The 56,011-nt window shown below is 68.5% G+C and carries 51 protein-coding genes and 2 tRNA genes (2 of these 53 only partly in view); 19 read left to right on the top strand and 34 right to left on the bottom strand.

From position 1 onward, the window contains the following. On the top strand, nt 1–162 hold the 3' portion of the coding sequence (locus H0B54_RS08940; RefSeq protein WP_188260003.1) for a hypothetical protein. 60 nt of this gene lie to the left of the window's left edge; the window shows 162 of its 222 coding nt (coding positions 61–222); the start codon falls outside the window, past its left edge; its stop codon occupies nt 160–162. Between the two features lie 4 nt (nt 163–166). Here the strand turns inward: H0B54_RS08940 and H0B54_RS08935 are convergent, their stop codons facing one another. From H0B54_RS08935 to H0B54_RS08915, 5 genes are all read right to left on the bottom strand, one after another. After that, nucleotides 167–955 carry a Fe-S cluster assembly protein HesB gene (locus H0B54_RS08935; RefSeq protein WP_188260002.1) on the bottom strand — a complete coding sequence of 263 codons (789 nt, stop codon included), beginning with the start codon at nt 953–955 and terminating at the stop codon, nt 167–169. Further along, nucleotides 952–1,491, bottom strand: a complete 540-nt coding sequence (locus H0B54_RS08930) for a hypothetical protein (RefSeq protein ID WP_188260001.1) — start codon at nt 1,489–1,491, stop codon at nt 952–954. Before H0B54_RS08930 ends, H0B54_RS08935 begins: the two co-directional genes overlap by 4 nt. 108 nt (nt 1,492–1,599) lie before the next feature. Beyond that, nucleotides 1,600–4,983, bottom strand: coding sequence for a DEAD/DEAH box helicase (locus tag H0B54_RS08925; protein ID WP_188260000.1), 3,384 nt, complete (start codon nt 4,981–4,983; stop codon nt 1,600–1,602). A gap of 186 nt (nt 4,984–5,169) precedes the next feature. Continuing rightward, a complete protein-coding gene (locus tag H0B54_RS08920; protein ID WP_137138938.1) occupies nt 5,170–5,823 on the bottom strand; it encodes a phosphatase PAP2 family protein in 654 nt (217 codons plus the stop codon). Between the two features lie 23 nt (nt 5,824–5,846). Next, nucleotides 5,847–6,338: a hypothetical protein gene (locus H0B54_RS08915; RefSeq protein WP_188259999.1), complete on the bottom strand. Its 492-nt coding sequence runs from the start codon at nt 6,336–6,338 to the stop codon at nt 5,847–5,849. A 212-nt stretch (nt 6,339–6,550) separates the two neighbouring features. Here H0B54_RS08915 and H0B54_RS08910 point away from each other — a divergent pair. Beyond that, nucleotides 6,551–6,627, top strand: a tRNA-Arg gene (locus H0B54_RS08910). A gap of 133 nt (nt 6,628–6,760) precedes the next feature. After that, nucleotides 6,761–7,267 (top strand): arsenic resistance N-acetyltransferase ArsN2, encoded by a 507-nt coding sequence (gene arsN2, locus H0B54_RS08905; RefSeq protein ID WP_188259998.1) that lies wholly within the window; start codon nt 6,761–6,763, stop codon nt 7,265–7,267. Here arsN2 and H0B54_RS08900 read toward each other — a convergent pair. From H0B54_RS08900 to H0B54_RS08880, 5 genes are all read right to left on the bottom strand, one after another. Then, a complete protein-coding gene (locus H0B54_RS08900) occupies nt 7,236–9,611 on the bottom strand; it encodes an O-linked N-acetylglucosamine transferase, SPINDLY family protein (protein ID WP_188259997.1) in 2,376 nt (791 codons plus the stop codon). The genes arsN2 and H0B54_RS08900 overlap by 32 nt on opposite strands. Nucleotides 9,612–9,770: 159 nt before the next feature. Beyond that, nucleotides 9,771–9,846 (bottom strand) — tRNA-Ile (locus H0B54_RS08895). Nucleotides 9,847–10,008: 162 nt separating this feature from the next. Continuing rightward, complete coding sequence (gene rpoD / locus H0B54_RS08890; RefSeq protein WP_188259996.1) at nt 10,009–11,970, bottom strand: RNA polymerase sigma factor RpoD; 1,962 nt, start codon at nt 11,968–11,970, stop codon at nt 10,009–10,011. Nucleotides 11,971–12,155: 185 nt separating this feature from the next. Further along, nucleotides 12,156–14,090 carry a DNA primase gene (dnaG, locus tag H0B54_RS08885; RefSeq protein WP_188259995.1) on the bottom strand — a complete coding sequence of 645 codons (1,935 nt, stop codon included), beginning with the start codon at nt 14,088–14,090 and terminating at the stop codon, nt 12,156–12,158. A 38-nt stretch (nt 14,091–14,128) separates the two neighbouring features. Further along, the gene (locus tag H0B54_RS08880) at nt 14,129–14,590 is read right to left on the bottom strand and encodes a GatB/YqeY domain-containing protein (RefSeq protein WP_094302953.1); all 462 of its coding nucleotides are present in this window, start codon (nt 14,588–14,590) and stop codon (nt 14,129–14,131) included. A 463-nt stretch (nt 14,591–15,053) separates the two neighbouring features. Between H0B54_RS08880 and carA the strand changes: the two genes are divergently transcribed. The 3 genes from carA (at nt 15,054) to H0B54_RS08865 (ending at nt 19,898) form a co-directional block, all read left to right on the top strand. Beyond that, the gene (gene carA / locus H0B54_RS08875; protein ID WP_094302954.1) at nt 15,054–16,229 is read left to right on the top strand and encodes a glutamine-hydrolyzing carbamoyl-phosphate synthase small subunit; all 1,176 of its coding nucleotides are present in this window, start codon (nt 15,054–15,056) and stop codon (nt 16,227–16,229) included. A 284-nt stretch (nt 16,230–16,513) separates the two neighbouring features. Beyond that, a complete protein-coding gene (locus H0B54_RS08870) occupies nt 16,514–19,552 on the top strand; it encodes a response regulator (RefSeq protein ID WP_188259994.1) in 3,039 nt (1,012 codons plus the stop codon). 25 nt (nt 19,553–19,577) lie between these two features. Continuing rightward, nucleotides 19,578–19,898, top strand: coding sequence for an HNH endonuclease (locus tag H0B54_RS08865; protein ID WP_246472413.1), 321 nt, complete (start codon nt 19,578–19,580; stop codon nt 19,896–19,898). A gap of 28 nt (nt 19,899–19,926) precedes the next feature. Here the strand turns inward: H0B54_RS08865 and H0B54_RS08860 are convergent, their stop codons facing one another. Further along, a complete protein-coding gene (locus H0B54_RS08860; protein WP_188259993.1) occupies nt 19,927–20,655 on the bottom strand; it encodes a hypothetical protein in 729 nt (242 codons plus the stop codon). 80 nt (nt 20,656–20,735) lie between these two features. Continuing rightward, nucleotides 20,736–21,983 carry a phosphoglycerate dehydrogenase gene (gene serA, locus H0B54_RS08855; RefSeq protein WP_094302958.1) on the bottom strand — a complete coding sequence of 416 codons (1,248 nt, stop codon included), beginning with the start codon at nt 21,981–21,983 and terminating at the stop codon, nt 20,736–20,738. A 208-nt stretch (nt 21,984–22,191) separates the two neighbouring features. Here serA and arsC point away from each other — a divergent pair, with 208 nt between their 5' ends. Then, nucleotides 22,192–22,533 (top strand): arsenate reductase (glutaredoxin), encoded by a 342-nt coding sequence (arsC, locus tag H0B54_RS08850; protein ID WP_094302959.1) that lies wholly within the window; start codon nt 22,192–22,194, stop codon nt 22,531–22,533. Beyond that, entirely contained in the window at nt 22,534–23,475 is a 942-nt protein-coding gene (prmB, locus tag H0B54_RS08845) for a 50S ribosomal protein L3 N(5)-glutamine methyltransferase (protein ID WP_188259992.1), read from the top strand. It abuts the gene before it with no gap. On the opposite strand, the gene H0B54_RS08840 is transcribed toward prmB, so the two are convergent. Continuing rightward, a complete protein-coding gene (locus H0B54_RS08840; protein ID WP_188259991.1) occupies nt 23,476–24,066 on the bottom strand; it encodes a GNAT family N-acetyltransferase in 591 nt (196 codons plus the stop codon). Between the two features lie 234 nt (nt 24,067–24,300). Between H0B54_RS08840 and H0B54_RS08835 the strand changes: the two genes are divergently transcribed. Then, nucleotides 24,301–24,624 (top strand): hypothetical protein, encoded by a 324-nt coding sequence (locus tag H0B54_RS08835; RefSeq protein ID WP_145626416.1) that lies wholly within the window; start codon nt 24,301–24,303, stop codon nt 24,622–24,624. A 22-nt stretch (nt 24,625–24,646) separates the two neighbouring features. Here the strand turns inward: H0B54_RS08835 and pssA are convergent, their stop codons facing one another. After that, nucleotides 24,647–25,555, bottom strand: coding sequence for a CDP-diacylglycerol--serine O-phosphatidyltransferase (gene pssA / locus H0B54_RS08830; RefSeq protein WP_188259990.1), 909 nt, complete (start codon nt 25,553–25,555; stop codon nt 24,647–24,649). After that, on the bottom strand, nt 25,552–26,250 hold the full coding sequence (locus tag H0B54_RS08825) for a phosphatidylserine decarboxylase (RefSeq protein ID WP_014240934.1): 699 nt from the start codon (nt 26,248–26,250) through the stop codon (nt 25,552–25,554). The genes pssA and H0B54_RS08825 overlap by 4 nt, the downstream gene beginning before the upstream one ends. Nucleotides 26,251–26,377: 127 nt before the next feature. Here H0B54_RS08825 and H0B54_RS08820 point away from each other — a divergent pair, with 127 nt between their 5' ends. Continuing rightward, entirely contained in the window at nt 26,378–26,842 is a 465-nt protein-coding gene (locus H0B54_RS08820) for a hypothetical protein (RefSeq protein WP_014240935.1), read from the top strand. Nucleotides 26,843–26,845: 3 nt separating this feature from the next. On the opposite strand, the gene H0B54_RS08815 is transcribed toward H0B54_RS08820, so the two are convergent. After that, the gene (locus H0B54_RS08815) at nt 26,846–27,922 is read right to left on the bottom strand and encodes a LysM peptidoglycan-binding domain-containing protein (protein ID WP_188259989.1); all 1,077 of its coding nucleotides are present in this window, start codon (nt 27,920–27,922) and stop codon (nt 26,846–26,848) included. A gap of 169 nt (nt 27,923–28,091) precedes the next feature. Then, complete coding sequence (locus H0B54_RS08810; RefSeq protein WP_094302965.1) at nt 28,092–28,301, bottom strand: hypothetical protein; 210 nt, start codon at nt 28,299–28,301, stop codon at nt 28,092–28,094. Nucleotides 28,302–28,443: 142 nt separating this feature from the next. Between H0B54_RS08810 and H0B54_RS08805 the strand changes: the two genes are divergently transcribed. From H0B54_RS08805 to H0B54_RS08790, 4 genes are all read left to right on the top strand, one after another. Beyond that, a complete protein-coding gene (locus H0B54_RS08805; RefSeq protein ID WP_094302966.1) occupies nt 28,444–29,028 on the top strand; it encodes an LOG family protein in 585 nt (194 codons plus the stop codon). A gap of 240 nt (nt 29,029–29,268) precedes the next feature. Continuing rightward, the gene (locus H0B54_RS08800; RefSeq protein WP_094302967.1) at nt 29,269–30,492 is read left to right on the top strand and encodes an NADP-dependent isocitrate dehydrogenase; all 1,224 of its coding nucleotides are present in this window, start codon (nt 29,269–29,271) and stop codon (nt 30,490–30,492) included. Nucleotides 30,493–30,649: 157 nt separating this feature from the next. After that, nucleotides 30,650–31,030 (top strand): oxidoreductase, encoded by a 381-nt coding sequence (locus H0B54_RS08795; protein WP_188259988.1) that lies wholly within the window; start codon nt 30,650–30,652, stop codon nt 31,028–31,030. Between the two features lie 91 nt (nt 31,031–31,121). Continuing rightward, the gene (locus H0B54_RS08790) at nt 31,122–31,730 is read left to right on the top strand and encodes an exopolysaccharide biosynthesis protein (RefSeq protein WP_188259987.1); all 609 of its coding nucleotides are present in this window, start codon (nt 31,122–31,124) and stop codon (nt 31,728–31,730) included. Between the two features lie 87 nt (nt 31,731–31,817). Here the strand turns inward: H0B54_RS08790 and H0B54_RS08785 are convergent, their stop codons facing one another. The 4 genes from H0B54_RS08785 to H0B54_RS08770 form a co-directional block, all read right to left on the bottom strand. Next, a complete protein-coding gene (locus H0B54_RS08785; RefSeq protein ID WP_094302970.1) occupies nt 31,818–32,201 on the bottom strand; it encodes a GcrA family cell cycle regulator in 384 nt (127 codons plus the stop codon). A 175-nt stretch (nt 32,202–32,376) separates the two neighbouring features. Beyond that, nucleotides 32,377–33,168 (bottom strand): anti-sigma factor family protein, encoded by a 792-nt coding sequence (locus tag H0B54_RS08780; protein ID WP_188259986.1) that lies wholly within the window; start codon nt 33,166–33,168, stop codon nt 32,377–32,379. Beyond that, on the bottom strand, nt 33,168–33,734 hold the full coding sequence (locus H0B54_RS08775) for an RNA polymerase sigma factor (RefSeq protein WP_246472412.1): 567 nt from the start codon (nt 33,732–33,734) through the stop codon (nt 33,168–33,170). Before H0B54_RS08775 ends, H0B54_RS08780 begins: the two co-directional genes overlap by 1 nt. Nucleotides 33,735–33,812: 78 nt before the next feature. Continuing rightward, a complete protein-coding gene (locus H0B54_RS08770; protein ID WP_094302972.1) occupies nt 33,813–35,258 on the bottom strand; it encodes an NADP-dependent isocitrate dehydrogenase in 1,446 nt (481 codons plus the stop codon). Between the two features lie 250 nt (nt 35,259–35,508). Between H0B54_RS08770 and H0B54_RS08765 the strand changes: the two genes are divergently transcribed. Continuing rightward, a complete protein-coding gene (locus H0B54_RS08765) occupies nt 35,509–35,988 on the top strand; it encodes a phosphate-starvation-inducible PsiE family protein (protein ID WP_014240946.1) in 480 nt (159 codons plus the stop codon). 16 nt (nt 35,989–36,004) lie between these two features. Here H0B54_RS08765 and hmuQ read toward each other — a convergent pair whose 3' ends face one another. From hmuQ to H0B54_RS08745, 4 genes are all read right to left on the bottom strand, one after another. Further along, entirely contained in the window at nt 36,005–36,325 is a 321-nt protein-coding gene (gene hmuQ / locus H0B54_RS08760) for a heme-degrading protein HmuQ (protein ID WP_188259985.1), read from the bottom strand. A gap of 98 nt (nt 36,326–36,423) precedes the next feature. After that, the gene (locus H0B54_RS08755) at nt 36,424–37,128 is read right to left on the bottom strand and encodes a regulator of G-protein signaling domain-containing protein (RefSeq protein WP_188259984.1); all 705 of its coding nucleotides are present in this window, start codon (nt 37,126–37,128) and stop codon (nt 36,424–36,426) included. A 131-nt stretch (nt 37,129–37,259) separates the two neighbouring features. Further along, nucleotides 37,260–38,951 (bottom strand): methyl-accepting chemotaxis protein, encoded by a 1,692-nt coding sequence (locus H0B54_RS08750; protein WP_188259983.1) that lies wholly within the window; start codon nt 38,949–38,951, stop codon nt 37,260–37,262. Between the two features lie 414 nt (nt 38,952–39,365). After that, entirely contained in the window at nt 39,366–40,559 is a 1,194-nt protein-coding gene (locus H0B54_RS08745) for a vWA domain-containing protein (RefSeq protein WP_188259982.1), read from the bottom strand. A 67-nt stretch (nt 40,560–40,626) separates the two neighbouring features. Here H0B54_RS08745 and H0B54_RS08740 point away from each other — a divergent pair, with 67 nt between their 5' ends. Together H0B54_RS08740 and ccoG are read left to right on the top strand one after the other, a co-directional pair. After that, the gene (locus H0B54_RS08740) at nt 40,627–41,178 is read left to right on the top strand and encodes an HD domain-containing protein (protein ID WP_188259981.1); all 552 of its coding nucleotides are present in this window, start codon (nt 40,627–40,629) and stop codon (nt 41,176–41,178) included. 108 nt (nt 41,179–41,286) lie between these two features. Continuing rightward, a complete protein-coding gene (ccoG, locus tag H0B54_RS08735; protein ID WP_188259980.1) occupies nt 41,287–42,747 on the top strand; it encodes a cytochrome c oxidase accessory protein CcoG in 1,461 nt (486 codons plus the stop codon). Between the two features lie 155 nt (nt 42,748–42,902). Here ccoG and H0B54_RS08730 read toward each other — a convergent pair whose 3' ends face one another. The 4 genes from H0B54_RS08730 to H0B54_RS08715 all read right to left on the bottom strand — a co-directional run bounded on the left by H0B54_RS08730 (nt 42,903) and on the right by H0B54_RS08715 (nt 46,130). Beyond that, the gene (locus H0B54_RS08730) at nt 42,903–43,400 is read right to left on the bottom strand and encodes a DUF6803 family protein (RefSeq protein ID WP_188259979.1); all 498 of its coding nucleotides are present in this window, start codon (nt 43,398–43,400) and stop codon (nt 42,903–42,905) included. Nucleotides 43,401–43,511: 111 nt separating this feature from the next. After that, the gene (locus H0B54_RS08725) at nt 43,512–43,862 is read right to left on the bottom strand and encodes a hypothetical protein (RefSeq protein ID WP_188259978.1); all 351 of its coding nucleotides are present in this window, start codon (nt 43,860–43,862) and stop codon (nt 43,512–43,514) included. Nucleotides 43,863–43,962: 100 nt separating this feature from the next. Next, nucleotides 43,963–44,928 (bottom strand): threonine ammonia-lyase, encoded by a 966-nt coding sequence (locus tag H0B54_RS08720; RefSeq protein WP_188259977.1) that lies wholly within the window; start codon nt 44,926–44,928, stop codon nt 43,963–43,965. A gap of 356 nt (nt 44,929–45,284) precedes the next feature. Further along, nucleotides 45,285–46,130 (bottom strand): AAA family ATPase, encoded by an 846-nt coding sequence (locus H0B54_RS08715; protein ID WP_137138967.1) that lies wholly within the window; start codon nt 46,128–46,130, stop codon nt 45,285–45,287. Nucleotides 46,131–46,246: 116 nt separating this feature from the next. Between H0B54_RS08715 and H0B54_RS08710 the strand changes: the two genes are divergently transcribed. Further along, nucleotides 46,247–46,651, top strand: coding sequence for an Mpo1-like protein (locus H0B54_RS08710; protein ID WP_188259976.1), 405 nt, complete (start codon nt 46,247–46,249; stop codon nt 46,649–46,651). Here the strand turns inward: H0B54_RS08710 and alaS are convergent, their stop codons facing one another. Both alaS and recA read right to left on the bottom strand, forming a co-directional pair. Beyond that, the gene (alaS, locus tag H0B54_RS08705) at nt 46,652–49,321 is read right to left on the bottom strand and encodes an alanine--tRNA ligase (protein ID WP_188259975.1); all 2,670 of its coding nucleotides are present in this window, start codon (nt 49,319–49,321) and stop codon (nt 46,652–46,654) included. A 451-nt stretch (nt 49,322–49,772) separates the two neighbouring features. After that, nucleotides 49,773–50,852 carry a recombinase RecA gene (recA, locus tag H0B54_RS08700; protein WP_094302986.1) on the bottom strand — a complete coding sequence of 360 codons (1,080 nt, stop codon included), beginning with the start codon at nt 50,850–50,852 and terminating at the stop codon, nt 49,773–49,775. Nucleotides 50,853–51,097: 245 nt separating this feature from the next. Here recA and H0B54_RS08695 point away from each other — a divergent pair, with 245 nt between their 5' ends. Beyond that, on the top strand, nt 51,098–51,601 hold the full coding sequence (locus tag H0B54_RS08695; RefSeq protein ID WP_188259974.1) for a class I SAM-dependent methyltransferase: 504 nt from the start codon (nt 51,098–51,100) through the stop codon (nt 51,599–51,601). Between the two features lie 24 nt (nt 51,602–51,625). On the opposite strand, the gene H0B54_RS08690 is transcribed toward H0B54_RS08695, so the two are convergent. The 3 genes in view from H0B54_RS08690 to fliR are tightly spaced (at most 50 nt apart) and all read right to left on the bottom strand, a layout consistent with a single transcriptional unit that may run on beyond the window. After that, a complete protein-coding gene (locus H0B54_RS08690; RefSeq protein ID WP_188259973.1) occupies nt 51,626–54,151 on the bottom strand; it encodes a PAS domain S-box protein in 2,526 nt (841 codons plus the stop codon). 50 nt (nt 54,152–54,201) lie between these two features. Then, on the bottom strand, nt 54,202–55,278 hold the full coding sequence (flhB, locus tag H0B54_RS08685; protein ID WP_188259972.1) for a flagellar biosynthesis protein FlhB: 1,077 nt from the start codon (nt 55,276–55,278) through the stop codon (nt 54,202–54,204). Nucleotides 55,279–55,293: 15 nt separating this feature from the next. Then, on the bottom strand, nt 55,294–56,011 hold the 3' portion of the coding sequence (fliR, locus tag H0B54_RS08680; RefSeq protein ID WP_188259971.1) for a flagellar biosynthetic protein FliR. It continues 53 nt past the right edge of the window; the window shows 718 of its 771 coding nt (coding positions 54–771); its start codon lies beyond the right edge, outside the window; the stop codon is at nt 55,294–55,296.

Genomic DNA, 56,011 nt, shown 5'->3' with positions numbered 1-56,011 from the left:
GCTATAGAGACGGCGGCCCAGGGCGATACGCGCAAGGCCAAGAGCTTGGCGGACGAAGCGAAATCCATCGACCCGAAGATCGATCAGGAGATGGCGCGCGAACTGCAAGACGACCGCCGTCAGGCCGAAAACTACAAGGGGAAGGCAGGCGAGGCCCCCTGACTCCTTATCCCCGGCTATCCTGGGGCGGTGGCCCACCCGCCATCCGCCCCTGCCCCTCCGGGCACAGTTCCAGCAGGACACACCGCTCACAGGCCGGGTTGCGGTAGAAGCAGACCCGCTGCCCGTGCAGCATCATCACCTCGTGATGGTCGTAGATCTGCTGGGCCGTCCACTCCGGGGGAAGACGTGCCTCCAGGACGGTGTGCGACGGACCGACCGCCACGCTGGGCGGGATCAGCCCTGTGCGCACGGCGACGCGGTGGTGGTGACTGTCCACCGGCAGAGCGGGACGGCGCAGGCTGCTGAAGCTCATCACCGCGGCGCTGGTCTTCGGGCCGACGCCGGGAAGCCCCTGCAGCCAGGCCCGGGCCTCCGGCACCGTCATCTCCGTCAGGAAATCCAGGGAAAGCTCGCCGCGCAGCTCGGTGATCCGCCGGAGGATCGCCTGGATGCGCGGCGCCTTCTGCTCCGGCCACGTCACCCCGGCGATGACCGCTTCCACCTCCGCCGGATCGGCGTCGCGGACGGCCGCCCAATCCTCCCCCCAGCGCGTCCGCAAGGCGCGGAAGGCCGCACCGGACGCCGCGTTGCGCGTGCGGTGCGACAGCAGCGAGGACACCAGCTCGCTGAGCGGGTCGAGCGCGCGGAAATAGGCGATCGGACAACCGAAGATCAGACAGAGCCGGCGGTGGATCTCCAGCAGCTTCTCGTCCGGCAAAGCCGAGGCGGACGAACCTGGGGGCGACAGCGCGAAGGACGCCTGCTCATCGTTGGCCTTGAGGCGGCGCCTCACGGGGCCGTCACACCGCCGGACCGGCCGCCCTCCGGAAGCATCAGCCCCTCATCCGCCGCCATGGCGCGGGCGCGAGGGTCGGCCTGCACGGCGCGGGCGGTGTCGCGGGCGCGCTCCTGGACGCGGCGAAAGGCACGAAGCAGGGCCTGGGCCTCCGCCCGCTCCTGCTCGTCGCGTCGCGACTCCGCGGCTTCCGATGCGGCGATCTTGCCGGCGGTGGACCGCTGCGTCTCGCTGTACCCGAACAGACCCGGCTCCCAGCGCTTCAGATTGGCGTAGGCCAAGGCGCGGGCGCTGCTGTCCAGCCCCTGCCCCTCTTCCCAGGCGGCACGGGCGGCGCGCAACTCGTCGGCCAGCACCCGCTGGGGCGGGCGCGGCGGTGGTGGTGGTGGCTGGTGCAGCCGGGTGCGTGCCGCCCTCAGGGCGGCCACGCGGTCCGGATCGTCACGCCAACGGCGGGCGTCCGCGGCGGCGTCGCGCCACGCGCCGATGAGCCGTTCCGGATCGGGTGCGGTGTCCCGCTTCGTCGATGCCATGGCCCTCCCCGTTGCAAGGGAAACGAACGCAGTGCTTTCGTCATCAAGGATCTATGCCACGGGCGGGCGAAGGCCAGACCGGGAAGGGCGGTAATCCCGAGGGTTTGGTCAGTCCGCCGCCTTACCCAGCAGATAGTCGATGTCCCCGCCTTCAAGTGCACTGATGAGACCGGTGCCCTCGATGGTTGCGTCGGACAGGTTGCCTTTGCGCCGTTGCAAGTCGAGGATGCGCTCCTCCACCGTGTCGGCGGCGATCAGCTTGTAGACGAAGACCGGCTTGTCCTGCCCGATTCGGTAGGCACGGTCGGTCGCCTGGTCCTCGGCCGCCGGGTTCCACCACGGATCGTAGTGGATCACCGTGTCCGCCGCCGTCAGGTTCAGGCCGCGCCCGCCCGCCTTCAGGCTGATAAGGAAGACCGGAACCTCGCGGGCCTGGAAGCGGTTCACCGGCTCCGCGCGGTCCAGCGTGCGCCCGGTCAGCTCGACATAGCCGATCTTCGCCTCCTCCAGCCGCAGCTTGATGAGGTCGAGCATGGTGGTGAACTGCGAGAAGATCAGGATGCGCCGGCCTTCCGGCACCATCTCCAGCACCATGTCGGTCAGCGCGTCGAGCTTGGCGGTCTCCTTCACCTTGCCGGCGGCGGGGATCTTGACCAGACGCGGGTCGCAGCAGACCTGACGCAGCTTCAGGAGCGCGTCGATGATGGTGATGGCGTTGCGCGACACGCCGCTGACCGCCAGCGCCGCCCGCACCGTCTCGTTCACCGACAGGCGGATGGTCTCGTAGAGGTCGCGCTGCGCCGGCTCCAGATCGATGCGCACCACCACCTCGGTCTTCGGCGGCAGCTCCTTCGCCACGGCCTCTTTGGTGCGGCGCAGCAGGAAGGGGCGGATGCGGCGCATCAGCTGCTTGGCGCGGGTGCCGTCGGCGCGCTTCTCGATGGGTGTGCGGTAGCGGCGCCCGAACTCCTTGCGGTCGCCGAGCAGGCCGGGCATCAGGAAGGCGAACTGGCTCCACAGCTCGCCGAGATTGTTCTCCACCGGCGTGCCGGACAGGCAGAGCCGGTTGCGCGCGTTGAGCGCGCAGACGGCGCGGGTCGCCTTGCTGTCGGGATTCTTGATGGCCTGCGCCTCGTCGAGGATCAGCATGTGCCAGTCCCGGCGCTTCAGCACCTCGACGTCGCGGCCGACCACGCCGTAGGTGGTCACCACGATGTGAGCGCGGTCGAGGTCGCCCAGCTTCTCGTGCCGGTCCAGACCGTGCAGGACGACCACCCGCAGGTGCGGCGTGAAGCGCTGCGCCTCGGCCACCCAGTTGGGAACGAGGCTGGTCGGCACGACGACGAGGCAGGGGTCGGTCAGCCGCCCCTCCTTCTCCTCCATGGCGATGTGGGCCAGCGTCTGGGCGGTCTTGCCCAGGCCCATGTCGTCGGCCAGGATGCCGGCCACCCGGTTGGCGCGCAGCCCCTGCATCCAGGCCAGACCGACGCGCTGGTAGTCGCGCAGCGTGCCCTGGAAGCCCGGCGGCGGGTCCATCTCCGCCGGCATCTCCTGCTCCTGGATGGTGCGCAGGTAGCGGTCGATCTGGCCGGTGTCCTCGGTGCGGCGGGCGATCAGGTCGTCGATGTCCAGAAGGCCGTCGGCCTCGGTCAGCGGCACCTTCAGCGTGTCGTCCAACCGCCGCCCGCTGTCCAGCATGGATTCCAGGACGCTCAGCAGCCGCTCGACCCGCTCCGCCGGCAGGGCCAGCACGTTGCCGTCGTCCAGCACCAGATGGGCGCGCCCGTCGATGACGCGGGTCGCCTCCATGCCGCCGCGCTCGATCAGGGTCGCCAGGATGGGCAGCAGGGCACGGCGCTCCCCGTCGATCTCCACGCCGACGTCGAGGTCGAACCAGCCGTCGCCGGAGTCGCGCACGGCGACCGCCACCTCCTCGTTGGCCTCGACGACGCGGGTGCCGAAGTCGGCGCCGATCTCGACGCTCCAGCCGTCCTTGCGCAGGGCCGGCACCTCGGTGGTCAGGAAGGCCGACCAGCGCTCGTCGGCGTCCTTGCCGGTCAGCCAGTGGACGCGGGTGCCGCGGGCGTTCAACTGGCCCTTGGGCGGCTCGATCCGCGCCTGGGCGAAGCCGAAGGCCGCCAGACGGTCCAGCGCGCCCTGCTCCAGCGCCTTGTCGCGGCGGACGAAGACCGCCCCGGCGGGCTCCTCGACGCGGGCGAACTGGCGCTGGTCGTCGGGCTCGATCTCCGAGGGCGAGTCGTCCTCGCCATAGTCGAAGGCCAGCCGCAGCACGTCCACCAGACCGCCGTCCGGCGACACCACCCGGCCCAGCCGGGCGACGACGCGGGGGTCGCGCTCGACGATGGTCGCGGCGGGGTCGGAGCCCATGCGCACGCCGCCGGGCATGCCCGCGGCGAAGGCGGAGGCCGCCGGGAAGTCCGGGCGCTCGGGCGCTGATCGCGCCGGTACGGTCCGGGCGGATGCCTTCAGGGGCGCCGCCTTCGCGGCAGCCGCCTTGGCGGGGGGCGGAGCGACCGCGGCCTTGGGCTTCGGCACCTCGACGACCTGCAACTCGACGGGACAGACGGTGCCGGCCTTCGGATCGACGCACCAGTAGCCCAGCCCCTTGATCAGCGCGGCGCCGGGCGGCAGGCCGGTCGGGCGCAGCTTGCGCGTCGCCGGGTCGCGGAAGGCGCGGATGGTCATCCCCGCCCCTTCCGCCAGCACCGTGCCGCCGCGCCAGCGCAGCCGCCCGCAGCCGAGCAGCCGGCGCAGGATGCGGTCCACCACGTCGCCGCGGCTCTTGGCGACCGGCGTGCGCACCACCCCGCCGCCGCCGAGCATCCGGGCGATGGCGCGGTCCACGTCGCCGTCCAGGCTGCGCGGCGCGCGGGCCAGCACGTCGCGCGGGCTGGCCGGGGTGGAGACGTCGTCGCCCTCCCCCGCTCCTTCCACCGCGATGACGGCGGAGACGAACATAGCGGCGTCGTCCTTCCCCGGCTCCAGGGTCCAGCGGACGCTGAGCACTGGATCGGGCGGAGGCGGCGGTGAGGGCGGCGGGGACGCCGGTTCAACAATCGGCGACGGCGCGGAGACCGGGTCGGGAACCGCCTGGAGCGCGGGTTGTGACACGGCCGGCGGTGCGTCGAACAGGGACATCTGCCGCCCCTCCGGACGGGCGTCCAGCGTCATCAGCGCCGCCGCGGCCATGTGCGCGCAGGTGTTGCGCCCGCAGGTGCAGCTCTTGTCGAAGACCACCCGGCTGCGCCCGCGCACCGGGACGACGGTCACCGACAGCGTCCGGCCGAGGTCGGCCACCGTGGCGGCGATCCGGCCCTCCGCCTCCAGCAGCGTCACCGCCCCGGTCAGGATGAGCGTGCGCCCGCGCTGCAGCGTCTTCGCATCGAAGACGCGCGCCAGATCCTCCTGCGAAAAGGAGACTGTCGCGCTGGCGGTGGCAGCGGCGCGTGGAAGGGAGCCGAACAGCGACATGGGCTGGAAAGGATACCGGAAAAACAGAACGGGTCAGGAACGGGGGCGTCGGTATAAGCCCACACCATGCCCCGTCGCAAGCCCGCTCTCAACCCTCAACCGACTCCCCAAGGCAAACATTCCGATTGCCAAGTCCCGGGAAGTCCAGCCATGGATCACGGCCGCATCCAACAAGGAAAACACCCGCTACAGCCGTTCCAGGAAACTGTTCAGCGGCGGCATCGGGCCGCAGACCGGGGATTCCTCACGCAGCAGATAGGCGAAATGCTTCAGCATCGGCTCCGCGTTGGTGCGATCGCCGAGCGCGTAGGTGGCGACGCCGAACAGCACGACCAGGGCCAGGACCAGCGGGCTGAGGTTCAGGCGGGACGGGGTCAGCCGGTTGAAGCTCTGCGCGAAGGCCGCCACCGCCAGCCCGCCGAGGACGAGGCCGACCACCACCTCCGTCACCGAATGGTAACGCAGCAGGATGCGCGAGGCCGCCACGCCCACCACCAGGCCAAGCGCGCCGAGGACCACCACGCCGCGCCGCCAGCCGTCCAGCGAGCGCGCCGCCATCACCCCGACCGCCCCATAGACGGCGGCGGCGAGGGCAGCGTGGCCGCTGGGGCTGGTCAGCCGGTCGTCGAACAGGCGGATGCCGCAGGCGTGCCCCAGGATCTTCAGAAGCGCCACCGAGCCCATCAGCATGGCCAGCACGGCCAGCCACCGTGCCGCCGAGACCGCCGAATGGCGGCGCCACAGCATCACGATCAGGATGCCCGCCACCGGCAGCACGAAGGACGTGCTGCCGAGAAGCGAGATCGCCTTGTTGACGTGCCAGAGGTTCAGATGTCCCACGGTCCTCGCGGCTCCCTTTCCGTTCAGCGCATGCGAACGAGCATCCCGTCCCGGTAGTTCCAGGCCGCCGTGCTCTTTCCATCGGACGCCGGCAGCGAAACGGTCAGCGTCCGGTCGGCCTGCTCCACCTTCGGCGCGTCGCTGCAGGTCCCGAAGGGCAGCGAGACGGAGGGCTTGGCCCCGCCGAGGTCGAGGACGCGGAAGCGCGCGGCGCATTTGCCGTCCACGCTCTCCTGAAGCAGCACCAGCCAGCGCCCTTCCATGTTGTAGGCATTCACGAAGGACAGGGTGCGCCCCTCGCGGTCCTCATAGACGACCCGGTCGTTGACGGTCACCTGGATGACCTTCGGGCCGAGTTCGACCATCTGGACGACCTCGTTGCCGATGGCCGCGGACACCAGGACCGCGGCGCCGGACCGGTCGTCCGCCGCCTGCGCCGCCCCGGTCGCCGCCGTCAAGGAAAGCGCCATCAGCAACCCCACCGGCCCCATGACGGCGCGGCTCAGAAACGTCATGCCCATAGCTGTTCTCAAATGCCCTTCTGGCTGGTCGCTCTCCACGCCAAGGTAAGCCCAACCGCCGCCATTCTGTAGTCCGTCAAAGGGCTGACATCCCCTTGCCGGAAAAATTTCACGAGCCGGACGATTTTGGTTGCCTTCCGGCCACGCCACGATTAAAAACCGCGCCACCGCAGACGACGGCCTCGCCGACGCCGCGGCAGAGAGAAGCGCCCGTAGCTCAGCTGGATAGAGCACCAGACTACGAATCTGGGGGTCAGGAGTTCGAATCTCTTCGGGCGCGCCACTCTCCTCTTCCCTTAGAAATCTCCCATGATGCTGTGCTGAACGCGGTTGGATCAGGCGATCCGACGGCGTTATTCTTGTTTTCGGGAAGTGTTCGCACCCGCCGCGAACGGACCGAAGGGGAGGAAGCCGTCATGACGGGACCACGGACGGCCACGCCGCTGACGAAGCGGGAGTTGCCGGCTCTCGCGGCTCTTCTCGCCATGGAGGGCTTGCCGAACCAGGACATCGCCGACGCAGGGCGGCGCTTCTGGCGCGTCGACGACCCCGATGGGCTCCTGGGTTACGGCGGCTTGGAGGTCTATGGGCGCGACGGCCTCCTCCGCTCGGTCGTCGTGCCGCCGGACCGCCGCGGCAAGGGCGATGGCCATGCGGTCGTGGACGCGCTCTCCCGCGAAGCCCTGGCGCTCGGCCTGGAGCGGCTGTGGCTGCTGACCATCGGCGCCGCCGACTTCTTCGAACGCATCGGCTTCACGCGTGCGGAACGGAGCGAGGCACCGCCGGACATCCGCGCCAGCGCGCAGTTCGCCGGCCTCTGCCCCGGCAGCGCCGTCTGCCTGCGCCGCGACCTTGGGCCGCCCGCGGAGGGAACGGCCTCCGCCGTCACGGCTATCCCGCCAGAAACCGCTCCAGTCCGGTGATGGTCGCCCGATCACGATAGACGACGGGAAGAGCGGCGGTCTGGCGGGATCTGCGGATGGCCCGCGCCGCGGGGTCGAGCCCCAGGCGAACGGCATCCGCAACGAAGTCGTCCGGACCTTGGGCGACCACATCGGCCATGCCGAGGCGGTCCAACAGGGCGGCGGCAAGCCGTCCGCGCATGAAGCCCCCCCGCAGGGTAACCACCGGAAGCCCCGCCTCCACCGCCTGCAAGGCCGTGTTGAATCCGGAAAAGCCGATGCTGTCGAGATAGACGTCCATCACCCGCAGGGTCGCAAGATACGCGTCATGGTCGAGCGGATCGGCGAAGACACAGCGCTCCCGGCTGTCGATTCCCTGGAGAGCGAAGGCCCGTTCCAGCCGATCTTCAAAGACGCGGGTGACGGTGGATTGGCTGTGCCGGAAAAAGAGGAACCGGCTTCCCGGCACGGCGGCGGCGATGGCGGGAAACACATGATCGTGCTGCGGCAGGTACTTGAACAGGCTTTGGCTGCACAGAAAAGCCGGTGCCCCGTCGGACAGGCCGAACCGCCCGCGCGTGACCGACGCGACGGGCCGCCGCGTGGGCTCGACGTAGCAACCGAGGTTGGGAAGCCGGTGCAGGCGCTCGCTGTAGAAGCCGTCTCCATCCGGCGGCTCCAGCAGGTCACCCGACAGATAATGGTCGAGCGTGGGAAGCCCCGTCGTGTCGGGGTGCCCCCAGGCCACAGCCTGCACCGGCGCGAGGCGGAGCGCCGCGAGCCGATAGGTCATCGGCTCCATGCCGACCTCGGGGAACAGCAGCGCGTCGGGCCTGTCGGCGACGACGGTCTCCGCCCAGCGTTCGACGGTGCCGAGGCCGCGCCGGAACACCGCGCAACGCGACGCGGCCAGAGCGGTGCAGGCGTCCTCCTCGCCGGTGACATGGTATCCCAGAAGGGTGAAGCGCTCCGGATCGAGCTGGGTGAGCCAGCCGGCCAGGATCGCCCGCCATACCGAATGGTCGTGGAAGTAGGACGAGACGATCCCGACCCGCAACCGCGTCCGGGCCGCCCGGGGTCGGGCCGATGCGCCAGGCGTTTCCAGGCGGGTCTTTTCCGGGATGGCCGTCTCCAGGATGGCCGTCTCCGGGATGGACGGGATAAGGCTCCCCAGACGCGTTTCCATCAGCCCGGCCATGATGCCGCCGTAGGTTTCCTGCAAAGCCCGGTTGTCCAAGCCCTGATAGGCCAGCAGGAAGGGCAGATGCGAGCCCGCGAGGTCCGCGGCGCTCCGCCGCGCCTCGGCCGGAGCACCGGGGCCGATCAGCCCGTCGAGCGCGGCAAGATGGTGCGCGTAGGCCGTCCGTCTGGATGCCAGTTCCGCGTCGTCGGCGTAGACGTGGCGAAGTTGCGCGACGCACAAGGCCATCCGGCACGCGGCGTCCCACGGTGCGGCCTCCACCCCCCGGGTCAGAAGGCCGGCGGCGACAGCGTCGTCGCCGCGGCCGGCGTGGAGCACACCCAAGGCGTACAGCAGGCCTGGATGGTGCGGGGCGGCGCGCAGCCCCTGGTTCAACACCCGCAGACGGTCGGGTGTGCAAGGCCCGGATGACGCGCTGCCCAGCCCGAAATAGGCGTCGCCGTTGTCGGGCTGGCAGGCGACCGCCCGACGGAACGCCACCACCGCCGCCTCGGTGCGCCCGAGATCGGCGAGCGCCGCGCCGAGATTGACCAGCACCATCGCCGAGCCGGGCGAGAGCCGCGCGGCGCAGCGGAAGGAAACCGCCGCCTGCGCCACGGCACCGCCGGCGCGCAGGAGGTTGCCAAGATTGTTGCAGGCCGCGCCATGACCCGGGTCGAGCGTGATGAGACGGCGATAGGCCTCCGCCGCTTCCCGCTCCTCCCCCCGCGCCCGCAGCATCCGCGCGAGGGAGAAGCACAGGCCGCCGTCCTCGGGCCTCAAGTGCAGCACTTGCCGGAACACCGACACGGCCTCGTCGGTCGGAGGCCCTTCGGCCAGCAGCGGCGCCAGAGCGGCCAGCGCGTCCGGGTGGCCGGGGCGCAGCGTCAGCGCGCGGCGGTGGAGCGCCGCCGCCTCGTCCGTCCGGCCCATCCCCAGGACCAGCTTGCCGAAGTTGACGTGGAAGTCGGCGATGTCCGGGGCACTGGCGATGGCGCGACGAATCCGCGCCACCGCCTCCACCGGGCGGCCCTGCTGCCCGTCGAGCACGCCCAACAGATGCAGCGCGTGGGGCTGGTCCGGCTCGACGGCGAGGATTCGTCCGTAAAGTTCCCTGGCCTCCGTCAGTGCACCCTGGAGATGATACTCGACCGCAAGCCCCAGCGCTTCCTGCACCGTCGCCATGGAGAAGCCCCCGCGCGCATCGTGATCGATCAGAGCAACCTAGGGTGATTCCCGCTTTCCGGACAGCTTCTCGGCGTTGCCAACGCTCGGTTGGGATCCGCGTGAGGCCGCCAACCGGCCGCTTTCCCATTCACAGCGGCGGCAACGCGTTGGAAAGCTTGGTGGGCCCGGCCGGATTCGAACCGACGACAACACCGTTATGAGCGGCGCGTTCTAACCGCTGAACTACAGGCCCCCACCAAGGGATGCCGAATGTGCCCAGAACCGGGGGCTTATGCAACCCCGTTCGATAAAGGCCGCAGCCAAAATGAAGGCGCCCAAAATGAAAAGGGGGACCCGAAGGCCCCCCGCTTTCCATCGACCGCATTCCGTGCGGCGCATTCGCCGCACGGAACCCTCAGGTGTCCAGGAAGCTGCGCAGCTTGCGCGACCGCGACGGGTGCTTCAGCTTGCGCAGGGCCTTCGCCTCGATCTGACGGATGCGCTCGCGCGTCACGTTGAACTGCTGCCCGACTTCTTCCAGCGTGTGGTCGGTGTTCATGCCGATGCCGAAGCGCATGCGCAGAACACGTTCCTCACGCGGAGTCAGCGAGGCCAGGACGCGGGTCGTCGTCTCGCGCAGGTTCGCCTGGATGGCGGCGTCCAGCGGCAGGACCGCGTTCTTGTCCTCGATGAAGTCGCCGAGATGCGAATCCTCCTCGTCGCCGATCGGCGTTTCGAGGGAGATCGGCTCCTTGGCGATCTTCAGGACCTTGCGGACCTTCTCCAGCGGCATCATCAGGCGTTCCGCCAGCTCCTCCGGGGTCGGCTCGCGGCCGATCTCGTGCAGCATCTGGCGGCTGGTGCGGACCAGCTTGTTGATCGTCTCGATCATGTGGACCGGGATGCGGATGGTCCGCGCCTGGTCGGCGATCGAGCGGGTGATCGCCTGACGGATCCACCACGTCGCGTAGGTCGAGAACTTGTAGCCGCGCCGGTACTCGAACTTGTCCACCGCCTTCATCAGGCCGATGTTGCCCTCCTGGATCAGGTCCAGGAACTGGAGGCCGCGGTTCGTGTACTTCTTCGCGATGGAGATCACGAGGCGCAGGTTGGCCTCGACCATCTCCTTCTTCGCGCGGCTCGCCTCCTTCTCGCCCTTCTGGACGGTGGAGACGATGCGGCGGAACTCGCTGATCGGCAGCTTGGCCTCATCCGAGATGCTCGACACGCCGTCGCGCGTCTTGCGGATGTCGGCCTCGTACTTGTCGTAGAACTTGCCCCAGGTCTTGGGGTTCAGGCCGCGGATGCGCTCCAGCCAGTTCGGGTCGAGTTCGTGCCCGAAATAGTGGTTGAGGAAGTCCTCGCGCTTCACGCGGCAGTCGGTCGCCATGCGCAGCAGCTTGCCTTCGAAACCGGTCAGCTTGCGGTTCAGGGCGTAGAGCTGCTCGACCAGCTGTTCGATGCGCTGGTTGTTCAGGCGCACCGTGTTCATCAGCTCGACCATCTCGGTCTTGAGCTTGTCGTACTTCTTGTCCGACTGCTTGGCCACGTCCTCGCCGCGCTGGATGGCCGCGATGCGGCCCTCGTGCAGCTTGTGCAGCTTGTCGTAGGTGGCCTTGATCTTCTCGAAGGTCTCGATGACCTGCGGCTTCAGCGCGGCTTCCATGGCCGACAGGGACAGGCTGTTGTCGCCGTCCTCGTCGCCCTCCTCCTCGCTCTCACCCTCGGGGCGCGGCGGGCGCTCCTCCTCGGTCTCCTCCGGAGCGGCTTCCACCGTTTCGGCCAGACCCTCGGGCATCTCCTCACCGTCCGGGCCGCCGCCGTAGGTGGCGTCCAGGTCGATGATGTCGCGCAGCAGCATCTTCCCTTCCATGAGGGCGTCGTGCCACTCGAGGATGGCGCGGATGGTCAGCGGCGATTCGCAGATCGCCCCGATCATCATCTCGCGCCCGGCCTCGATGCGCTTGGCGATGGCGATTTCGCCCTCGCGGGACAGCAGCTCGACCGAGCCCATCTCGCGCAGATACATGCGCACGGGGTCGTCGGTGCGGCCGATGTCGTCATCGTCCAGATTGCCGGCGGACCGGCCTTCGCCCTCGCCGTCGGCGTTGGCGTTGCCTTCCGAGTCCTGCTCTTCCGATTCGACGATGTTGATGCCCATCTCGGAGAGCATCGCCATCGTGTCTTCGATCTGCTCGGAAGACGACGTATCCTGCGGCAGGGCAGCGTTCAGCTCGTCATAGGTGACGTAGCCACGCTCCTTGCCGCGGGCGATCATCTTCTTGACGGCAAGACCCATGCCGTCCATGAGCGGGCCGTCGCCGGCCTCGTCCCGGGCTTCGGAAACTTCAACGCTGTTCGCAGCTTTCGTGGCCATGCGATCGATGCCCCCGCATTACCCCATTATAAAAACCCATAGCGCGCATCGCAGCGGCCCCCCGCTGTCGATCCGCACCTGCTTAAACCGGTTGTGAACCGTTCCGGACCTTGTCCGGCCAGACCCTTCCAGGTCTCATTCCCTCCGGCCCTTCCCTTCCGCACCACGCCCGGCGGCGCCGGCCGCTAGGCATCGTCGAGATCCTCGTCATCCGTCATACCCATTCCGGACCTGATGACCTCCTGTTGAAGGGCCACGACCCGCGCGAAGTTCGCCTCGCTGTTGTCACGGGCCAAAGCCGCCTCCGCTTCTCTCAAATCGGCCATCACCTGCCTGTGATGCAGGTGATGCCATGTCGGCCACCACCCCCGCTTCGCATCCAAGGAGGACGCGTCCGGGCGTGCAAAGCCGGCATGGACATAGGTCGACTCGCTGAGCAGAGAGCGGACAATGGTATCATAGCCGGCGGAAGACAAGTGGCGACAAAGCGATGCGGCGTCAAGTCCCGAGTCGTTTTCACGCCGCTCGGCAAGCAATCCAATGACCGCTTGGCGCAATTCCTCCAATTCCCGGTCGGGAAACGGCAGCATGCCCAGCGATTCACCCAACTCGTCAAACAGTTCGGGGTGATTGATGATCACCGCCAGCAGAACGCGCTCCCGCGCGGCGGCGAGATTGCCGGGGTTGCGCCGGCGATGGCCCGGCGGCGGCGCGGTGCGCAGGCCCGGCAGGCCCGGCGTGTGCCGGCGCGTTTGCTGGCCGAAGCGCCCGCCCCCCTGCCCCCCGCCTTGCCAGGAGCCGCCCGGAACCCAGGGGCCGCGGTCGTTGCGCTGGCGCGGCGGCGGGGCGAAGGCCTCGTCGACGCGGCGGCGCATCTCCGTGCGGTAGAAGACCTGCACGTCACGGTCGGCGATCTGCCCGACCCGCGAGTCCAGCGCGGCCTTCACCGCCGCCTTCGATTCGGGGGTGTCGGTGGGCTTGCCCTCGGTCTCCATGCGCCAGACCGCCTCGGACAGCGGAATGGCCTCGGCGAGCACCTCCTGCATGGCGCGGGGACCGTGCAGGCGGATCAGGCTGTCGGGGTCCTCCCCCTCCGGCAGGAAGGCGACGCGGGCGGAATGGCCGGGGGCGAGGTGCGGCAGGATGCGCTCCACCGCGCGCCACGCCGCGCGACGCCCGGCGTTGTCGCCGTCGAAGCAGAGGAAGGGCACCTTCTCCGCGTCGGGGATCAGCTTCCACAATTCCTGGACCTGCGTCTCGGTCAGGGCGGTGCCGAGCGGCGCCACCGCGCCCTCGAAGCCGGCGCGGACCAGCGCGATGACGTCCATGTAGCCTTCGGCGACGATCACCGGCTTGCCGTCCGCCGCCGCCTGCCGCGCCCGCGACAGGCCGTACAACAGCGTGCCCTTGTGGAACAGCGGCGTGTCGGCGGTGTTGACGTATTTCGGGCCGTCGCCTTCCAGGATGCGCCCGCCGAAGGCGACCACCCGGCCGCGCCGGTCGGTCACCGGGAAGATCACCCGGTTGCGGAAGAAGCTGTAGGGCGTGCGCCCATCCTCCGGCCGCTTCAGCAGGCCGGCCGTCACCATGTCCTCTTCCGAGAAGCCCTGCTTCAGCAGCTGGCTGCGCAACGCGCCGGAATCGCCGGGGGCGAAGCCCAGGCGGAAGCGCGCCATGCCGTCGGTGTCCAGCCCGCGGCGCTGGAAATACTCCAGCCCGGCGCGGCCCGCCGGGGCGTAGAGCTGCTGCTCGAACCAGCGGGCGGCCTGCTCCACCAGATCGTGCAGCGTCTTGCGCCGCTCGTAGCGCTGCTTGTCCTCCTCGGTGGCGCGGGGGACCGGCAATCCCGCCTCGCCGGCCAGCGCCTCCACCGCCTCCGGGAAGGCGAGGTTGTCGTGGCGCATGACGAAGCCGATGATGTCGCCGTGCGCCCCGCAGCCGAAGCAATGGAAGAAGCCCTTCTGGTCGTTGACGTAGAAGGAGGGCGACTTCTCGTTGTGGAAGGGGCACGGCGCCTTGTACTCGCGGCCGGCGCGGATCAGGCGCAGGCGCTTGCCCACCACGTCCGACAGGGCGAGACGGGTGCGGAGTTCTTCCAGGAATTGGGGCGGGAAGGCCATGGGCGGATGGCACCCGTGCTAGATCGGAAACCGCACGTTCAGCAGGCCGACAACTGCTGCTTCACGGTGCCGCTGACCTTGGCGAAGTCCATCTGCCCGGCGTAGCGGGCCTTCAGCTCCGCCATCACCTTGCCCATGTCCTTGATGCAGGTGGCGCCGATCTCGTCCACCACCGTCTTGACGGCGGCGGCCACCTCCTCCTCCGACATCTGCTTGGGCAGGAAGCCCTCGATGACGGTGATCTCCTCGCGCTCCTGCTCGGCCAGTTCCAGGCGGCCGCCCTGCTCGTACAGCTTGATCGACTCGCCGCGCTGCTTGATCATCGTCTGCAGCATGGAGAGGATCTCGGCCTCGTCGATGCCGTCGGTGACGCCGCGCGAGCGCGCCGCGATGTCCCGGTCCTTCAGCGCGGCCAGGATCAGGCGCACGGTCGAGACGGCGCGCTGGTTCTTGGCGAGCATCGCCTGCTTCAAAGCCTCGTTCAGGCGCGTGCGCAGCATTGCGTGTGTCCTTCGTGTTCGTCAGGTGTGTTCGTCACGTCGAAACGATAACGGCCGCTCGGCAGCATCCGCACCGTCCCCATCCGTGGGATGGCGCGGGAGACGCGGCGCGAACCGGCAATATTCCTAAATTTGCGCCGGATTGCCACGTCAATTCCGAAGGGCCGCCTCCCACCCCCCGCCAGCGCATTCCACCGCCCCTCCAACGGCCAAGCCCCACCGGTGAAGCACGGCGAATATGCAAACGCGCCGCTGGAAATCGGGGTACCAATCGTCATATACGGTTGACCGGCTCACCCGTCCCGACTAATCGATCCAGGCTCAGACACCCGAACCGCAAGGAACCGGGATGGCGGGGCGCGGACCGACGACGACGCGTGCGCCCAGCGGGGCGGGACGCGGCGCCGACGCTCCGCAAAGCAGGAATATGTGGCCCGCGGCGGCTCTTGATAAGGTCTGAAGGATGGCTCAATCGACTCTCCCGGCGGGCGATGCCGGCGCTTACACCGGTGTCCTGGTTCTGGCCGATGGCACCGTCTTCAAGGGCCGAGGCATCGGTGCGGTGGGGGATTCGGTGGGCGAGGTGTGCTTCAACACCTCGATGACCGGCTATCAGGAAATCCTGACCGACCCCAGCTACGCCGGGCAGATCATCACCTTCACCTTCCCCCACATCGGCAACACCGGCGCCAATCCGGAAGACATCGAGACGGTGACCCCCGCCGCGCGCGGCCTGATCCTGCGCGCCGACGTCACCGACCCGTCGAACTGGCGCGCCACCCGCCACCTCGACGACTGGCTGAAGAGCTACGGGCTGGTCGGTCTGGCCGGGGTGGACACCCGCCGCCTGACCCGCCGCATCCGCGACCTGGGCGCCCCGAACGGCGTCGTCGCCCACGCGCCGGACGGCAAGTTCGACCTCGACGCGCTGGTCGCCAAGGCCAAGGGCTGGCCGGGGCTGGAGGGCATGGACCTCGCCAAGGACGTCTCCTGCCGCCAGACCTACGGCTGGGATGAGGGCGCCTGGACGCTCGGCGCCGGTTACGCCACGCAGGAGAGCCCGCGCTTCCACGTCGTGGCGATCGATTTCGGCGCCAAGCGCAACATCCTGCGCTGCCTCGCGGCGGCCGGCTGCAAGGTGACCGTGGTTCCGGGCACCGCCACGGTGGAAGAGGTGATGCGCCACAAGCCGGACGGCGTCTTCCTGTCGAACGGCCCCGGCGACCCCGCGGCCACCGGCGAATACGCCGTGCCGACGATCAAGGGCCTTCTGGACACCGGCCTGCCGATGTTCGGCATCTGCCTGGGCCACCAGATGCTGTCGCTGGCGCTCGGCGCCAAGACGAAGAAGATGCCGCTGGGCCACCGCGGCGCCAACCATCCCGTGAAGGACCTGGCCTCCGGCCGGGTGGAGATCACCAGCCAGAACCACGGCTTCGTGGTGATGGAGGAGACCCTGCCCGCCGACGCCGAGGTGACCCACGTCAGCCTGTTTGACGGCACCAACGAAGGCATCCGGCTGAAGAACAAGCCGGTCTTCTCGGTGCAGTACCACCCGGAAGCCTCTCCCGGCCCGCAGGACAGCCACTATCTGTTCGACCGCTTCGTGGCGCTGATGGACGGCAAGCAGCCGGCCTGACGCCCGGCGGACGCACCCGCCGACGACGAGAAGGGAGCCGCTTGCGGCTCCTTTTTCATTTCACAGATGCGGGAGCTTCGCGCCCTTCGCCTTTCCCCCTCCGCCGGCCCCATTCGATCGAATGAGTCGGGCGCTTTTCCACCCCCTTCGATAAAAAACCTGCTCCGTCAAAGGTGTGTCCTTTGCTGCCGGACTCTGCGATGGTTACGGACACGTCCCTCGCCATGCATACCGGAGCATGACATCCCTTGCCTCTGCACGCTCAGGATGACAACGCACCTGCCGTGAACGATGGCGTGGCGGGCGACGACCAGCCCCAGGCCGGCGGGCTGTCGCTCCGCACCGGACTGGTGCTGCTGGTCATGGCGGCGCTGCTGCCGATGCTGGGATTCGCCGGCTGGACGGTCTTCCGCATGGCCGAGACGCAGAGCGCCGCGATCGAGCGGTCGGGCCAGGATCTGGCGCGGACGCTGGCCGTCGCCATCGACCGCGAACTCATGGCGATGGAGACGGCGCTCCAGGTTCTCACCACCTCCCCTTACTTGGCGAAGGGCGATCTCGCCGCCTTCCACCGGCAGGCGACCGAGGTGCTTCAGCACAAGGGCTCCCGGCGCGCGGGCGTCCACATCGTGCTGAGCAACGCCCAGGGCCAGCAGCTGATCAACACGCGCCGCCCGTTCGGGGAGCCGCTTCCCCGAACCGCGGTGACCGGGCTCGTCCGGCGGACAGCGGACAGCGGTCAGACCCAGATTTCCGAAATCTTCACGGGCGTCGTCGCCCAACGCCCCCTGGTCGCCGTCGCGTTGCCGATCACGCGGAATGGACCCTCGGAACATGTGCTTGCCATGAGCATCCCGACCGAGATGTTCATTGAGGTGCTGCGCCAGCAGAGCCTTCCGGAAGGATGGGTCGCCGCCCTGTGGGACCGGCAGGGCGTCGTCATCACCCGCACCGCCTCGCACGACACCTTCACCGGCACACCGATCCCCGCGGAGGTGTTCCGCCGGACCGCCTCGGCCGGTTCCGGGACTTTCGCCGTCGTGGGACGCGACGGTACGCCGCTGTTCAACGCCTTCGCCCGGTCCGAGCTGTCGGGCTGGACCGTCGCCGTCAGCGTCCCGCAGGCGCGGATCGCCGAGCCCATGCGCCGCTCGGTGACGCTGGTGTTGTGCGGTGGCGGCATCCTGCTGCTGGTCAGTCTGGCGATGGCGTTGGCGGTCGGGCGGCGCATCGCCGATCCGGTCGCCGCGTTGGCCGTCTCCGCCCTGGCGCTTGGGCGCGACGGCCCGCACGCCGCGCTGGTGATGACCGCCCCCGCACCGATCCGCGAGGTCAACGCGGTGGCCGGCGCGCTGAACCGGGCGGCCCGCCGCCTGCGCGACAGCGAGGCGCAGCAGCGGCTGGTCATGGAGGTTGTCGGGCTGGGCGTCTGGCGCTTCGACACGCGCAGCCGCCGCTTCCATGGGTCGGACCACACCGCCGCCCTCCTGGGCGTTCCGGTGCTCGACGGCGCCTCGGTCGAATCCTGGATTCGCAACGTCGCGGCGGACCACCGCAACGTCATCCGCGCCGCCCTCTTCCGCGACGATCCGTCGAAGGGCGAGTTGGAGGCGGAATTTCCCGTCGGCTCGCCCGATGGGCAGGTGCGCTGGCTGGCCATGCGCGGCTCCTGCCTGACCGACCCGGACGGCACCACCCGCGCCGTCGGCATCCTGGAGGACGTGACGGAGCGGCGGCGTGCCCATGAAATGCGGTTGGGCGAGCTGGTGGACCGCCACGCCTCCGACCGCCGCCTGTTCGCCGCGATCATCGAAAGCTCCACCGATCTGATCGTCGCGGTGGATCAGGAGTGCCGCTACATCCTCTTCAACGGTGCCTACCAGCGGGAGGTCGAAGCGCTGTACGGCCACCGCCCGGCCATCGGCCAGCGCCTGCTGGAGATGATGGAGCATCTGCCCACCGCTCAGGTCACCACGGAGTCCCTGTGGAACCGCGCCCTCGGCGGGGAGCGCTTCACCATCGTGGAGGAGCTGGGCGACCCCACCCTGCAGCGCAAGCGCTACGAACTGGCCTTCGGCACCATCCTGGACTCCAGCGGGCGGCGCATCGGCGCCTATCACGTCGCCCGCGACGTCGAGGAGCGGGAGCGCACCGGCCAAGCCCTGCGCGAGATCGAGGAGACGCTGCACCAGGCCCGCAAGATGGAGGCGATCGGCCAGCTCACCGGCGGCATCGCCCACGACTTCAACAACCTGCTCCAGGCCATCGGGACTTCGCTCTACCTTCTGCGCGCCACCGGCGAAGGCGGTGGGGCCACTCATCCTCAGGCCCTGGACATGGCGGAGAAGGCGGTGGAGCGCGGCGCCACCCTGACCCAGCATCTCCTGGCCTTCTCCCGCCGGCAGCGGCTGGAGCCGAAGACGGTCGACGTCGGCGCCCTCGTCACCGGCATGGGCGGGCTGCTGGAACGCACGCTGGGCGGCACCACGCGCATCGTGACGGAGACGGCCCCCAACCTGTGGCCGGCGCGGGTGGACCCGAACCAGCTCGAAATGGCCGTCCTCAACCTCGCCATCAACGCGCGGGACGCCATGGCGGCGGGCGGCACCCTGACCATCCGGACCCACAACTGCCCGGACGACGCGGAGGGACGCCCCCTCGATCTCGCCGCCGGGGACTGCGTGTGCATCGCCGTCACCGACACCGGCAGCGGGATGAGCGAGGAGACGGCGGCGCGCGCCTTCGAGCCCTTCTTCACGACGAAGGGCGTCGGGCACGGCACCGGCCTGGGCCTGTCGATGGTGCACGGTCTGGCCGCGCAATCCGGCGGGACGGTGGTCCTGACGACCCGGCTGGGCACCGGCACGACGGTGACGCTCTATCTGCCGCGGGCCGACACCGAAGAGCACGCGAACCAAAGTGCCGAACCGCCGCCCGCCGTCCAATCCCCGCCCCGCCCCGCCACCATCCTGCTGGTGGAGGATGAGGCGCTGGTCCGCATGGCGACCGCGACGGTTCTGGAGCAGTCCGGTTTCCGCATCATGGAGGCGTCCAGCGGTCCCGAAGCGCTGGATGCCTTCGCCCGCGAACCGGAGGTGGACCTCGTGCTGACCGATTACGCGATGCCCGGCATGACGGGGTTGGAGCTGGTGCAGGAGTTGCGCGCCCGGCGCCCCGGCCTGCCGGTCCTGATGGTCACCGGCTACGCCGAGATTCAGCGGGCCTCGGCGCTCGACGGGCTTCCCATCCTGCAGAAGCCCTATCAGGCCGACGAGCTGGTCACCCGCATCCGGGCCGCCCTGCCCGCGGCGCCTCCCGGCTGACGCCCGCCGCCCGCCCGGACGCTCCATGCCGCCGCCCGACCCGTCCCATCCGCCCTTGTTCCATCCGCCTTGCCCGCTCTGCGGCCGCCCGATGGTGCCCGGCCCCAGCCTGAACGAGCACCACCTGATCCCGCGCACCTACGGCGGACGGGACACGGTGACCATGCACCGCATCTGCCACGCCAAGATTCACGCGGTGTTGAGCGAGGCGGAACTGCGCGACCACTACCACACCATCGCCAGCCTGCGTGCCCACCCGGACATCGCCGCCTTCCTGCGCTGGGTGTCCCGCAAGCCGCCGGAATTCATCGACCGCCACGCCTCCGGACGCGGGCGCCGGCGGTGACGCGGCATTCAATGGATCAGGCTTGGGATCACACGCGCCCGAGGTAGCGGTTGATCTCGCCGTTGCAGGACTGGCTGATGCGCTCGTATTCGGCGGGGGTGTCGATGCGGGCCTGACGCGCGTTCCGTTCGCGCCCGAACTCCTCCATCAACTGGCGCATCGCCGCCTTGATCGGCTGCTCGATCGCCGCCATCACCTGCCGTTCGGAGCGCCCCTGAGCGGGGCGGGCGCGGCCGACCACATCCTCCAGCCGGCGCTTCAGGACCGGCACATACTCGCGCAGGAGCTGCTCGTCCACCGTGACGTGGCGCATCTCGTGGGCCAGCACCTCGCCATGGATGCAACTGCCCTGCGGCAGCTCGCGGGCCACATAGACGGTCCGCTCGTCATAGCCGAAGGTGACGGTCAGGGTCTGCGCCGCGCCGCAATAGCGGCCCTGCCCCAGCGACGCCGTCATGACGCCGGCCTGCCATTGTTGATTGTATTGGATGGCCGCCAGCCCCAGCGTGTGGGAATTGGCAATCCGCCCCGCGACGGGCCGCCGCCCCGGCTTCTGGGCCAGCTGCCGGATCGATTGGCTGTAATCGGTGCGCAGCGGGGCGATCTGCAGGTCCAGGACCACGCGGGCCGGCGCGAAGTCCGGACAGGCGGCGACCCCGCCCTGGGCCGTCGCGGTTTGCGCGGCCGCGGGCGCGGGCGCGGAAAAGCCGAGCCCTCCCCCACCCAGGCACAGGAGGGTCAGGAGGCCGGCGCGCACACGCGGTCGAAACGGGCGGAGCATCATTCCGCCTATGTCGGTGCGGCCCCCGCCAACGGCAAGGGCCGCAACGCCAGACCTCAGCGCTTGCCCGGATAGAGGAAGCGGGCCTTCAGCGTGCCCTCGATGGCGCGCAGGTCGCTCGCCACCTCGTTCTCGTCCACGTCGCCGTCGACGTCCACCACGACGTAGCCCAGCTCCGGGTCGGTCTGGAGATACTGCGCGGCGATGTTCAGGTTGCGGCCCGAGAAGACCTCGTTGATCTTGCGCAGCACGCCCGGACGGTTCTCGTGAACGTGCAGGAAGCGGGTGCTGCCGGCGTGGACCACCGGCAGGCCGACCTGCGGGAAGTTCACGGCCCCCATGGTCGATCCGTTGTCCGAATACTCGATCAGCTTCTGCGACACCTCGGTGCCGATGTTGGCCTGCGCCTCCATCGTCGAGCCGCCGATGTGCGGGGTCAGGATGACGTTGTCGAGCCCGCGCAGCGCGCTCTCGAACACCTCCTTGTCGCCGCCCGGCTCCTTCGGGAACACGTCGATGGCGGCACCCAGCAGATGCTTGTCTCTCAGGGCGGCGGCCAGCGCCTCGATCACCACGACCTTGCCGCGGGCGGCGTTGATCAGGTGGGCGCCCTTCTTCATGGCGCGGATCTGCGCCTCGCCGATCATGTCGCGGGTCTGCGGCGTGTCGGGGACGTGCAGCGTCACCACGTCGGACACCGCCAGCAACTCCTCCAGCGAGTGGCAGGGCTGCGCGTTGCCGAGCGCCAGCTTGTTCACGACGTCGTAGTAGCGGACCTTCATGCCCATCGATTCGGCCATGATCGACACCTGCGTGCCGATGTGGCCGTAGCCGACGATGCCCAGCGTCTTGCCGCGGATCTCGTAGCTGTCCTTGGCCGACTTCATCCAGCCGCCGCCATGCACGAGGTTCGACTTCGAGAAGATGCCGCGCATCAGCATGATGATCTCGCCGATCACCAGCTCCGCCACCGACCGGGTGTTCGAATAGGGCGCGTTGAAGACCGGGATGCCGAGTCGGCGGGCGGCCTTCAGATCGACCTGATTCGTGCCGATGCAGAAGCAGCCGACGCTGAACAGGCGGGTCGCGGCCTCCAGCACCTTGGCGGTCAGATGGGTGCGCGAGCGGATGCCCAGCATGTGGACGGACCCGATGCGCTCCAGCAGCTCCGATTCGTCCAGCGCGTGCGGCAGACGCTCCACGGTGGCGTAACCACCATGCGCCAGCTCGTTGATGGCGTTGTCGTGAACGCCTTCAAGCAGCAGGATGTTGATCTTGTCTTTGGAGAGCGAGAGCTTCGTCACGGCTGGCATCCGTTCAAATGATTGGCCCCGCACGCGGTGGGCCGCCAATAATGCGAGCGCGCAAGGTAATGCCAAGCGCCGGCCTTGTCACGCGAGGGATGTTGCGCTGCCGCCGCCATTCCGCATGGCGGGTTGGCGCGGCGCGCGGGGCGGGTGTATTCCTGCCACCGACAAAGCCATGGCTGGGAAGAGCGAGGGAAACACCGCGATGAGCGACGTCACCATCTACCACAACCCGCGCTGCACCAAGTCGCGCCAGACGCTGGAGCTTCTGAGGTCCAGGGGAGTCGAGCCCACCGTCGTGGAGTATTTGAAGACCCCGCCCGGCCCGGCGGAGCTGAAGGCCATTCTGGGCAAGCTGGGCAAGGGTCCGCGCGAGATCCTGCGCGCCAAGGAGGCGGCGGAGGCCGGGATCGCCAAGGATCTCGACGGCGACGCCCTGATCGACGCATTGTCCGCCAACCCCGCCGCCATCGAGCGGCCCATCGTCGTCACGGGCGACAAGGCCCGCGTGGGCCGTCCGCCGGAAAGCGTTCTGGAGATCCTGTAAGTGACCAAGCCCTCCCTGGACCTCACCCCCGCCGACGCGGCGACCGAGCTGCGCACCGTCCGCGACCTGATCCGCTACGGCGTCAGCCGCTTCAACGAGGCCGATCTGGACTACGGCCACGGCACCACCAACGCCCATGACGAGGCGGTGTTCATGGTGCTGGAAGGGCTGAGCCTGCCCATCGACCAGCTCGACCCCTATGTGGACGCCCGGCTGACCCTGGCGGAGCGCCGCAAGGTCGCCGACCTGCTGCACGCCCGCGTGGAGACGCGCAAGCCAGCCTCCTACCTGCTGAACAAGGCCTACATCCAGGGCATTCCCTTCTATGTGGACGAGCGGGTGATCGTCCCGCGCTCCTACATCGGGGAGATCCTGTTCTCCGACCTGATCGGCGGCGACGACTTCACGCTGGTGGAGGACCCGACGGAGGTCGAGCGGGTTCTCGACCTCTGCACCGGCTCCGGCTGCCTCGCCATCCTGGCCGCGCAGATCTTCCCGGAGGCCCAGGTGGACGCGGTGGATCTGTCCGCCGACGCGCTGGAGGTGGCCAAGCGCAACGTGACGGACAGCGGGTTCGAGGACCGCATCGCCCTGCACCACGGCGACCTGTTCGCGCCGCTGAAGAACCGCAAGTACGACGTCATCATCACCAACCCGCCCTATGTGGACGCCGAGGCGATGGCCGCCCTGCCGCCGGAGTTCCGGCACGAGCCGGAAATGGCTCTGGCGTCGGGTGAGGACGGGCTGGACATCGTGCGCCGCATCCTGAAGGAGGCGCCCAAGCACCTGACGCCGGAAGGCGGCCTGCTCTGCGAGTTCGGCACCGGCCGCGAGATCCTGGAGGCCGAATATCCGGACCTGGACTTCTTCTGGGTGGAGACCGCCAACAGCTTCGGCGAGGTCTTCTGGCTGACCCGCGACCAGCTGAAGGCGGCGAAGTAACTAGACCGCCCGCCGGAGCAGCACGCTTCCCCCCTGGTGCGGCAGCCGCTCGTGCCAGGGGATGTCGGCGCGTCCGATCTCGGCGAAGCCCTCCCGGGCGTAGAGACGGCGCGCGTCGGCGTTGTCGGCCCAGACATGCAGCGTCACCCGGTCGAACCGGCCGCGGCGCGCCCGTTCATAGACCCAGGCAAGAAGCCGGGAGGCGATGCCGCGGCGGCGCCACGCCGGATCGACGGCCAGCGCCGACAGGAAGTAGCTGCCCCAGTCGTGCACCCGGTTGAAATCCTCCATATGGGCCAGCCGGTCGAGGGGCAGTCCACTGTAGTCCTGGGTCTTGATCCAATCCACGGGATAGGCGTGGGCGACCCCGACGATGCGCCCCGCCGCCTCCGCCACGCCCGAATGGCGGTGGGAGAAGGACCCCGACGAACCCGCCAACCCCGGCACCAGCATCTCCGCCGCCGTCTGGCCGGGCACCAGCCCGTCGAGCAGGAATTCGTAGACGCCGCCGCCGGCCATGTCGATCAGCCGCGCCAAGTCCGGCGCGTCGTCCGGCTCGGCCGGGCGGATGTGAATGCCGTTGTCGTTCATGACCCGCGTTTCCCGTTGACTCGCTTGTGTCCCTCCCCGGAGGCGAGAGAGGGAAATTCCTGACTCCATTGACCATGGCCGCCCATCGCCCTATCCTGACGCCCATGATGGACCGTCACCTTACCCTGGGTCTGCGAATTAGCAGCCCGGTTCTCGTGTGAGAGCCGGGGTTTTTCGCGCGTCTGCAGGTCTGAACCTGCACTCATCGACTCAAGACCAAGGTAAGAGCGACCCATGTCCACCGTCACGCTGGCGGCGCCCGCCGCCGAATCCCGTCCGACCGATCCGAACCGTCTTGTCCGCTTCGCCGTGCAGGCCGACGCCGATCCCGGCACCCTGCCCCGTGTGCTGGAACTGTTCGCCAAGCGCGGCCTCGTCCCCCTGTCACTGAACAGCCGCCTGCTGGGCGAGACGCTGACCGTGGAGGTCGAAATGACCGGCATGGTGGCCGCGGAGTCGAGTCATGTCGGCAATTGCCTGCGCCAGATCCCGATGGTCCTGACGGTCGCCGTGACCGAACGGACCGTGCCGCTGGACCTGCCCGCCGCCGCCGAGTGACGGCGACGGCGGGCGTCCGGCGTCAGTCGGACGACGGCGTCCTGGTCTTTTCAGACACCATCTCAGGCGACGGGGGCGGCGCGTCCGGAGCGGCGGCCACCACCTCCTCCGCCGGGACCTCGTCCGTCTCCTTCATCAGCTGGGCGGCCTGCTGCAGCTTGCGGAACTGCGCCACCGAGAAGGGCAGGCTCGCCAGATAGGCCAGCCCGAGGAAGGCCAGAGTCCACCAGGGCTGGCTGACCAGCGAGGCGGCGAGCAGGCCGACGCCGACCAGACCTGGCACCACATACTGGGTCGGCACCCGCATGCCCTTGAAGGAGAAGGTGGGCAGCGTGCTGACCATCAGCCCGCCCATCGCCAGCGTCCAGGGCACGACGACGGCCGGGTGACCGGCGATGTCCGGCCCGGTTTCGAAGCCGATGACCATGGGAAGGACGGCCAGACCGGCACCCGCCGGGGCGGGAACCCCGGTGAAATAGTTGAAGGCCCAGGGCGGCAGGTCCACGTCCAGGCGGGAGTTGAAGCGGGCCAGCCGCAACGCCGCGCAGACCGCGTAGGCCATGGCGGCGATCCAGCCCAGGCTGCCGGCGCCGTTCAGCGCCCACAGATACATCATGAAGGCAGGGGCCACGCCGAAGCTGATGACGTCGGACAGGCTGTCCAACTCCGCGCCGAACTTGCTCTGCCCGTTCAGCAAGCGGGCGATCCGCCCGTCCAGCGCGTCGAAGATCGCCGCGATGACGATGCAGACGACCGCCTGCTCCCACCGCTCGTGCATGGCGAAGCGGATGGCCGTCAGGCCGGAGCACAGCGCCAGCACCGTCAGCACGTTGGGCAGAAGATGGTTGATCGACAACCCTTTCAGCCGCGGATGCGGGCGGCGCGCCCGGCGCTTGCGGAACACTGCCGGCTTGAAGACCGGTCGCTTCATCGGCGGACATCCCCCTGCCGTTGCGGTTCGGTGGCGGTCAGGTCGGCCAGCACGGTCTCACCGCCGATCGCCGTCTGCCCGACGCAGACCAGCGGGACCACGCCGTCCGGCAGATAGACGTCGGTGCGGCTGCCGAATCGGATCAGGCCGAACCGCTCGCCCGCCTTGACCTCCTGACCGGCCTTCACCCAGTAGAGGATGCGGCGGGCGACGAGGCCGGCGATCTGCACATAGGCAATCTCACGCCCGTCGGGAAGACGGTGGCGGAAGGCGGCGCGCTCGTTCTCCTCGCTGGCCTTGTCCAGCGCGGCGTTCACGAAGGTGCCCTTGTGATACTCCGCCGCCACCACCGTGCCGTCCGCCGGCACGCGGTTGACGTGCACGTTGAAGACGTTCAGGAAGATGCTGACGCGGGTCAGCGGCTTGTCGCCCATGCCCAGCTCCGGCGGCGGAACCGCGGGAACGATCATGGTCACGCGCCCGTCGGCGGGGCTGACCAGCAGACCGGGGCGCGTCGGCGTCACGCGATCGGGATCGCGGAAGAAATACACGCACCACAGGGTGAGCACGAGCCCCAGCCAGCCCAGCGGCTTCGCCACGGCAAGCCCGAGGATCAGGGAGACCACGGCGAAGGCGGCGATGAAGGGCCAGCCGGCGCGGTGGATCGGAACGACTACGGTGTTGAGGGCGGACATCGCCGGTTACTTCAGCCTCGGATCGTTGGAGCGGCGCATTCTAGACAGCATCCCCCGCCCTTTACAGAATTTTAGCAGGGAAGGTGGAGAGTCACGCCACCGACACCACAGGAATGAGCGAGCCACAGTGTCCGTTCCCGCCGCCCGCCTCCAGGCCATGCCGTCGCTCGCGCAGGTCTCGCAGACCGCCCTGCCCTTCAGCCCCGACACCTTCGTGATGACCCCCGAAGGCGTGCTGGGCATCGCCCAGCCGCCGCGCCCGGCGCGGCTGCACTTCATGGCCGACGGGCTGCCCTTCAGCATCGCCGTCGGCTTCGACGGGGAAAAGTCGCGCTCGCAGGTGTGGGCGGAGATCGGCCACATCCCCTACACCGCCCAGTCGCCGGAGCGGCGGCGCCAGCTCCTGGCGATCCTGCGCGGCATCCAGGACCGGCGGGGAACGCGCTTCCTCGTCCAGGAAGGCCAGAAGATCCTGCTGTTCTCCGAAGCCGAGTTCGAGGGGCAGGCGACGCCGGAGGATCTGATCCACCAGACCGTGGTCGCGCTCCAGCAGGCGCGGCCCTTCCTGCGCCTGCTCGCCCCTTATCTGTAAGGTTCAGTTCGAAACCGGCAGCGCGAAGATCTGACCGGGATAGATCAGGTCCGGGTCGCGGATCTGTCCGCGGTTGGCCTCGTAGATCAGCGTGTACTGCACGCCGCGCCCATAGGTGGAGCGGGCGATCCGCCACAGGCTGTTGCCGGGCTGGACGACCATCGACCGGCCGTCCGGCAGGTTGGCCGGAACCTCCGACACCTGAACCGGCAGCTCGACGCGGGCTGTGACCTTGCCCGAGTCGGTCACCTGGTCGGCGCGCAGCGTGTAGACGCCCGGCGCCACGGCGCGTTCCGGGCGCAGCCGCCACTGGCCGTTCGGGTCGGTGTGGGCGCTCCCGACCAGGAGATTGTCGAGATAGAGCTGCACGGCGCTCCCCGGCTGCGCCCGGCCGCCCATGGCGACCTGACCCGACGCGTCGTAGTCCATGCTTTCCAGCGACACGCCCCCCGGCGGCGGCGGGGCCGCCACGCCGCGGGTCGCTGGGGCGGCGGGCCCCTTCGGCGCCTGGAGGACGGTGCTGCCCAACCCGTCGCCCAGCCCGCCGCGCGGTACGGCGACGGCCAGCGGACCGGTGGGAGTCTCGGACGACGCGCCGCCGGTGGCGGGTGGCGGGTCGGGCACCACGACCACCACGACGCGCTCCGACGGAGTTGGCTCGGCGGTGGGGGTTGTCTTCTCCGACAGGCTCAGTTCACGGGCGCCGGGGGCCAGGGGCTGGTCGGGAAGGAGGACCCATTCGCCGCGCGCGTCCGCGTTGACGGAGCCGAGCGAGCGCTCCCCGTCATGGACGGTCACCGAGGAGCCCGGCGTGGCACGGCCCGCCATCACGGTGGCGCCATCCGGCGCGACACGCACGATGTCGAAGCGCGGCCCGGCGGGCTCCTCCGCGGCCTTCGCCGGGGCAGGCGCGGTCGCCGGCGGCTTGGCCGGGGTCACGCTGCCCAGCGCGACGGTTGTTCCGGAACCGGCCGCTCCAGCGCGGGAGCCCGGCGCGGGCGTGGGGTCGAAGGCCAGATACGCGACCACGGCGGCAGCGGCGACCGTCGCCGCACCGCCGAACAGGAGAGCTTGCTTCACCGGAGCACCGCCGCATCATTGCCGGCGGACACGCCGGCCTGCGGAAGGATAGCAGATCAGGGCGGTGGAACTGAACACCGCCGATGGAGCAGACGCCTAGCCGCATCGGGACCGGCGCACCGCCTTCGCGCCGCCGGGCGGGACGGTCCCCGCACTCACTTCTCCAAACTCACTTCTCCAACTTGGCGACCGTCTCGGAATGGCGGCCGGAGGACAGGTCTGCTGAGGACAGGTTGGTTTCCGTGGCCTGAACCGTCGTGGCCCCGCCCGCGTTCGCCTTGCCCCCGTTGGACAGAAAGCCGATCCCGCCGCCGAAGCCGAGGAACAGGAACGTGGCCACCGAGATGGCGGCCAAGGCGTTGACGACGCGCGAATCCATAATGATCCCTCCCGATGGGCTGAAGTCCGATGTCCGGGTAGACGCCGCCCCGGCTTTGCTATTCCCTTGCTTTAGGTGACCCCGCCGGGCGCACCGGAACAGTCACCGGAACGTGTACCCATTCGGCGAGAAAGGGTGAGCGATGAAAGCCCCGAATTCCGTCTGCGTCTATTGCGGCTCATCCAGCCGCGTCGCCGCTGTCCACAAGGAGGCCGCCCATATGTTGGGCGATGGACTCGCCCGGCGGGGGATCCAACTCGTCTACGGCGGCGGGCGCGTCGGGCTGATGGGCATCGCCGCCGATGCCGCGCTCGCCGCCGGGGGCCAGGTCGTCGGCATCATCCCGGAGCACATCCAGTCCGCCGAGATCGAGCACACCGGCCTGACCGAACTGCACGTCGTCGACAGCATGCACACCCGCAAGCGCATGATGGTGGACCGGGCCGACGCCTTCGTCGTGCTGCCGGGCGGTCTCGGCACGCTGGACGAGGTGTTCGAGATCCTGACCTGGAAGCAGTTGGGCCTGCACGACAAGCCGGTGGTGATCGTGGATGTGGACGGCTATTGGCGGCCGCTGCTCGGCCTGATCGACCATACGGTGGCGCAGGGTTTCACCCAGCCGGCACACCGTGCGCTGTTCACCGTCGTCGATGACGTGGACGACGTGTTTGACGCACTGGCCTATGAACCGGAGCCCGCGTTGAAGATTCCCACACAAAAGCTCTGAAAAGACCAAGTGGTAGGACCAGATCGCGCAAATCGCGCCGTTTTCAGCGCGATATCGTCTGTTTTGATGCCCCGCGGTCCTTTCTTTCGGCGGTGCCCCGGTGCTATATAACCGCCATCCGTTTCCGTCCGGGGAACCGGGGCCCGTCTTCGGATGGACGTCCCGGCCCGTGCCCTCGCACAGCGCGCCCGGCGTCCAAGCATAAGACAACCCCTACCCGTTCGGGGAGAACTCGCACCCATGACGAAGATCAAGGTAGCCAACCCGGTCGTCGAACTCGACGGCGACGAGATGACGCGCATCATCTGGCAGTTCATCAAGGACAAGCTGATCCTGCCGTATCTCGACATCGATCTGAAGTACTACGATCTCGGCATCGAGAACCGCGACAAGACCGACGACCGGGTGACGGTCGAATCGGCCAACGCGATCAAGCAGTACGGCGTCGGCGTCAAGTGCGCGACCATCACCCCGGACGAGGCGCGGGTGACGGAGTTCAGCCTCAAGAAGATGTGGAAGTCGCCGAACGGCACGATCCGCAACATCCTGGGCGGCACCGTCTTCCGCGAGCCGATCGTCTGCTCCAACGTTCCGCGCTACGTTCCGGGCTGGACCAAGCCGATCATCATCGGCCGTCATGCCTTCGGCGACCAGTACAAGGCCACCGACTTCGTCGTTCCCGGCAAGGGCAAGCTGTCCATCAAGTGGGTGCCGGAAGGCGGCGGCGAGCCGATCGAGCACGAGGTGTACGATTTCCCCGCCTCCGGCGTCGCCATGGGCATGTACAACCTGGACGAATCGATCGAGGGCTTCGCCCACTCCAGCTTCATGTACGGCCTGGAGCGCGGCTACCCGGTCTATCTGTCCACCAAGAACACGATCCTCAAGGCCTATGACGGGCGCTTCAAGGACATCTTCCAGAAGGTGTTCGACGAGCATTACGCCGCCCAGTTCAAGGCCAAGGGCCTCGTCTACGAGCATCGCCTGATCGACGACATGGTGGCGTCGGCCCTGAAGTGGGAAGGCGGCTTCGTGTGGGCCTGCAAGAACTACGACGGCGACGTGCAGTCGGACATCGTGGCGCAGGGCTTCGGCTCGCTGGGCCTGATGACCTCGGTGCTGATCACGCCGGACGGCAAGACCGTCGAGGCGGAGGCCGCCCACGGCACGGTGACCCGCCATTACCGCGAGCACCAGAAGGGCAAGGAGACCTCGACCAACCCGATCGCCTCGATCTACGCCTGGACGCAGGGCCTCGCCTACCGCGGCAAGTTCGACAACACGCCGGACGTCGTGAAGTTCGCCGAAACGCTGGAGCGCGTCTGCGTCGAGACCGTCGAGTCGGGCTTCATGACCAAGGATCTGGCGATCCTCATCGGTCCGGATCAGCCCTGGCTGACCACCAAGCAGTTCCTCGACAAGCTGGACGAGAACCTGCAGAAGAAGATGGCCGCCTGGGCGTAACGCGCTTTCCGCGTCAGGTGCGACGACGCGTCCCGGTCAAACGGGACGCCCGGTCGATGTAAGGTTGCGGCGGGGAGTTTCGGCTCCCCGCTTTTTTCTTGCCCGCGCGGCGCGATGCCGGCGCGGACCTGATGAACCGGAATTCGAGACTTTCCCCATGGCCAAGGACATCTTCCGCATCGCCGTGATCGGCGCCGGCGAAACCGGAACGCCCCTGCTGACGCAGCTTCTGGACGCTGCCTTCGTCGAGATCCTCGGCGTCGCCGATCTGGACGCCGAGGCGCCCGGCATGCGGCTCGCCCGCGACCGCGGCGTCACCACGACGACCGACTTCATGGACCTCGCCCGGCTCGGCGAGGCGGTGGACGTGCTGATCGACGTGACCGGCGTGCCGAAGGTGCGCGAGGCGCTGCGCCAGCACATGCAGGACAGCGGAAACCACCACACGTTGATCGTCCACGAGATGCTGGTGCAGCTCATGCTGTCGTTGCTGAGCGGCCGCCTGGTGACGTTGAAGCACGAGGTCGACGAGTACTGACCCCCACGCCTTGTCCCGCCCCCCCTTTCCCGTGAGCCGCCGCGCCACCACATGCACGCGGCGACGATGGAACAGGGAGGTGGGACGGGACATGGACACGAAGGACCCGGCACGCGCGTCCGCGCTGCTCAAACGGCTGCACGGGCGCATGACCGGCGACAAGCCGACGCTGGGGGAGGTCCTGGGCCATCTCGGCGACCGCGCGCCGGGTTTTCTGCTGCTGGCGCTGGCGATCCCGGCCGTGGTTCCGACGCCGGGGCTGCCGGCGGGTCTGATCTTCGGCACGGTGCTGGCGCTGGTGGCGATTCAAATGATCGTGGGCCGCGACCGTCTGGAGGTGCCGGGCTGGATCGGGCGCCGCCGTGTGGCGCGCGGCACGCTTGAAAAGATCGTGGAAAAGGGAACACCGCTGGTGGAGCGGCTCGAGGCCCGGCTGCGCACGCGCTGGCCATCGCTGACCCATCGCGGCGTGCTGCGGCCGCTGGGCCTCTTCGTGCTGGTGATGGGCGTCCTGATCGCTCTGCCCATCCCGTTCGGCAACACCCTGCCCGGTTTGGCGGTGCTGGTGATCGCGCTGGGGCTGATCGTGAAGGACGGTCTGGCGGTCGCCGCCGGTCTGGGTCTGGGCGTAGCGGCGGCGGGTGTCTCGGCGATGCTGATCGCCGGAAGCTGGTGGGCGATCACCTCGGCGACGGTCTAGAAGCGATCCTTCCGGTGGCCGTTCCAGTCGCCGTGTCGGGCGGGCGCCCGCGTGCAGAGCGCCCGAAATCCGGAAATCCGGCGGAACTTACGCGGCGCCGACGTTGCGGTCGCCGGTGTTGCGGTCCTCGTCGCGCTTCTTGCCGGAGGAGGCCGGCTGATAGGCCACCGCCGCGTGCTCGGCGCAATAAGGCAGGCCGGGCAGCGAGGGCTTGCCGCAGAAATGGAAGTCCTGGTGCTTCGGGTCGCCGACCGGCCATTTGCACATGCGCTCGGTCAAAGCGAGGATCGTCGCGCCGCGGGTCGGCTTCTTCTTGATCGGCGACGGGCGTCCCGACAAGCCGAGGCGGTGCGCCTTTCCGATCACCGCGTTGCGGGTGATGTCGCCCAGGATGTCCGCGATTTCACTCGCGCTCAGCCCCTGGGCCCAGAGGTCCTTAAGCTGCTGAACCCGCTCGTCCGTCCAACTCATCCCCTGTCTCCCGTGGTCCGGTAACCGGTGACTTGGTTAACCAATATACCTTCCGACCAGACGGCCGTTTTCCATAAGGCGCAATATTTTGTGCCCAACGCCGGCCAACCTACCAGATGGCCGGATAGAGGGATAGGGGGCTTGCGCAACATTCCTGTGCATAAGTCTGTGGGTGTTATGAGTTCAACGCTCCGTACACCTCCTCGGCTATGGCCGAAAGGGTCACTCGGTCGAGGTCACCCGTTACAGCCCACGCCAAACCGTTGTCCCGCCAGTAGAAAGCCTGGACGTTGCCGTCCTGGGCAAACCGGAAGGAGGTGTCCGGCGCGTCGGAGGCCGGACGGACGTAGAGGGTGATGCGGCGACCGGCCGCATCCTGGTACATGAGCTGGGCCGCCGGACCGCGCGCGTCGGACAGCAGCCGCCCGCCCACCAGATCATAGCCCTTGCCGGCCAGCCGCGGCGCCTGCAGGGGTTTGCCCAGGCGTTTGGACAGCCACCCCACGAGATGCGCCTCCTGGTCGGCCCCGACCTCCACGGGATGGCGGACCTCCACCGCGAAGACCCGGTGCGCGGCCACCGCATCGGCGACGAAGGCGGCCCCGCCGCCGCCCACCCCGCCGGTCCAGCCGCGCAGCCACCAGCCCCCGGCCCCACCGGCGACGAAGACCAGCAAGACCGCCGCGGCGGCCACCGCCTGGAATGACCGGCGCGAACGCATGGCCTGCCACCCCGGCGCGCGGCCGTAGGGCGGCACCAGAGCCGCCGGCAACGGGCGGTCGATCAGCGGGCCGAAGGCCCCCTGGAGCATCGCCCGCTGGGCACGGTAGCGTTCGAAACGGCGGGCCAGATCGGGGTTGCCCGCCAGATGGCGCTCGACCTCGCCGCGCCGTTCCTCCGGCAGTTCGCCGTCCAACCAGGCGTGCAGGTCGGCTTCGGTCACCGGATCGTCCGGTTCGGTGTCCATCACTTGATCCTCCTCACCGCCTGTTCCGTCCCGCCGTCCAGCAGGACGCGCAGCCGTTCCCGGGCGCGGGCCAGCCGCGACATGACGGTTCCCACCGGAACCCCCAGAACCTCCGCCGCCTCGCGGTAGGACAGCCCTTCCAGCCCGGTCAGCAGAAGCACGGCCCGGTGCTCCTCCGACAGCTGGCTGAAGGCGCGCACGAAATCCCGCACCTCCGCCCGGTCGGCGGGGGCGGCGCTGAGCGCCAGATCGTTGGCGAGATCCTCCACCGGCACCTCCGGCCCGCGGCGGCGGCGCCAGCGCAGGCCGGAGACATGGAGGTTGTGCAGGATCGACAGCAGCCAGCCGGCGAGCCGGGTGACGTCCCGCAGCGTGTGCCGGTTGGCCAGCGCCTTCTCGATGCAGTCCTGCACGAGGTCGTCGGCGTCGGACAGGTTGCCGGCCAGCGCGGCGGCGTAGCGGCGCAGCCGGGGCACCTGCGCGGCGATGGCCCGCTCGTCCACCGGGGCGTTGGCCGGCGGGCCGGCGGCCGGCGGGGGATCGGGAGGCGGCTTTGGCAGAGGCATGCGGCGGCGCTCCCCTTGGAAGGATGTCCTGCCCGTCTGGACGCCCGGCGGAGAAGGATTATTCCACCGCGTCGCGGTTCAGGTGGCCGAGAAGCCGGACTTGCCGTCGAAGTTGCACAGGTTCTCGGTCTGGGTGAAATCCAGCCCGGCGCGGGCAAGGCCCGACAGAAGCTCGACGATGTCGGGGTGGCCGACCGCCACGCCCTCCGGCGCCAGGAAGCGGCAGCGCCAATGGTCGGTGCAGAAGACGCCGATGTTGCCCTCCGGCCAGACTTTCTGCGAGCGGTTGGAGATGCTGGACAGGCGCAGCGCCGGGGTGCCCACCGGCAGGACCAGCCCGGCCAGCTCGTCCGGGTTGCCGCCCGGCCAATGCAGGAACACGTCCACCCCCACCAGCTCCTTCACCGCCTTGCGGCGGGGGGACAGCCGAACCCCGGATTCATAGGCGGGCCGCGCGGTGACGGCATAGCCGACGGTGGGCAGCGTCACCGGCATCTGGCCCAGCCGCTCCACCACCGCGTTCGCGAAGGCGTGGGTGCCGACGCGCTGGCGGCTGACCCCGCGGTTGAAGATGTCCACCGTGTGGACGCCGTCCTCGATGGTCTTGAGCCAGGCGTTGTGGATGCGCGCCGCCACGTCGCCCTGCCCGATGTGGACCAGCATCATCACCGCGGCCATCAGCAGGCCCGACGGGTTGGCGATCCCCTGCCCGGCGATCATCGGCGCCGAGCCGTGGATCGCCTCGAACATGGCGCAGGCGTCGCCGATGTTGGCGGACCCGGCCAGCCCGACCGAGCCGGTGATCTGGGCGGCGATGTCCGACACGATGTCGCCGTAGAGGTTCAGCGTCACGATCACGTCGAAGCGCTCCGGCTGGTCGGCCAGACGGGCGGCGCCGATGTCGACGATCAGGTGGTCGGCCTTGATCTCCGGATATTCGGCGGCGATCTCGTTGAAGATCTTCAGGAACAGCCCGTCCGTCATCTTCATGACGTTGTCCTTGACGAAGGCCGTCACCTTGCGCCGGTGGTTGGCGCGGGCGTAGTCGAAGGCGTAGCGGACGATGCGCTCCGACCCCGGCCGGGAGATCAGCTTGACCGACTGGATCACGTCGTCGGTCTGGCGGTGCTCGATCCCGGCGTAGAGGTCCTCCTCGTTCTCGCGGATGATGACCACGTCCATGCGCGGGTGCCGCGTGCGGACATAGGGATGGTGCGACACGCAGGGCCGCACGTTGGCGAACAGCCCCAGCGTGGTGCGCGCGGTGACGTTCAGCGATTTGTTGCCGTAGCCCTGGGGCGTGGTGATCGGTCCCTTCAGGAAGACGCGGGTGCGGCGGATCGACCCCCAGCCGGCGGCGTCCAGCCCGCCCAGATGGCCGCGGCGGTAGACCTGCTCCCCCGCCGGCACCTCCTCCACCTTCAGGCGGGCGCCGGCGGCCTCCATCACGTGAAGCACCGCGTCGGTGATCTCCGGACCGATGCCGTCGCCGCGGGCGACCGTGATGGGGGTGGTTTCGCGCATCCATTCACTCCTGGGGAAACCCTCGAAGGAACGAAGCCGGAGGGACCGGAGCGACCCTAGACGAAAGCAGGCCCGCAGTTCAATGGCCGGCGCTTTTTTCCACCTGCAAAGCCGGGACCATTGATGCGGCGACTTGACGCTGAGCTGCAATGCTTGCGTTTTCCCCATGGCGGCAATGGCAAAACGGCGGGGGCGTCCGCCGGGTTGGGCTTCTATCTTCCCGCACCCTTCGACCTTGCGACAAGCCACGATGCTGCAATCGCTCCCCCGCGCCCCGTCCAACTCGCTTCTCGAACAGGGCCTGATCCGCGCCCTGAAGTCCTTCAACGGGCTGCTGCACGTCGTCCTGGCGATCGCTCTGGTCGCGGCGAGCGCCATGGTGGTCTGGGAGTTCTTCGTGGAGGCCTGGGCGGCCTTCCAGAAGGACCAACTGGCGCATGGCTTCCTGCACGCGCTCGGCGTGCTGTTCATCGTCTGGACCCTGTCCGCGCTGATCTCCGCGGAGGTCGATTACGTACGGACCAACCGCTTCCACCTGCGGGTCTTCCTGGAGGTGGCGATGATCACGCTGTTGCGGCAGCTGATCGTGCGCCCGGTCCAGGCGGTGGCGGGCGACGTGCAGACCGGCGACTGGTCCAGCCTGTGGCAGTATGGCCTTCTGCTCGCCGGCCTGATCACCGTCGCCATCGCCCATCGCCTGATCGGCGACGAAGACGCGCTGAAGGGCTGACCGCAAGCGCGACGGCTTAGCCCTCGCGCCCCACGGTCTGGATCACCTCGAAGCCTTCGAATTGCGGCGGGCCGAGATAGAGCGGCTTGCGGTCCCCCGCCCCGCGATGGGCGGCGCGGAACTCCTCCGACCGGGTCCAGGCCTGGAAATGCGCCTCCGACTCCCAGACGGTGTGGGAGGAGTAGAGGCGGTGGTCCTCGTAGCGCGGGCCGCGCAGCATGTGGAATTCCACGAAGCCGGGGACATTGTTCAAATGGACCTCGCGGTTCAGCCAGACCTCCTCGAAGTCCCGCTCCGAGTCCGGACGCACGCGGAAACGGTTCATGGCGATGTACATGGCGGAGCCTCCCGATGCCGTCCCTTGGAAAGAAGAACCTTCAAAGTGACGGCGGAGGCCCGCCCCGTCAACCTGACCGCGTCAACCGCCCCCGGCCGTCAGATCTCGCCCTTGGCGAGCGCGCTGTGCAGGCGGCCGATGGTGTCGGCCAGGTTGACGCCCAGATCCTTCGCCACCTTGTCCCAAGGCATGTCGGTCCAAGCGCCCTGATCCGCGCACTTCTTGCAGGCGCTCCGGGTTCCCGACCCGATGTTCACTTCTTTGGGTGAGCGGACGGCCACGTATTCCTTGTACGCCTCTTCCGCAGGTTCCGCCTTCGACAGCTTGCCTTTCAGGATCTTGTCGTACAGCTCGACGTTCTCGAGCGACATCTCCTGCTTCGCGACCTTGTGCAGCAGCTTGAACCAGTAGGGCGATTTGAAATAGCCTTCGATGGTCTTCGGCAGGCCGTCGAACCGTTCCAAATCCGTCACGACGCTGCCGGCGATCTTGTTTAGCGACGCCACCATGTCGGCGCAGGCCTCGGCGTAGACCGCGTCGCCGTCCTGCTTGGCCGCCTTGCCCGCCGCGTCGAGCGTGGGGATGTAGCCGCTTGCCGCGGATTGGAAGGCGCGAGCGTGCTTCTGCGCGTCCTTCACCGTCGTGGCGGCGTCGTAGCTCTTCAGCGCGCTCTCCAGGCCGGTCGAGCTGATCTTGCTGAACAGCTTGCCGAAACGGCTCTTGGGATCGGGCTTCTTCTTGCCCGTCGCCTTCTCGAAGCGGTCCTTCGCCTTCTTCCAGGACGCCAGATAGGATTTCGCCACGGTCAACCCTCCATTCGAACACGAATTGGCCGTGACGATAAAAACGGGATTTCGGTCCGGCAAATGCCGTTCGGTCCGTTCAGGATGAGAATGCGCGGGGGCGCGCTCCCTTGCGCACCCCCTTCACACACTTACGCGGCGCGGATGCCGGCCAGGAAGGACTCCACCTCCGTCCGCAGAACTTCCGACTGACGGGAGAGTTCGCCGGCGGCGCCCAGAACCTGGGTGGCGGCGGAGCCGGTCTGGGTGGCGCCGTCGCTGACCTCGGTGATGTTGGTGGTCACCAGATGGGTGCCCTGCGCGGCCTGCTGCACGTTGCGGGCGATCTCGCCGGTCGCCGACCCCTGCTCCTCGACCGCCGAGGCGATGATCGTGGCGATCTCGCTGATGGTGCCGATGGTGTCGCCGATCCCGTTGATGGCCGCCGCCGCCCCGCCGGTGGCCTCCTGCATGGAGGCGATCTGGGAGGCGATCTCCTCCGTCGCCTTGGCCGTCTGGTTGGCGAGGTTCTTCACCTCCGACGCCACCACGGCGAAGCCCTTGCCGGCCTCCCCGGCCCGCGCCGCCTCGATGGTGGCGTTGAGCGCCAGCAGGTTGGTCTGAGAGGCGATGTCGGTGATGAGCTTCACCACGTCGCCGATCCGCTGCGCCTGCGCGACGAGGCCCTGGACGCGCTCGTTGGTCTGCTGCGCCTCGCCAACCGCGTGGCTGGCGATGCTGGTGGAGCGCGTCACCTGCCCGCTGATCTCATTGATCGACGCGCTCAGCTCGTTGGTCGCCGCGGCGACGGTCTGCACGTTGACCGACGCCTGCTCGGCCGCCGCCGCCGTGCTGGCCGCCTGCCCCTTGGTCTGGTCGGCGGTCGTCAGCATGCTCTGCGCCGTGGCCTCCAACTCCGTGGCGGCGGAGGCCACGGTGCGCAGGATGCCGGAGACGTTCCGGTCGAAGGACTGGACCAGTTCCTCGACGGCGTGGGTGCGCCGTTCCTTGGCGCGACGCTCCGCCTCTTCGGCGGCCCTCATGCGCTCGCGGTCCACGGCGTTGTCCTTGAAGACCGCCACGGCCTTGGCCATGCCGCCGATCTCGTCGCCACGGCCGAGGCCCGGCACCGTCACCGAGGTGTCGCCCGTCGCCAGACGTCCCATGACGTCGGTGATCCCGGCGATCGGGCGGGAGATGCCGATGCGCGCGACCAGGACGCTCAACGCCAGCGCGCCGAGGCCGCCGCCGACGCCGATGGCCAGCATCAGCGTCGTCATCAGGCTGTTCAGAGCGCTCAGCTCCTCGTTGGCCTTCTCGATGCCCTGCATGTTGCGGTCGGAGGCCGCCTCCATGAACTGGCCCAGCTTGGTGCGGACCGCGCGCCCCTCGGTGGTGTCGCCATGTTGGCGCGCCTTGTCCGGGCTCGACTCCATCCCGAGGCGGGCAACCTCGTTGCGGTGCAGGACGAACGCGCGCGCCGTTTGCTGGGCCTCGCGGAACGCAGCCTTGCTGTCCGGGGGCAGCAGGGCCTCCAGGTTCCCCATGAGCTTTTCCAGCTCGCTGGTGGCACCGAGAATGTTCTTGGCGTAGGGCGTGGCGTCCGTCGGTCCGTCCGCGGCGTAAATGCCGCGGCTGTCCATGACGACCTTGTAAATCAGACCATTGATCTGCTCGTTGATCAGCGCCCGTCGGGACCAGTTCTGAACCTGATCGAACTTGACGTCGTAGGTTTGCATTCCGATGAAGCCAACCCCGCCGATGACGGCAGCCACCACTCCCAGGATCGCGACAACGCTGTAGATTTTGCCGCTGATACTGATACGTGCAAGAACACCCTCCATTTCCCCTTAACCTCATCGACTGCATACTGTGAACGAGAAGTCCCATCCTTCGTAATGCACTCGTATGCGTTCAAGAGAGAACGATTCTCAATAACTGTTTGACGTTCAATGTTGCCAGCAAGCCGCAAAAATGACGATCAACGTTTAAAACAAACGATAGCTTGACCAAGTTTGTATCGGATGGAAATACCGATTCAGACATTGTTCAGATACTTAACTTTGCGACTCGGACCTCATGGTCTTTGGATAAGGCGTAAACTCGTTCAATTACTGAGACAATTCAGTTTCAATAGACGCATTTGCAGAAGGTTGTCTCAGCCAGAGATTGAAAAGCTATCGCGCCGGCGGACGCCGCTCCGCGCCATCCGTTTACAAGCGAACAAGTGGAGTGTTGAAAGAGGCCGGACGGTGCCGTTACCGCACCAGTTCCCGCATCGCGGCGTCCAGCCCCTGCAGCGTCAGCGGGTACATGCGCCCGCCCAAAAGCCGCTGCAGCATGCGGGTGCTTTCCGTATAGCCCCAGCGGGATTCCGGCGTGGGGTTGAGCCAGACGGCGCGGCTGTAGACCGACAGCATCCGCTGCAGCCAGACCTGCCCCGGCTCCTCGTTCCAATGCTCGACGCTGCCGCCGGCATAGACGATCTCGTAGGGACTCATCGCCGCGTCGCCGACGAAAACCAACTTGTAGTCGGCGGGATAGGTGTGCAGCACGTCCCAGGTCGGGGTGCGCTCGTCGTGGCGGCGCTTGTTGTCGCGCCACACGCTCTCGTAAACGCAGTTGTGAAAGTAGAAGTGCTCCAGATGCTTGAACTCGCCCCGCGCGGCGGAAAACAGCTCCTCGACCAGCCGGATGTGGTCGTCCATCGAGCCGCCGATGTCGAGGAACAGCAGCACCTTCACCGTGTTGTGCCGCTCCGGCACCATCTTCAGGTCCAGCCAGCCGGCGTTGCTGGCGGTGGCGCGGATGGTGCCGGGCAGGTCCAACTCGCTGGCCGCCCCGGTGCGGGCGAACTTGCGCAGCCGGCGCAGCGCCACCTTGATGTTGCGGGTGCCGATCTCGACCTGATCGTCCAGATTTTTGAATTCCCGCTTGTCCCACACCTTCACGGCGCGGCGGTGGCGGGATTCCTTCTGGCCGATGCGCACGCCTTCCGGGTTGTAGCCGTAGGCGCCGAAGGGCGAGGTGCCGGCGGTGCCGATCCATTTGGAACCGCCCTGGTGCCGACCCTTCTGTTCGGCCAGCCGCTCCGCCAGCGTCTCCATCAGCTTCTGCCAGCCGCCCAGCGCCTGGATCTGCGCCTTCTCCTCCTCGGTCAGGAAGCGTTCGGCCAGCTTGCGCAGCCACTCCTCCGGCAGGTCGACCACGGGAATCTCGTCGCCCCCGGCGCCCTCCGCCCCTTCCAGCCCTTTGAAGACCTGTCCGAACACCCGGTCGAAGCGGTCGAGATTGCGCTCGTCCTTCACCAGACAGGCCCGGCTGAGGTAATAGAAGTCTTCGACGCGGAAGGCGGCGACGCCGCGCTTCATGGCCTCCATGAGCGTCAGGTACTCGTTCAGCGAGACCGGCACGCCCGCCTTGCGCAGTTCGAAGAAGAAACCCGTGAACATGCCGCTTCCCCCCGTGGGGTTTCGTCCCCATCCGCCCGCATCGTAGCGCCGACCCGCCAGGAACGCCATGACAGCCCTTCTCGACTTCGCCCGCGCGCTGGAGTTCGCCGCGCACAAGCACATCGACCAGCGCCGCAAGGGCGTGCGCGCCGAGCCCTACCTCAACCACCTGTCGGAAGTGGCGTTCCTGTGCGCCGAGGCGACGGCGGGCCAGGACCCGGTGGTGGTCATCGCCGCCTTGCTGCACGACACGCTGGAGGACACCGACGCCTCCTATGAGGAGATCGAGCAGCATTTCGGAGCGGAGGTCGCCGGCGTCGTCGCCGAGACCACCGACGACAAGCGCCTGCGCAAGGCGGAGCGCAAGCAGCGGCAGATCGACGCCGCCCCCACCGCTTCCTCCCGCGCCAAGCTGGTGAAACTGGCCGACAAGGTGTCCAACCTGCGCTCGATGGCGCACAGCCCGCCCGCCGACTGGCCGCTGGAACGCAAGATCGAGTATTTCGAGTGGGCGCACGCGGTCGTCGCCGGCCTGCGCGGCACCGACGCGCGGCTGGAATCGCTGTTCGACCGCGCCTATGAGGACGGGCTGGCCGAACTGCGCGGCGAGGCGGTCTAGACCCATTTTGCCGCCGCGGCGGCTGATTTACCGCAGTGTGACTACATCACAGAAGGCTTATAAAAGAGGGGCTAGGTTGACCGTCGCGTCAAAGCAAGGTCGCACGCCATGTCCCTCACCTCCCCCACCGCCCATGATGCCGACCAGCCGCGCGAGCGCTGGTTCGTGCAGCGCCCCAAGGTCTACGCCGCCGACGTTCATGGCCGCTTCCGCCGCCTGAAATGGCTGGCGCTGGCGGTCCTGCTCGGCATCTATTACGTCACGCCCTGGCTGCGCTGGGAGCGCGGGCCGGGCATTCCCGACCAAGCGGTGCTGGTCGATATGGTGGGCCGCCGCGCCTATTTCTTCTGGATCGAGATCTGGCCGCAGGAGGTCTACTACCTGACCGGCCTGCTCATCATCGGCGCCTTCGGCATCTTCTTCGCGACCACCCTGCTCGGCCGCATCTGGTGTGGCTACGCCTGCCCGCAGACGGTCTGGACCGACCTGTTCATGTGGGTGGAGCGCAAGCTGGAAGGCCCGCGCACCGAGCGCATCCGGCTCGACAAGGCGCCGCTGTCGGCGCGCAAGCTGGGGCTGAAGGCGTCGAAGCACGCCATCTGGCTGGCGATCTCCCTGGTCACCGGCGGCGCCTGGATCTTCTACTTCAACGACGCCCCGACCCTGCTGCGCGAGATCGCGACGGGCGAGGTGTCGTGGAAGGTGCTGGCCTTCGCCGGGCTGTTCACCGCCACGACCTATTTCTTCGCCGGTTGGGCGCGCGAGCAGATCTGCATCTACGTCTGCCCGTGGCGCAGCTTCCAGGCGGCGATGGTGGACGAGGACACCTATGTCGTCACCTACCAGGACTGGCGCGGCGAAGGGCGCGCGCCGCTGCGCAAGTCGCAGAGTTGGGAGGAGCGGTCGGCGGAGGGGCTGGGCGACTGCATCGATTGCAAGCTGTGCGTCCATGTCTGCCCGACCGGCACCGACATCCGCAAGGGCCAGCAGATCTCCTGCATCGGCTGCGGCCTGTGCGTGGACGCCTGCAACGACGTGATGGCCCAGGTCGGACGTCCGGGCGACCTGATCCTGTTCGACAACCGCTCCAATCAGGTCGCCAAGGCTGACGGTCAGGCGGCCCCGGTTCGGCTGCTGCGCCCGCGCACGGTGATCTACGCGCTCATCATCCTCGTGGTGGCCGGCGCCATGGCGATCTCCCTCGCGATGCGCCCGACGCTGGACGTCAGCGTACTGCGCGACCGCGCGCCGCTCTATGTGCAGCAGTCGAACGGCGACGTGCAGAACGCCTACACCATCAAGATCCTCAACAAGACCCACGAGGCGCGGACCTACCGGCTGTCGGTGGAGGGTTTGGCGAACGCCGACCTGTCGGTCGCCAGCGTGGACGCCCAGTCGGGAAGTTCGCTGACGCTCGCCGCGGAAGCCGATTCGGTGGCGACCTACCGCATCTTCGTCCGCGTGCCGCGGGGCGCTGCGACGCCGGGGTCGACCGACGTGACGGTGTTGGCGCGCGACCTGACCAGCGGCGAGATCGGCCGGCACCGCAGCGTGTTCATGGCGCCCTGAAACCCCTCTCCCGCCCCGGGAGAGGGTGGCCCGAAGGGCCGGGTGAGGGTCGTGCGAGGATCAGATGCTGATTCTCGGCAGAACCCTCACCCTTCACGCGCCTTGGGCAGGCCCCTTCCCTCTCCCGGCGCGGGAGAGGGAAAGCCTACATCCGTTCAGTGCATCGTGTGCCCGCCGACCGCGGCGGCATCGGTAAGGAGCGTCGGGTCCAGCATGCCGAAGATCATGGCGATGTGGGCGACGATCAGGAACAGCCCGACCAGGGCCGCGTGGATCGCCATGCGGCCATGCTCGCCGCGGCCCCGGCCGATCAGCCCGAGGTCCAGGAGCGCGATGCCGCCGAGCGGGACGATGCCGGCGAGGTAGAAGCCCACCGCCAGCACGTCGGCCGGCCCGCGCCAGCCGCCGGACGCGGTCAGCGGAACGACCGCGTTCTGCATCAGATACACGAAGACGCCCGTGAAATAGACGCCGACGGTGATGCCGGCCCAGCGGTTCAGCCGCCGCACCGGGCCGTCATAGTCGCGGGTGTAGAGCAGGTACAGTTCGCTGATCGCCACCGTCTCGGCCAGGATGACGGGGACCGCCATGAAGATCAGCAAGTTCCAGGGCTGGTTGACGGCCAGCAATTCCATGTAGTGGGTCATGGTCATGGGGTGACTCGCGCGTGTTCGGCGGGCGCGCCGGTGCCTCGAAGAGCACAGGTCCGGGCACGGGTCGTGACGCGTCCGCAGGTCGGGGAAAAGGCGACGGAACGGCGGGAGTCAGGCGCGCGGCGGTGGCAGCGGCGGCGCGTGGGTGGTGGCGGCGGGTTCGGCGTCCGCGCCAGGAAGCAGGGTCGCGAGGCGATGGCCGAAGGGCACGCCGATGCGGGCTGGCAGACCGGTCAGGTCGCAGGCCCCATTGAGGCAGAGGCACCCCGCGGCGCCGTGTGCGTGGGTCTTTCCCGGAACCGGGCTGTCCGTCGAATGGTGGATGTCGCAGTCCGCGGCATCCTGCACCGCGGTGGATTCGCAGTGCGGCGCCGGGAGGTCCGGCACGCGCAGGGGTGCGGCACCGCCGAGAAGCCCGACGACCAGAACCACAAGCGCGAGAAGGGACACCAGACGAGTCACGGGAACAGCCGGCCTTTGCCTGCGAGGCCAACCACCCTGCGGACGGGGCGCTCGCAGGTCGATCCTGCGCCCCGTCCCCGCTTGTGGTCTTTGATGTCGATCAAGCGGCGGCGAGCGTCCGCACCAGCGTGTCGGAATCCACGTTGCGGCCGGACAGCACGGCGACGGTCCGGCCCTCCGCCGTCGCCTTCCCGGCCAGCAGGGCCGCGACCGCGGCGGCACCGGCGCCCTCCGCCACCATGCCGAAGGAGCCGTGCAGGGTCCGCATCGCCGCCGCGACCTCCCCCTCCTCCACCTCGACCAGGGCGTCCACGAAGCCGACCAGCAGCGCCTGCGGCAGCTTGCCCAGCGCGTCCACGGCGATGCCGTCCGCGAGGGTCGGCCCCCGCCGCCGCGCCAGCCGCACCCCGACCACGGCGACGGAGGGCTTGCAAGCCTTCACCGCCGCCGCCATCCCGGCCAGCAGACCGCCGCCGCCCACTGGCACCACCAGCGTGTCGAGGTCCGGGCGGTCGGCCAGCACCTCCAGCCCCACCGTCCCCTGCCCCGCGATCACGTCCGGATCGTCGTAGGGGTGCACGAAGGTCAGCCGCCGCTCCGCCGCCAGTTGCAGCGCGCGGGCCTTCGCCTCTCCCACATTGGACCCGGACAGCACGACCTCGGCACCCAGCGCCTCCGTCCGCTCCACCTTGCAGCGCGGCGCGGTGACCGGCATGACGATGGTCGCCGCCACCCCGAGCCGCTGGGCGTGCAGCGCCAGACCGGCGGCGTGGTTGCCCGCCGACATGGCGACGACGCCCGCCGCGCGCTCCAGCGCCGTCAGGCGCAGCAGCCGGTTCAGCGCGCCACGCTCCTTGAAGGCGCCAGTCGCCTGGAAGGTCTCCGCCTTCAGCCAGACGTCACGCCCCAGCGCCGGCGCGGGCAGCAGCGGCGTGCGGACGATCCGCCCATGCAGACGCTCGGCGGCGTCCTCGATGGCGGAGAGGGGGAGCCAGGACGGCAGACGGTCTTCAGCATCATGGCGGACGGAAACGGAAGGCAGACGGGTGGCGTGCGCGGACGGCATCGCGGGAGTCCTCGGGCGGAGGGAACGAATTGGGGGCGGAAAAGGAAGGCGCGAAACCCGGCCCGCGTCAGCGGACCGGGACGATAATTCGCGCGGAGCCCCGCATTCGCTCCGCCGGATGGCGCAACGCACGCGTGAAGGAATGGGTCAGGGGATCGTGATGGACCGGATTGCGGGTTCCGGAAGACCCAGGGCGCACGGACACGCCACACTCCACACCAGATTGCGAAAACGAACGCTCGCGGTCCGGCGCCCTCTGTCAGAGCGCCGGGGCGGTAATTCGCATTCGGTTCAGGTGCGGGGTCGATTGCATGGGTTCAGGCTGCCCCAGAAGGTCGGCCGCGGTCAAGCGCTTCCTAGCGCCCTTCCCGCTTGGCGAGAAAAGCCAGCCGTTCCAGCAGGTGAACGTCCTGCTCGTTCTTCAGGAGCGCACCGCACAGCGGCGGGATCAGGCTGCGGGCGTCCTTGGCGCGCAGGGTCTCGGGGTCCACGTCCTCGACCATCAGCAGCTTGATCCAGTCGAGAAGCTCCGAGGTGGAGGGCTTCTTCTTGAGTCCCGGCACCTCGCGCAGGCTGTAGAACAGCGTCATCGCCTCGCGCAGCAGGTCCTGCTTCAGGCCGGGATAATGGACGTCCACGATCCGCTCCATCGTGTCGCGATCGGGGAAGCGGATGTAGTGGAAGAAGCAGCGGCGCAGGAAGGCGTCCGGCAGCTCCTTCTCGTTGTTCGATGTGATGATGACGAGGGGACGCCGTGCCGCTTTGACCGTCTGCCGCGTCTCGTAGACGTGGAACTCCATGCGGTCGAGTTCGAGCAGCAGGTCGTTGGGAAACTCGATGTCGGCCTTGTCGATCTCGTCGATCAGCAGCACGGGGGGTTCCGGCGCCTCGAACGCCTCCCACAGCTTGCCGCGCACGATGTAGTTGCCGATGTCGTGCACCCGCTCCTCGCCGAGCTGGCTGTCGCGCAGGCGGCTGACGGCGTCGTACTCGTAGAGGCCCTGCTGCGCCTTGGTGGTGGACTTGATGTGCCAGGCGAGCAGCGGCTTGTTCAGGGCGCGGGCGACCTCCTGGGCCAACACGGTCTTGCCGGTTCCCGGCTCCCCCTTCACCAGCAGCGGGCGCTCAAGCGTGATGGCCGCGTTGACGGCCACCATCAGATCGTCGGTGGCGACGTAAGAGTCGGTGCCGGTGAAGCGCATGCCAATCGATTCCGCGGTATTGTTCGTTGATCCGCGCATCCTTCCAGCACGGCGGGCGTCATGCAAGACGGAACCGCCACGGGCCGCCCGGCGTTCCCCCGCGGAAGGAGTCCGTCATGGCGACCGATCCGAACTTCTGGCCCGCTTATCTGGAGCAGCACCGTGACCCGGCAAACCGGGCGCTTCACGTCGCCGGCACGCTGTCGGCGGCGGCCCTGCTGGGAGTGGGACTGGCCCGCCGTGACTGGCGGGCGCTTGTGGCCGCACCCCTCGTCGGCTATGGCGCGGCGTGGCTGGGCCATTTCCTGGTGGAGCGCAACCGGCCCAAGACGCTGGATGCGCCGCTGGCCTCCCTGGCCGCGGACGTCCGCATGGCCGGGCTGGCCCTGACCGGCCAACTGGCGCGGGAATACCGGCGCTACGGCATTCCCGACCGCCCCGGCCTCGTGATCCGCCGGCACCCTCCGAGCGCACCCGCCCCGGCTTTGGAGCGGGCGGCGCCGGACGAAACGCGTCGTTAGTTAGGAGGCGGCGTTCGCCGCCAGCGCCTTCTCGATGGCCTCGACGGCGGCGGGCGCCAGCGCGGCGTCCGGACCGCCGGCCTGGGCCATGTCCGGACGGCCGCCGCCGCCCTTCCCGCCCAGAGCCTCCGCACCGACGCGCACCAGATCGACGGCGCTGATCTTGGCGGTCAGGTCGTCGGTGACGCCGACGACGATGGACGCCTTGCCCTCGTTCGACGCGATCAGGACGACCACGCCGGAGCCGACCTGCTTCTTCAGCTCGTCGGCCATCGGCTTCAGGTCCTTGGCCGGCAAGCCCTCGACCACGCGGGCGGCGAACTTGACGCCCGCGACGTCCTTGGCCTCGTTGCCGCCGTCCGCCTTGGCGCCACCACCCATGGCCACCTGACGGCGGAGTTCGGCCAGTTCGCGCTCCATCTTCTTGCGCTCGTCGACCAGAGCGGCGAGGCGCGACGGGACGTCCTCCGGACGGACCTTCAGGACGGACGCGGCCTCGGTCAGCAGATGGTCGCGCTCCGACAGCCACGCCTTGGCGCCGGTACCGGTCAGCGCCTCGATGCGGCGCACGCCGGCGGCGACGGCGCCCTCGGCGACGATCTTGAACAGGCCGATGTCGCCGGTGCGGCGGACGTGGGTGCCGCCGCACAGCTCGATCGAGTAGTCGCGGTCCAGCTCGCCGTGCGGGCCGCCCATGGAGACGACGCGCACCTCGTCGCCGTACTTCTCACCGAACAGGGCCATGGCGCCGGAGGCGCGGGCCTCATCCGGGGACATCAGGCGGGTGACGACCTCGCTGTTGCCGAGAATGCGGCGGTTCACCTCGTCCTCGACCGCGGCGATGTCCGCCGGGGTCAGGCCGGTCGGCTGGCTGATGTCGAAGCGCAGGCGCTCCTGGGCGACCAGCGAGCCCTTCTGGGTGACATGCTCGCCCAGGCGGCGGCGCAGCGCCTCGTGCAGCAGGTGGGTGGCCGAGTGGTTGGCGCGGATGGCCGAGCGGCGCTCCGTGTCCACGCGCAGTTCCACCACGTCGCCGACCTTCAGCGTGCCCTTGGTGACCGTGCCGACATGGGCCCAGACGGCACCCAGCTTCTTCTGGGTGTCGGAGACGACGACCTCGGTGCCCTCGGCGGAGAAGATCACGCCGGCGTCGCCGACCTGACCGCCCGACTCGCCGTAGAAGGGCGTCTGGTTGACGATGACCAGCACCTCGTCGCCGACGGCGGCCTGCTCGACGCGGGCGTCGCCCTTGACGATGGCGGTCACCTTGCCCTCGGCGACCTCGGTGTCGTAGCCGAAGAACTCCGTGGCGCCCAGCTCGTCCTTCAGCTCGTACCACAGCTTCTCGGTCGCGGCCTCGCCGGAGCCGGCCCAGGATTCGCGGGCCTTGCGGCGCTGCTCGTCCATCGCCGTCTTGAAGCCGGCCTCATCGACCGGGCGGCCCTGGGTGCGCAGCACGTCCTGCGTCAGGTCGAGCGGGAAGCCGTAGGTGTCGTAGAGCTTGAAGGCGACGTCGCCGGGCAGCGGTTGCCCCTCGCCCAGGCGGCCGACCTCGTCCTCCAGCAGGCGCAGGCCGCGCTCCAGCGTCTGCTTGAAGCGGGTCTCCTCCAGCTTCAGCGTCTCGACGATCAGGGCGCGGGCGCGGTTCAGCTCCGGATAGGCGTCGCCCATCTGCTGGATCAACGCCGGGACGAGGCGGTGCATCAGCGGCTCGGCAGCCCCGATCATGTGGGCGTGGCGCATGGCGCGGCGCATGATGCGGCGCAGCACATAGCCGCGACCCTCGTTCGACGGCAGAACGCCGTCGGCGATCAGGAAGGAGCAGGAACGCAGATGGTCGGCGATGACTCGGTGCGAGACGGCGTGCGCGCCGTCCGGCGTGGTCTTCGTCGCCTCGGCGGAGGCCACGATCAGCGCCCGCATCAGGTCGATGTCGTAGTTGTCGTGCTTGCCCTGGAGCACGGCGGCCAGACGCTCCAGCCCCATGCCAGTGTCGATCGACGGCTTCGGCAGGGCGATCAGGTCGTCGGGACCGCGCTGCTCATACTGCATGAACACGAGGTTCCAGATCTCGATGAAGCGGTCGCCGTCCTGGTCGGGCGAGCCCGGAGGACCGCCGGCGATGTGCGGGCCGTGGTCGAAGAAGATCTCCGAGCAGGGACCGCAGGGGCCGGTGTCGCCCATGCGCCAGAAATTGTCGTCGGTCGGGATGCGGATGATGCGGTCGTCCGACAGGCCGGCGACCTTGCGCCAAATGCCCGCCGCGTCCTCGTCGGAGCTGTGGACGGTGACCAGCAGCTTGTCCGCCGGCAGCCCGAACTCCTTCGTCACGAGGTTCCAGGCGAAGGCGATCGCGTCGTCCTTGAAGTAGTCGCCGAACGAGAAGTTGCCCAGCATCTCGAAGAAGGTGTGGTGCCGCGCCGTGTAGCCGACATTGTCCAGGTCGTTGTGCTTGCCGCCCGCGCGCACGCACTTCTGCGAGGTGGTCGCGCGCGAATAGGGCCGCTGTTCCGCCCCGGTGAAGACGTTCTTGAACTGCACCATGCCGGCGTTCGTGAACATCAGCGTCGGGTCGTTGCGCGGAACCAGCGGCGACGACTCCACGATCTGGTGGCCGTTCTTCGCGAAAAAGTCCAGGAACGTGCGGCGGATGTCGTTGGCGGTCTTCATAAGCTGTCCAGGCTCCGGCTACGGTCGGCTACAATCGGCGGCGCGGCCTTGTTCGCGGCCGAACCGTGCTTTTAACGTGACTTGCGGTGGCTGTCCACTGAGTGCCCGCGACGGGCTCCCGCGCGGCGACAGGCCGCGTGGACGGAGCGCCACACATTTGCATGATCGTCGGCGCGGACGGGCGGTGGAATGGGCCACCGCCCCGCCGCCAATAAGGAGGCTCGACGGATGAGAAAGATCCTCGAACTCCTGATCCTGCTGTTGCGGGCGCTCAAGCTGCTGCTTGAGATCCTGAACCGCTAGGACCGGGCCGGCGGACGGGTGCTGGAACACCCGTCCGCCCAGCCTGAATGTAGGGCTTTTCCATCCCTCCGGCAAGACGGCGAAAAGCCCCTCCCCGGCGGACCGGAGAGGGGCTTTCACGCAGCGAAACCGGCCTGACGCCTTGGGATCACTCCGGCGTGGCAGCGTCCCCGTCTGTTTCCGGGGTGCCCATCATGGCGTCGGCGACGAGGCCGGCGTTGCCGCGGATCTTCGCCTCGATGGCGTCGGCCGTGGCCGGGTTGTTGCGCAGGTAGTTCTTGGCGTTCTCGCGGCCCTGGCCGATGCGGGTGCCGTCGTAGCTGAACCAAGCGCCCGACTTCTCCACCACGCCGGCCTGGATGCCGAGGTCGAGGAGCTCGCCCACCTTCGACACGCCCTCGCCGTACATGATGTCGAACTCGACCACACGGAACGGCGGGGCCATCTTGTTCTTGACCACCTTCACGCGGGTCTGGTTGCCCACCACCGTCTCGCGGTCCTTGATCGCGCCGATGCGGCGGATGTCCAGACGGACGGAGGCGTAGAACTTCAGCGCGTTGCCGCCGGTCGTCGTCTCCGGGTTGCCGAACATCACGCCGATCTTCAGGCGGATCTGGTTGATGAAGATCACCAGGCAGTTCGACTTGGCGATGGAGCCGGTCAGCTTGCGCAGCGCCTGGCTCATCAGGCGGGCGTGCAGGCCGACGTGGCTGTCGCCCATCTCGCCTTCCAGCTCGGCACGCGGCACCAGGGCGGCCACCGAATCGACCACCAGCACGTCGACGGCGCCGGAGCGCACCAGCGTGTCGGCGATCTCCAGCGCCTGCTCGCCGGCGTCGGGCTGGGAGATCAGCAGCTCGTCCACATTCACGCCCAGCTTGCGGGCGTAGGACGGGTCCAGGGCGTGCTCCGCGTCCACGAAGGCGCAGGTGCCGCCGCCCTTCTGGGCCTGGGCGATGGCGTGCAGCGCCAGCGTCGTCTTGCCCGAGCTTTCCGGCCCGTAAATCTCGATGATGCGGCCGCGCGGCAGGCCGCCGATGCCCAGCGCGATGTCGAGGCCGAGCGAGCCGGTGGAAACGACCTCCGTCTCGACCGTGTTCTCGCGGGCGCCGAGCTTCATGATCGAGCCCTTGCCAAAGGCGCGCTCGATCTGCGCCAGAGCGGCATCCAGGGCCTTCTGCTTATCCATGGAATCCTTCTCGACCAAACGAAGCTGTGCGGACGACATGCCCGTCTCCCCTTGTTAGATCACATCCGCGGCCCCAGGGCCAACGATCTCACCAACGGTCATTCGATGAGAGGGAATGTACCAGCTTTGTTCTCCTGCGCAAAGCTCTAAGTTCCGCGAATGTTCTCATCGCAAGTTAGGAACGATCCGGCGCCGTGCAAGGACCGTTCGGGGGCGATGCAACAGAATCCCAACTGCGGGGTTCAAGGTGGAGACGCCCCGCCAACCCGCCCGAAGAGCCCGACATGACGACTGCCCCCTCCACGCTCGACCGCATGATCGACCGCCTCACCACCCAGCGCGTCGCGCTTGGCTGGGCCGCCGGCTGCGTCGCGGGAATCCCTGGTCTGGTGATGGAAGTCGGTCTGGGGAAGGGCCGCACCTACGACCACCTTCGCAGCCTGTTTCCGCCGCGCGACATCCTGGTTTTCGACATGTGGGCGCGCGTTCCCGCTTCCCTGCGTCCGGATGAGGACCGGCTGTTCCTGGGTGACTTCCGGGACACGCTGCCCGCCGCGGCGGAGCGCTTCCGCGGTGCGGTGCGACTGGCCCACGCCGACATCGGCAGCGCGCGGGAGGACGCGGAGGACGGCATCCGCCAGTGGATCGGCGGGCTGATCGAACCCTTCCTGGCGCCGGGCGCGCTCGTCCTGTCGGACCGCGCGATCGGCGCCGGGCGTCGCGGATGGGAAGCTCTCGACGTTCCGGGAACGGAACGCTGGGCCTATCACGGCTGGCGCGTCGAATGAGCGACGCCGCCACTCCTCAAGCCGCTACTTCCCGTCCCGGATGACCTCCTTCACCTTGGAGGCAAGCTGCTTCAGGGAGAAGGGCTTGGGCAGGAAATGGGCGACCTCGACCCCGTCGATCTCGCCCAGCCGGTCCTCGGCGTAGCCGGAGATGAAGATGACGCGCATGTCCGGCCGCATCTGCCGGACATGGCGGGCCAGGGTCGGGCCGTCCATCTGCGGCATCACCACGTCGGTGATCAGCAGGTCGATCCGGCTGCCATCGGTGCCGATCTGCTGCAGCGCTGCCTCGCCGTTCTTGGCCTCCAGCACCTGATAGCCCTTGTTGCGCAACGCGCGGGCGGAAAAGACGCGCACGGCGTCCTCGTCCTCGACCAGCATGATGGTGCCGGAGCCGGTCAGGTCGCTGCCGCGCCGCTCCCGCGGCTCGCCCTGGTCGGGGCGGGCCTCGCCCTTGTGGCGGGGCAGCAGGATGGTGAAGGTCGTCCCCTCCCCCTTCTCCGACTCGACCAGCACGAAGCCGCCGGTCTGGCGGACGATGCCGTAGACGGTGGACAGGCCCAGCCCGGTGCCCGACCCGACGCCCTTGGTGGTGAAGAAGGGCTCGAAGATGCGCTGGAGATTCTCCTTGGGGATGCCGCAGCCGGTGTCGATCACCTCGATGGACACATAGTCGCCAGGCGGGATCGTCTCGTGCTCGCGGCGCTGCGCCTGCTCCACCACATGGTTGGAGGTGACGATGGTCAGCCGCCCGCCTCCCGCCATGGCGTCGCGCGCGTTGACCACGAGGTTGATGATGACCTGCTCCAGCTGGTTCTGGTCCACCTTGACGTAGCCGATGTCCCGGCCGTGGAGCATTTTCAACTCGATGTTCTCGCCGATCAGCCGGCGCATCAGGTTGCCAAGCTCGGCCAGCACGTCGGTTACGCTGAGGATGCGCGGCTGCAGCGTCTGCTGGCGCGAGAAGGCCAGAAGCTGCCGCACGAGGTTGGCCGCGCGGTTGGCGTTCTGCTTGATCTGCATGATGTCGCTGAAGGACTGGTCGCCGGGCTTGTGGCGCAGCAGCAGCAGATCGCAGAAGCCGATCATCGCGGTCAGCAGGTTGTTGAAGTCGTGGGCGACGCCGCCGGCCAACTGGCCGACCGCCTGCATCTTCTGCGACTGGGCGAACTGGGCCTCCAGCCCCTTGCGCTCGGTCATGTCGATGAAGTGCAGGATCAGCCCCGCCGCCCCTTCCGGCCCCACCCCGCCGAGCCGCCGCGCGTAGAGCTGGGCCACCAGCTCGCGCCCTCCGGTCAGCCGCACCTCCAGCGGAGCCGCGGGGTCGGCGCCGCCCTGCACGGCGGTCAGCCGCTCGGTCACCATGACGCGCTCCGCCGGAACGATCAGGTCGGCCATGGTCCGCCCGATGACGTTGCCGATCTCGCTGCCGATCAGCGCCAGGAAGGCTTGGTTGCATTCGGCCAGCCGCCCGCCCTCGTCCACCAGCGCGATGCCGATGGGCGCGTCCTCGAAGAAGCGCTGGAAGCGCTGCTCGGACAGGCGCAAGGCCTCCTGCCACTCGCGCTCCGGCGTCAGGTCGCGCACGACGGAGCGGGTGTGCGAGATCCGCCCGTCCTCGCCCCTCACCACGCTTTGCGCGACATAGGCCTGGAAACGGCGGCCCTGGAGCCCGTGCATGGCGATCTCGCCGCGCTGCTCCAGCCCACCGCCGTCCAACAGGTCATAGGGAGCGGCGCCGGTGGGCGGATGGGCCAGAACGTCGTGAAGGCGGCGCCCGCCCTCGACCAGATCCTCCGGCGCGCAGCCCAGCCATTTCGCCAGGGTCGCGTTCACGAACTGGAAGTGCCCGTCCTGGTCCACCGAGAAGAAGCCGACCGGCGCATGGTCCATGAAGTCCACGAGCTGGGTCTGCTCACGGCGGGTCACCTGCTCCAGCTCACGCCGCGCGGTGATGTCCTCGACGCGCCACATCACCGCCCCGGCGTGCCCATCGATGGGCTGGCCCTGGATGCGGCGCCATTCGGCCGCGCGCCCCTGCTGCCGCACCGCCAGCTCGATGGAGCCGGAATAGCCGCCCTTCACCCGCTCGCACAGGCGTCGGAAGGCGTCGGCGCTGTCCGGATCGTCGGCGAACTGGCGCTCCAGGGCGCGCAGAGGCGGCTCCCCCTCGCTCCAGCCGGTCAGGGAGCGGAAGGTGCTGTTGACGAAGACCACGTGCCCGGCCCCGTCGCAGACGAGCTGGCCGGACGGAAGCCCCTCCAGCGCGCTGCCCAGCAGGGAGCCGACGCGGGCCACCCGCCGCCGCGCGCGGACCATGCGGATCGCCAGCGCCAGAGCACCCGCTCCGGCGGTGGTCAGGCCGGCCCAGGCCAGGGGATCGCGGTCCAGAACCACCCCGGTCCCCGCCGCGACCAGCCCGGCGAGAAGAAGGACCGCCAAAACCCAGGTGGCGAAGACGCCGCCGGGCCGTTCCCCCGCCCCCGCGACACCATCGGTGCGGTGGCCGGCGGGAGCGCTGTCGGCAAAGGAAGAGGTCGTGTCGTCCACCGGAACTCCAGGTCAGCCGTTCGCCGCAAGGAAAGGTCCGGGAACGGCCCTCAGTTCCGCACCGTGCGTCCTTTCAGCTTGAAGACATAGGTAATGACTTCCGCCACGGCGCGATAGTGCTCGGACGGAACCTCCTCGTCGATATCGCATGCGGCATAGAGCGCACGGGCGAGGGGCGGATTCTCCATCACCGGCACGCCGTTCTCCTCGGCGATCTCACGGATCTTGAAGGCGACGGCGTCGGCGCCCTTCGCCACCACCATCGGGGCACCCATGGTGGTGGAGTCGTATTTCAGCGCGACCGCGAAGTGGGTCGGGTTGGTCACCACCACGTCGGCGCTGGGCACCGCCGCCATCATGCGCTTGCGCGCCCGCTCAAACCGCAACTGGCGGATGCGTCCCTTGACGTGCGGGTCGCCTTCGGCCTGCTTGTGCTCGTCCTTCACCTCTTGCTTGGTCATGCGCATCTTCTTGTCGAAGCTGTGGCGCTGCCAGAACAGGTCGGCCCCGGCGATCAGCGTCAGGATGGCCAGAACGCCGGCCAGCAGCCGGAAGGTCAGTCCGTCCATTTCGCGGAGCAGCAGCATCATGTCGATGCCGATGAAATGCTCGATGGTGAGCATCATCGGCTGGAGCGCGATGTAGGCGACGACGCCGACCACCGCGACCTTCGCCAAACTCTTCAGAAGATCGACGCCCTTCTGGGCGCTGAACATGTTGGTGATGCCGGAAATCGGGTTCAGCTTCTCAAGCTTCGGCGTGATCAGTTCCCAGGAGACGTTGAAGCCCTTCTGCCCGACGGTTCCGATCACGCCGGCAAACAGCAGGAACAGAATTGGCAGCCACAGCGCCCACAGGATGTCCTTCATCACCCGCATCAGCACCGCGCCGACCCCGCCCTGGTCCATCGGGATCCGGTCCAAGTTCTCGAAGAAGAAGTTCAGGCGGGGCACCATGCCCTTCAGCGTTCCGGGCAGGGTCGTGACCAGGATCACCAGCGCCGCGGCGATCATCAGCCAGTTGCCGATTTCCTGGGTCATCGCGAACTGGCCCTGCTTGTGGGCCTCGTCGAGCTTTTTTTGCGTCGGCTCTTCTGTTTTGGATGATTCATCCGCGTCTTCGGACACCGGATCCCTCCCCGCTCAGCCCGGTCTCAGGAAATCGACGAAGGCGGCCTCGAAATGGGTCAGCCAGAACATCATCATCGCCGCCAGCGTCAGGGCGAACATGAACAGCCCCAGCGCGACCTGGAGCGAGGTGAACAGGAAGAACACCTGGATCTGCGGCGCCAGCTTGTTCAGCAGCCCCAGCGCCAGCGCGAACAGCATCCCGGAGATCAGGAACGGCGCTGACATCTGCACGCCCAGCATGAAGGACTTGCCGACCAACTGCCCGACCACGTTCGCCATATCGTCGATGGGGATCGCCGCCCCCGGCGTGAAGGTCGTGTAGCTGTCCACCACCGCCATGATCAGCAGGTGGTGCAGGTTGGTGATGAAGATCAGCAGCAGCCCCAGCCACCCCATCAGGGCGCCGGGCAGGGATCCCTGCGATGCCATGGCCGGGTTGAACATCTGCGCGTTCGACAGGCCGGACTGAAGCGCGATGATCGTCCCCGCCACCTCCAGCGCGCCCATCAGCAGGCGGGCGACGGTGCCCATGAAGATGCCGACGGTCACCTCCCCGGCGATCAGGACGAACAGGCGGAAGATGTTGTCGGGGATCGGCGGCATGCGGTCGCCCAGGACCGGCGCCACCAGAACGCTGACCGCGACGGAAAAGAGAAGGCGCGTGCGGGTGGAGACGAAGGCGTCGCCGATGGTCGGCATGATGCTGAAGGCCGTCCCGACGCGCGCGAAC

Source organism: Azospirillum tabaci, assembly GCF_014596085.1.
Classification (GTDB): Bacteria; Pseudomonadota; Alphaproteobacteria; order Azospirillales; family Azospirillaceae; genus Azospirillum; species Azospirillum tabaci.
The sequence above is the reverse complement of the archived record's forward strand: the minus strand, read 5'-3'. Positions and strand labels throughout refer to the sequence as shown.

Bases quoted from the DNA above. Each gene is read 5' to 3' on its own strand.
- H0B54_RS08710 (WP_188259976.1), top strand. From the start codon at position 46,247: ATGGCGACCGATCCGAACTTCTGGCCCGCTTATCTGGAGCAGCACCGT.
- H0B54_RS08765 (WP_014240946.1), top strand. From the start codon at position 35,509: ATGCTGCAATCGCTCCCCCGCGCCCCGTCCAACTCGCTTCTCGAACAG.
- H0B54_RS08800 (WP_094302967.1), top strand. From the start codon at position 29,269: ATGACGAAGATCAAGGTAGCCAACCCGGTCGTCGAACTCGACGGCGAC.
- H0B54_RS08770 (WP_094302972.1), bottom strand. From the start codon at position 35,258: ATGCGCGAAACCACCCCCATCACGGTCGCCCGCGGCGACGGCATCGGT.
- H0B54_RS08785 (WP_094302970.1), bottom strand. From the start codon at position 32,201: ATGAGTTGGACGGACGAGCGGGTTCAGCAGCTTAAGGACCTCTGGGCC.
- H0B54_RS08840 (WP_188259991.1), bottom strand. From the start codon at position 24,066: ATGAACGACAACGGCATTCACATCCGCCCGGCCGAGCCGGACGACGCG.
- H0B54_RS08740 (WP_188259981.1), top strand. From the start codon at position 40,627: ATGACAGCCCTTCTCGACTTCGCCCGCGCGCTGGAGTTCGCCGCGCAC.
- H0B54_RS08915 (WP_188259999.1), bottom strand. From the start codon at position 6,338: ATGACGTTTCTGAGCCGCGCCGTCATGGGGCCGGTGGGGTTGCTGATG.
- H0B54_RS08900 (WP_188259997.1), bottom strand. From the start codon at position 9,611: ATGGCGACGGTGCAGGAAGCGCTGGGGCTTGCGGTCGAGTATCATCTC.
- recA (WP_094302986.1), bottom strand. From the start codon at position 50,852: ATGTCGTCCGCACAGCTTCGTTTGGTCGAGAAGGATTCCATGGATAAG.
- rpoD (WP_188259996.1), bottom strand. From the start codon at position 11,970: ATGGCCACGAAAGCTGCGAACAGCGTTGAAGTTTCCGAAGCCCGGGAC.
- H0B54_RS08790 (WP_188259987.1), top strand. From the start codon at position 31,122: ATGGACACGAAGGACCCGGCACGCGCGTCCGCGCTGCTCAAACGGCTG.
- H0B54_RS08780 (WP_188259986.1), bottom strand. From the start codon at position 33,168: ATGGACACCGAACCGGACGATCCGGTGACCGAAGCCGACCTGCACGCC.
- H0B54_RS08810 (WP_094302965.1), bottom strand. From the start codon at position 28,301: ATGGATTCGCGCGTCGTCAACGCCTTGGCCGCCATCTCGGTGGCCACG.
- dnaG (WP_188259995.1), bottom strand. From the start codon at position 14,090: ATGGCCTTCCCGCCCCAATTCCTGGAAGAACTCCGCACCCGTCTCGCC.
- H0B54_RS08925 (WP_188260000.1), bottom strand. From the start codon at position 4,983: ATGTCGCTGTTCGGCTCCCTTCCACGCGCCGCTGCCACCGCCAGCGCG.
- carA (WP_094302954.1), top strand. From the start codon at position 15,054: ATGGCTCAATCGACTCTCCCGGCGGGCGATGCCGGCGCTTACACCGGT.
- pssA (WP_188259990.1), bottom strand. From the start codon at position 25,555: ATGAAGCGACCGGTCTTCAAGCCGGCAGTGTTCCGCAAGCGCCGGGCG.
- hmuQ (WP_188259985.1), bottom strand. From the start codon at position 36,325: ATGTACATCGCCATGAACCGTTTCCGCGTGCGTCCGGACTCGGAGCGG.
- H0B54_RS08805 (WP_094302966.1), top strand. From the start codon at position 28,444: ATGAAAGCCCCGAATTCCGTCTGCGTCTATTGCGGCTCATCCAGCCGC.
- H0B54_RS08880 (WP_094302953.1), bottom strand. From the start codon at position 14,590: ATGCTGCGCACGCGCCTGAACGAGGCTTTGAAGCAGGCGATGCTCGCC.
- H0B54_RS08720 (WP_188259977.1), bottom strand. From the start codon at position 44,928: ATGCCGTCCGCGCACGCCACCCGTCTGCCTTCCGTTTCCGTCCGCCAT.
- H0B54_RS08775 (WP_246472412.1), bottom strand. From the start codon at position 33,734: ATGCCTCTGCCAAAGCCGCCTCCCGATCCCCCGCCGGCCGCCGGCCCG.
- arsN2 (WP_188259998.1), top strand. From the start codon at position 6,761: ATGACGGGACCACGGACGGCCACGCCGCTGACGAAGCGGGAGTTGCCG.
- H0B54_RS08795 (WP_188259988.1), top strand. From the start codon at position 30,650: ATGGCCAAGGACATCTTCCGCATCGCCGTGATCGGCGCCGGCGAAACC.
- H0B54_RS08745 (WP_188259982.1), bottom strand. From the start codon at position 40,559: ATGTTCACGGGTTTCTTCTTCGAACTGCGCAAGGCGGGCGTGCCGGTC.
- H0B54_RS08825 (WP_014240934.1), bottom strand. From the start codon at position 26,250: ATGTCCGCCCTCAACACCGTAGTCGTTCCGATCCACCGCGCCGGCTGG.
- ccoG (WP_188259980.1), top strand. From the start codon at position 41,287: ATGTCCCTCACCTCCCCCACCGCCCATGATGCCGACCAGCCGCGCGAG.
- H0B54_RS08865 (WP_246472413.1), top strand. From the start codon at position 19,578: ATGCCGCCGCCCGACCCGTCCCATCCGCCCTTGTTCCATCCGCCTTGC.
- H0B54_RS08750 (WP_188259983.1), bottom strand. From the start codon at position 38,951: ATGGAGGGTGTTCTTGCACGTATCAGTATCAGCGGCAAAATCTACAGC.
- H0B54_RS08730 (WP_188259979.1), bottom strand. From the start codon at position 43,400: ATGACCATGACCCACTACATGGAATTGCTGGCCGTCAACCAGCCCTGG.
- alaS (WP_188259975.1), bottom strand. From the start codon at position 49,321: ATGAAGACCGCCAACGACATCCGCCGCACGTTCCTGGACTTTTTCGCG.
- H0B54_RS08930 (WP_188260001.1), bottom strand. From the start codon at position 1,491: ATGGCATCGACGAAGCGGGACACCGCACCCGATCCGGAACGGCTCATC.
- H0B54_RS08835 (WP_145626416.1), top strand. From the start codon at position 24,301: ATGTCCACCGTCACGCTGGCGGCGCCCGCCGCCGAATCCCGTCCGACC.
- H0B54_RS08695 (WP_188259974.1), top strand. From the start codon at position 51,098: ATGACGACTGCCCCCTCCACGCTCGACCGCATGATCGACCGCCTCACC.
- arsC (WP_094302959.1), top strand. From the start codon at position 22,192: ATGAGCGACGTCACCATCTACCACAACCCGCGCTGCACCAAGTCGCGC.
- H0B54_RS08715 (WP_137138967.1), bottom strand. From the start codon at position 46,130: ATGCGCTTCACCGGCACCGACTCTTACGTCGCCACCGACGATCTGATG.